40 protein-coding genes and 1 riboswitch are annotated in these 42,988 nt (G+C 66.2%); of the genes, 14 read left to right on the top strand and 26 right to left on the bottom strand.

From position 1 onward, the window contains the following. Window positions 1–204: IS3 family transposase (locus GAK28_RS13430; RefSeq protein ID WP_291779886.1), on the top strand; the 204-nt coding region annotated here is incomplete at its 5' end. Here GAK28_RS13430 and GAK28_RS13425 read toward each other — a convergent pair. Continuing rightward, complete coding sequence (locus GAK28_RS13425) at window positions 167–739, bottom strand: DsbA family protein (RefSeq protein WP_291779883.1); 573 nt, start codon at window positions 737–739, stop codon at window positions 167–169. The genes GAK28_RS13430 and GAK28_RS13425 overlap by 38 nt on opposite strands. 89 nt (window positions 740–828) lie before the next feature. Between GAK28_RS13425 and GAK28_RS13420 the strand changes: the two genes are divergently transcribed. Next, window positions 829–1,563: a 16S rRNA (uracil(1498)-N(3))-methyltransferase gene (locus tag GAK28_RS13420; RefSeq protein WP_291779881.1), complete on the top strand. Its 735-nt coding sequence runs from the start codon at window positions 829–831 to the stop codon at window positions 1,561–1,563. 235 nt (window positions 1,564–1,798) lie between these two features. On the opposite strand, the gene GAK28_RS13415 is transcribed toward GAK28_RS13420, so the two are convergent. The 12 genes from GAK28_RS13415 to glyA all read right to left on the bottom strand — a co-directional run bounded on the left by GAK28_RS13415 (window position 1,799) and on the right by glyA (window position 12,489). After that, window positions 1,799–2,770 carry an aldo/keto reductase gene (locus GAK28_RS13415; protein WP_291779878.1) on the bottom strand — a complete coding sequence of 324 codons (972 nt, stop codon included), beginning with the start codon at window positions 2,768–2,770 and terminating at the stop codon, window positions 1,799–1,801. A 9-nt stretch (window positions 2,771–2,779) separates the two neighbouring features. Beyond that, on the bottom strand, window positions 2,780–3,283 hold the full coding sequence (locus tag GAK28_RS13410) for a phosphatidylglycerophosphatase A (protein ID WP_291779875.1): 504 nt from the start codon (window positions 3,281–3,283) through the stop codon (window positions 2,780–2,782). Further along, window positions 3,280–4,233, bottom strand: coding sequence for a thiamine-phosphate kinase (thiL, locus tag GAK28_RS13405; RefSeq protein ID WP_291779872.1), 954 nt, complete (start codon window positions 4,231–4,233; stop codon window positions 3,280–3,282). The genes GAK28_RS13410 and thiL overlap by 4 nt, the downstream gene beginning before the upstream one ends. A gap of 37 nt (window positions 4,234–4,270) precedes the next feature. Further along, window positions 4,271–4,717: a transcription antitermination factor NusB gene (gene nusB / locus GAK28_RS13400; RefSeq protein WP_291779869.1), complete on the bottom strand. Its 447-nt coding sequence runs from the start codon at window positions 4,715–4,717 to the stop codon at window positions 4,271–4,273. Continuing rightward, window positions 4,714–5,181 (bottom strand): 6,7-dimethyl-8-ribityllumazine synthase, encoded by a 468-nt coding sequence (gene ribE / locus GAK28_RS13395; protein WP_291779866.1) that lies wholly within the window; start codon window positions 5,179–5,181, stop codon window positions 4,714–4,716. Before ribE ends, nusB begins: the two co-directional genes overlap by 4 nt. Window positions 5,182–5,226: 45 nt before the next feature. Further along, window positions 5,227–6,156, bottom strand: a complete 930-nt coding sequence (ldcA, locus tag GAK28_RS13390) for a muramoyltetrapeptide carboxypeptidase (RefSeq protein WP_291779863.1) — start codon at window positions 6,154–6,156, stop codon at window positions 5,227–5,229. 10 nt (window positions 6,157–6,166) lie between these two features. Further along, window positions 6,167–7,258, bottom strand: coding sequence for a 3,4-dihydroxy-2-butanone-4-phosphate synthase (ribB, locus tag GAK28_RS13385; RefSeq protein ID WP_291779860.1), 1,092 nt, complete (start codon window positions 7,256–7,258; stop codon window positions 6,167–6,169). A 14-nt stretch (window positions 7,259–7,272) separates the two neighbouring features. Continuing rightward, on the bottom strand, window positions 7,273–7,914 hold the full coding sequence (locus tag GAK28_RS13380; RefSeq protein WP_291779857.1) for a riboflavin synthase: 642 nt from the start codon (window positions 7,912–7,914) through the stop codon (window positions 7,273–7,275). Window positions 7,915–8,041: 127 nt separating this feature from the next. Continuing rightward, window positions 8,042–8,190: riboswitch (FMN riboswitch) on the bottom strand. Between the two features lie 152 nt (window positions 8,191–8,342). Beyond that, complete coding sequence (locus GAK28_RS13375) at window positions 8,343–9,311, bottom strand: Gfo/Idh/MocA family oxidoreductase (protein WP_291779854.1); 969 nt, start codon at window positions 9,309–9,311, stop codon at window positions 8,343–8,345. A gap of 147 nt (window positions 9,312–9,458) precedes the next feature. Next, window positions 9,459–10,565: a bifunctional diaminohydroxyphosphoribosylaminopyrimidine deaminase/5-amino-6-(5-phosphoribosylamino)uracil reductase RibD gene (gene ribD / locus GAK28_RS13370; protein ID WP_291779851.1), complete on the bottom strand. Its 1,107-nt coding sequence runs from the start codon at window positions 10,563–10,565 to the stop codon at window positions 9,459–9,461. Window positions 10,566–10,713: 148 nt separating this feature from the next. Beyond that, window positions 10,714–11,229 carry a transcriptional regulator NrdR gene (nrdR, locus tag GAK28_RS13365; protein WP_291779848.1) on the bottom strand — a complete coding sequence of 172 codons (516 nt, stop codon included), beginning with the start codon at window positions 11,227–11,229 and terminating at the stop codon, window positions 10,714–10,716. A gap of 3 nt (window positions 11,230–11,232) precedes the next feature. Continuing rightward, window positions 11,233–12,489 (bottom strand): serine hydroxymethyltransferase, encoded by a 1,257-nt coding sequence (gene glyA / locus GAK28_RS13360; protein WP_291779846.1) that lies wholly within the window; start codon window positions 12,487–12,489, stop codon window positions 11,233–11,235. Between the two features lie 270 nt (window positions 12,490–12,759). Between glyA and ettA the strand changes: the two genes are divergently transcribed. The 3 genes from ettA to GAK28_RS13345 all read left to right on the top strand — a co-directional run bounded on the left by ettA (window position 12,760) and on the right by GAK28_RS13345 (window position 15,877). After that, on the top strand, window positions 12,760–14,418 hold the full coding sequence (ettA, locus tag GAK28_RS13355) for an energy-dependent translational throttle protein EttA (protein ID WP_291779843.1): 1,659 nt from the start codon (window positions 12,760–12,762) through the stop codon (window positions 14,416–14,418). A 139-nt stretch (window positions 14,419–14,557) separates the two neighbouring features. Then, window positions 14,558–15,370: an orotidine-5'-phosphate decarboxylase gene (gene pyrF, locus GAK28_RS13350; RefSeq protein ID WP_291779841.1), complete on the top strand. Its 813-nt coding sequence runs from the start codon at window positions 14,558–14,560 to the stop codon at window positions 15,368–15,370. A 123-nt stretch (window positions 15,371–15,493) separates the two neighbouring features. Next, window positions 15,494–15,877, top strand: coding sequence for a DNA-binding protein (locus tag GAK28_RS13345; protein WP_291779839.1), 384 nt, complete (start codon window positions 15,494–15,496; stop codon window positions 15,875–15,877). A gap of 47 nt (window positions 15,878–15,924) precedes the next feature. On the opposite strand, the gene def is transcribed toward GAK28_RS13345, so the two are convergent. Then, window positions 15,925–16,461, bottom strand: a complete 537-nt coding sequence (gene def, locus GAK28_RS13340) for a peptide deformylase (RefSeq protein ID WP_291779836.1) — start codon at window positions 16,459–16,461, stop codon at window positions 15,925–15,927. Between the two features lie 187 nt (window positions 16,462–16,648). Between def and GAK28_RS13335 the strand changes: the two genes are divergently transcribed. After that, a complete protein-coding gene (locus GAK28_RS13335; protein WP_291779833.1) occupies window positions 16,649–18,724 on the top strand; it encodes a carbon starvation CstA family protein in 2,076 nt (691 codons plus the stop codon). A 10-nt stretch (window positions 18,725–18,734) separates the two neighbouring features. Then, the gene (locus GAK28_RS13330) at window positions 18,735–18,929 is read left to right on the top strand and encodes a YbdD/YjiX family protein (protein ID WP_291779829.1); all 195 of its coding nucleotides are present in this window, start codon (window positions 18,735–18,737) and stop codon (window positions 18,927–18,929) included. Between the two features lies 1 nt (window position 18,930). On the opposite strand, the gene GAK28_RS13325 is transcribed toward GAK28_RS13330, so the two are convergent. From GAK28_RS13325 to xerD, 6 genes are all read right to left on the bottom strand, one after another. Further along, complete coding sequence (locus GAK28_RS13325) at window positions 18,931–19,644, bottom strand: FadR/GntR family transcriptional regulator (RefSeq protein ID WP_291779827.1); 714 nt, start codon at window positions 19,642–19,644, stop codon at window positions 18,931–18,933. Window positions 19,645–19,732: 88 nt separating this feature from the next. Then, window positions 19,733–20,632, bottom strand: coding sequence for a DMT family transporter (locus GAK28_RS13320; RefSeq protein ID WP_291779824.1), 900 nt, complete (start codon window positions 20,630–20,632; stop codon window positions 19,733–19,735). Next, window positions 20,629–21,477, bottom strand: coding sequence for a glycosyltransferase family 2 protein (locus GAK28_RS13315; protein WP_291779821.1), 849 nt, complete (start codon window positions 21,475–21,477; stop codon window positions 20,629–20,631). The genes GAK28_RS13320 and GAK28_RS13315 overlap by 4 nt, the downstream gene beginning before the upstream one ends. A gap of 19 nt (window positions 21,478–21,496) precedes the next feature. After that, window positions 21,497–25,360, bottom strand: a complete 3,864-nt coding sequence (gene purL, locus GAK28_RS13310) for a phosphoribosylformylglycinamidine synthase (protein ID WP_291779818.1) — start codon at window positions 25,358–25,360, stop codon at window positions 21,497–21,499. Window positions 25,361–25,520: 160 nt separating this feature from the next. Next, a complete protein-coding gene (locus GAK28_RS13305; protein WP_291779815.1) occupies window positions 25,521–26,258 on the bottom strand; it encodes a DsbC family protein in 738 nt (245 codons plus the stop codon). Window positions 26,259–26,347: 89 nt separating this feature from the next. After that, window positions 26,348–27,256, bottom strand: coding sequence for a site-specific tyrosine recombinase XerD (gene xerD, locus GAK28_RS13300; RefSeq protein WP_291779813.1), 909 nt, complete (start codon window positions 27,254–27,256; stop codon window positions 26,348–26,350). 50 nt (window positions 27,257–27,306) lie between these two features. Between xerD and GAK28_RS13295 the strand changes: the two genes are divergently transcribed. Further along, window positions 27,307–27,795: an RDD family protein gene (locus tag GAK28_RS13295; RefSeq protein ID WP_291779810.1), complete on the top strand. Its 489-nt coding sequence runs from the start codon at window positions 27,307–27,309 to the stop codon at window positions 27,793–27,795. On the opposite strand, the gene GAK28_RS13290 is transcribed toward GAK28_RS13295, so the two are convergent. Then, window positions 27,788–29,800, bottom strand: coding sequence for a hypothetical protein (locus GAK28_RS13290; protein ID WP_291779808.1), 2,013 nt, complete (start codon window positions 29,798–29,800; stop codon window positions 27,788–27,790). The two genes, GAK28_RS13295 and GAK28_RS13290, sit on opposite strands and share 8 nt — an antisense overlap. A 44-nt stretch (window positions 29,801–29,844) precedes the next feature. Continuing rightward, on the bottom strand, window positions 29,845–30,831 hold the full coding sequence (locus GAK28_RS13285; protein WP_291779805.1) for a hypothetical protein: 987 nt from the start codon (window positions 30,829–30,831) through the stop codon (window positions 29,845–29,847). Between the two features lie 302 nt (window positions 30,832–31,133). On the opposite strand from GAK28_RS13285, the gene fusA reads away from it, so the two are divergent. After that, the gene (fusA, locus tag GAK28_RS13280; protein WP_291779802.1) at window positions 31,134–33,173 is read left to right on the top strand and encodes an elongation factor G; all 2,040 of its coding nucleotides are present in this window, start codon (window positions 31,134–31,136) and stop codon (window positions 33,171–33,173) included. A gap of 91 nt (window positions 33,174–33,264) precedes the next feature. Here the strand turns inward: fusA and GAK28_RS13275 are convergent, their stop codons facing one another. After that, on the bottom strand, window positions 33,265–33,747 hold the full coding sequence (locus GAK28_RS13275; RefSeq protein WP_291779799.1) for an SET domain-containing protein-lysine N-methyltransferase: 483 nt from the start codon (window positions 33,745–33,747) through the stop codon (window positions 33,265–33,267). Window positions 33,748–33,896: 149 nt separating this feature from the next. Here GAK28_RS13275 and GAK28_RS13270 point away from each other — a divergent pair, with 149 nt between their 5' ends. The 3 genes from GAK28_RS13270 (at window position 33,897) to GAK28_RS13260 (ending at window position 36,848) form a co-directional block, all read left to right on the top strand. Further along, complete coding sequence (locus GAK28_RS13270) at window positions 33,897–34,391, top strand: hypothetical protein (RefSeq protein ID WP_291779796.1); 495 nt, start codon at window positions 33,897–33,899, stop codon at window positions 34,389–34,391. A gap of 29 nt (window positions 34,392–34,420) precedes the next feature. Next, entirely contained in the window at window positions 34,421–36,190 is a 1,770-nt protein-coding gene (locus tag GAK28_RS13265) for an acyl-CoA dehydrogenase C-terminal domain-containing protein (RefSeq protein ID WP_291779792.1), read from the top strand. A 181-nt stretch (window positions 36,191–36,371) separates the two neighbouring features. After that, on the top strand, window positions 36,372–36,848 hold the full coding sequence (locus GAK28_RS13260; RefSeq protein ID WP_291779789.1) for a GNAT family N-acetyltransferase: 477 nt from the start codon (window positions 36,372–36,374) through the stop codon (window positions 36,846–36,848). A gap of 526 nt (window positions 36,849–37,374) precedes the next feature. Here the strand turns inward: GAK28_RS13260 and GAK28_RS13255 are convergent. After that, a complete protein-coding gene (locus tag GAK28_RS13255) occupies window positions 37,375–38,139 on the bottom strand; it encodes a SapC family protein (RefSeq protein WP_291779786.1) in 765 nt (254 codons plus the stop codon). 269 nt (window positions 38,140–38,408) lie between these two features. On the opposite strand from GAK28_RS13255, the gene GAK28_RS13250 reads away from it, so the two are divergent. Together GAK28_RS13250 and dxs are read left to right on the top strand one after the other, a co-directional pair. Next, a complete protein-coding gene (locus GAK28_RS13250; protein ID WP_291779784.1) occupies window positions 38,409–39,017 on the top strand; it encodes an HNH endonuclease in 609 nt (202 codons plus the stop codon). A gap of 112 nt (window positions 39,018–39,129) precedes the next feature. After that, on the top strand, window positions 39,130–41,025 hold the full coding sequence (dxs, locus tag GAK28_RS13245; protein WP_291779781.1) for a 1-deoxy-D-xylulose-5-phosphate synthase: 1,896 nt from the start codon (window positions 39,130–39,132) through the stop codon (window positions 41,023–41,025). Window positions 41,026–41,268: 243 nt separating this feature from the next. Here dxs and GAK28_RS13240 read toward each other — a convergent pair whose 3' ends face one another. Together GAK28_RS13240 and GAK28_RS13235 are read right to left on the bottom strand one after the other, a co-directional pair. Beyond that, on the bottom strand, window positions 41,269–41,574 hold the full coding sequence (locus GAK28_RS13240; RefSeq protein ID WP_291779778.1) for a hypothetical protein: 306 nt from the start codon (window positions 41,572–41,574) through the stop codon (window positions 41,269–41,271). Beyond that, a complete protein-coding gene (locus GAK28_RS13235) occupies window positions 41,571–41,861 on the bottom strand; it encodes a hypothetical protein (protein ID WP_291779775.1) in 291 nt (96 codons plus the stop codon). Before GAK28_RS13235 ends, GAK28_RS13240 begins: the two co-directional genes overlap by 4 nt. Window positions 41,862–42,988 lie beyond the last annotated feature (1,127 nt).

Below are 42,988 nucleotides of genomic sequence, written 5' to 3'. Positions count from 1 at the left end.
GGCAACTGCTACGACAACGCAGCAATGGAGAGTTGGAACCACAGTCTGAAGGTCGAGGCCATCCATGGTGAACACCTCGCCACACGGGAGCAGGCCAAGGCTCATGTGTTTGACTACATTGAGGTTGACTACAATCGGATCCGGCTGCACTCGACCCTGGGCTACCTCAGCCCAGAGCAGTACGAGCTGGCCAATGTCGCTTAGATAGGTGTCCGTAAATCAGGGGCAAGATCACACCATCGATGGCGAGCATCGGCACGCCGAACACCTTCTCCGCGAGAGCCAGCTCGAAGTTGCGTTGCAGAGTGGCCTTCACCTCGGACGATGAGAGCGCGGTAGCCATGTCGTCGATGCCTAGCGCCGTGCCCAGCGGAGCCAGCGCCTCCACGCTGTCCGCCGGACGGCCGTGCGCCCAGATCCATTCGTAGAGGGTGCCTACCGCCTCGGGGGTAGCACCGGCGGCGACACACAGGCGCAGGGCCGGCAGCGGATTGAAGGGGTGGGCCGGCGGAAACTTCAGCGGCGTGCCGGCCTGCCGCGCGCGCCAGAGGGCGTAGCGATAGCTGAACTCTCGTTTGCGGGGGATTTCCGCCGGTCCGCGCTGTTCCATCGCATTCAACAGGGCGCCGAACAGGATCGGCCGGAGGATGACCTCGCGCTCCTCGGCAAGGCGACGAACCGAGGGCCATTGCAGCCAGCAGAACGGCGAGACGAAATCGAAGTACCAGACGATCGACATGCCTTGGGCTCCCTCGCGAGGTCGCCCGACGATAACGGGGGCCGTGGCTCGCTACAATGCGCGATCCGTTGCCTGCGTCAGACCGCCCCATGCGCACCATCCGTATCCATGTCGACCGTCCGCTGGCCAGCGGCACGGACATCACCCTCCCCGCCCAGGCTGGCGAGCACGTCGCCCGCGTGCTGCGGCTGGATGTCGGCGCGCCGGTCGTGCTGTTTTCCGGCGACGACGGCATGGAATACGAGGCCACGCTGAGCGCAGTGGGCAAGCGCGAGGTGGTCGCCGCGGTCGGTGAAGGACGCACGGTCGGGAATGAATCGCCGCTTTCGCTCACCCTCGCCCAGGGCGTGGCACGCGGCGAGAAGATGGACCTCATCGTGCAGAAGGCCACCGAGCTGGGCATCGCGCGGATCGTACCGATCCTTACCGAGCGTTCCGAGGTGAAGCTCGACGCCGCGCGTGCCGAAAAACGCCTGCAGCACTGGCGCGCGGTGGCGGCCAGCGCGTGCGAGCAGTCAGGACGGGCCCGGGTGCCCGTGATCGAACCGGCCGTGTCGCTGGCGGCGTGGCTGGGCTCGTTCGGCGACGGCGGCCCGATGCGGCTCGCCCTGCTGCCGGAGGGTACGAAGCGTCCCGGCGAGCTGGCCCTGACCGACGCGGCGATCCTAGCCATCGGCCCGGAAGGCGGCTTCGGCGAACGCGACCGCGCCGCGCTGGCGGCATCGGGTTTCACCGGACTGAAGCTGGGCCCCCGCATCCTGCGCACCGAAACCGCCGGCCTTGCCGCCATCGCGGCGCTGCAAGCGCTCTACGGCGACGTATAGAAGCGCGTCGCTAATCCCGTAAACGCCACCTCGTAGGAGCGCGCTTGCGCGCGATCCGGCGGCAGCCGGCATGGTGTCGATGCGTCGCAAGGCTTCACCCGCGATAGCCATCCTGAGGCATCGCGCGCAAGCGCGCTCCTACCAGGCCCTGTCCGGCGGCAGCCGGCATGGCGTCGATGCGTTGCAAGGCTTCACCCGCAATAGCCATCCTGAGGCATCGCGCGCAAGCGCGCTCCTACATGGTCGCGGTAGCCTTGATGCGGGACATGACGTCGTTGGTAAGCAGCGGCATGGCGTCCAGCGCCAGCAGGTTTTCCGCCAGTTGCTCCTTGCGGCTTGCGCCGAGGATCACCGTCGAGACGTTCGGGTTCTTCAGGCACCACGCCAGCGCGAGGCGCGACAGCGGCATGTCCAGTTCGGCGGCAATCGGCGCCAGGGCACGGACCGTCTTCAACTTGGCGCCGTCATTGGCGGTGAGTTCGTCGCGCAACCAGGCATTGGCGGGCAACCCCAGGCGCGAGTCTTCCGGAATGCCATCGTTGTACTTGCCGGTAAGCAGGCCCGAGGCCAGCGGCGACCAGATCGTCGTGCCCATGCCGTGGTCCGCGCAAAGCGACGCGTATTCGTTCTCCACGCGCTCACGGTGCAACAGGTTGTACTGCGGCTGCTCCATCGACGGCGGCACGAGATGGTTCTCGCGCGCCACGCGATGGGCCTCCTCGATCAGCGTGGCCGGCCATTCGCTCGTGCCCCAGTAGAGCACCTTGCCCTGGCGGACCAGCGTGTCCATCGCCCAGACGGTCTCGAGCACCGGCGTGTCCGGATCGGGACGATGGCAGAAGTACAGGTCGAGGTAATCCACGCGCAGGCGGTCCAGCGCCTGGTGGCAGGCATCGAACACATGCTTGCGGGAAAGGCCCCGCTGCGTGGGCTTCGGATCGATGCTGGCACCGAAGTACACCTTGCTCGACACACAGTACGCATCGCGCGGCAGACGCAGGTCGGCGATCACGTCGCCCATCAATTTCTCTGCTTCGCCGGCGTTGTACGTTTCGGCGTTGTCGAAGAAATTCACGCCGCTGTCGTAGGCCAGCGCGATGAGCTCACGCGCCGCGGAACGTCCCACCTGCCGCCCGAATGTGACCCAGGCGCCGTAAGACAGCGCGGAAAGCTTGAGGCCGGTGGCACCAAGGCGGCGATATTCCATGGAAGGTTCCTAACGGGTGAACGAAAGCACGAGATACAGCAACACCGCGGCGAAGATACCCGCGATCAGGTCATCCAGCATGACACCGAGACCGCCCTTCACACGGCGATCGAACCAGCCGATCGGCGGTGGCTTGGCGACATCGAACACACGGAACAGCACGAAGCCTAGGACGACGGCCCACCACGGCGCGAACAGCGCGGGCAGCAACGCGACCCACTGTCCGATGAACTCGTCCCAGACCAGGCTGCGGTGATCGTCCACGCCCAGGATGCGTCCGGCGCGGTCGCAGGCCCATACACCCAGCGCGAAACCCAGCACGATCACGACCGTCCATGCGGTAAGCGAAAGATCGCGCAACAGCAGCCAGGGCAGGATCGCGGCGAGCGAGCCGGCCGTGCCCTGCGCCTTCGGCGTCAGCCCCGAGCCGAAGCCACAGGCGATCCAGCCGGCCGGCGAGGCCAGCAGGCGACGGCGGTCCGCCGGATCGAGAACGTACTTGGTGCTGCTCATGCGGTGAAATGGTTCCAGCCGGCACGTGACGGCACGAGCGCTTCGCCATCGAGGCCGATGACGCGCACGCCCTGGCCTTCGACGACACGGCCGATGCGCGTGGCGCCGCAGCCCAACCGGGCGAGATCGGCCGCCAGGTCACCGGCGCGCTCGGCGGACACGGTGAAGCACAGTTCGTAGTCGTCACCGCCACCCAGCGCGAAGTCGATGGCGTCGGCGTCGTGGAAGTGGGTGAGCATGGCCGACGAACGCGGAAGCAACGCCGCGTCGATCTCGGCGCCCACGCCGCTCTGGGCGCAGATATGGCCCAAATCGGCGACGAGGCCGTCGGACACGTCGATGCAGGCGGTGGCGATGCCGCGCAGCGCCTGGCCCGCCGACACGCGTGGCGTGGGCCGGTTGAGCCGACCGATGAGTTCGCCGTACGGCGAGGGATCGGCCTCGGCAAGGCAACGCAGGCCGGCGGCGGCATCGCCCAGCGTGCCGGTGACCATCACCACGTCGCCGACGCGTGCGGTGGAGCGCAACAGCGCTTCCTCCGGCGCAGTAAAGCCATGCACGGCCACCGTGACGGTGAGCGGGCCACGCGTGGTGTCGCCACCGATGAGCGCGAGACGGAACGGCGTGGCCAGTTCGGCGAAGCCCTGGGCGAGGCCATCAATGAAGGCTTCGTCCTGCGTCGGCAGCGTGAGCGCCAGCAACGCCCAGGCCGGCGTAGCGCCCATGGCCGCGAGATCGGAAAGATTCACCGCGAGCGCCTTCCAGCCGATGTCGGCCGGGGCGGTGCCTACCGGAAAATGGATGCCTTCGACGAGCGTGTCCACGGCGATCGCCAGTTCACGCCCGGAAGGGACGGCGACGACAGCGGCGTCGTCGCCGATGCCAAGACGCACGTCGTCGCGATGCGACGCCGTGCGCTGGCGGATGCGTTCAATCAGGTCGAATTCCATGCGTGCCCTCTTAGCGCGCGAGGAATCGCGCTTTCCCTCAGGATCGCTTCTCGGCCGTACGCCAATGCGTCGCGAGCTTGTCGAGAACACCGTTCACATAGCTGTGGCCGTGGTCGGCGCCGAAGCGCTTGGTGGCTTCCACCGCCTCGTTGATGACGACGCGGTAGGGCACGTCCGGACGGTACTTCAGCTCGTAGGCGCCCATGCGCAGCGCGGCGCGCTCGATCGGATCGATCTGGCCCACTTCGCGATCCACGAAGGGCTTGATGCCCTCGTCGAGTTCGGCGACGTGCTGCTCGATGCCGCGCAGGAGGTCCTCGAAGTACTCGAGGTCGGCCACTTCCATGTCCTGCTCGTGACGGAACTGCGCGATGACCTGGCCCATCCGGCTACCGCCGACCTGCCAGGCGTAGAGGGCCTGCAGCGCGCGGCGACGGGCGCGCGAACGCGCGGCGAGATCGATGCCCTGGGGAGAGTTGGTCATTTGCCGAGCTTCGCGTAGAGGTTGGTCATCTCGATCGCGACCATGGCCGCGTCGGCGCCCTTGTTGCCGGCCTTGGTACCGGCACGCTCGATCGCCTGCTCGATGCTGTCGGTGGTGAGCACACCGAAGCAGACCGGCACGCCGGAGGCATAGGCGGCCTGGCCCAGGCCCTTGGCGGCTTCGCCGGCCACGTAGTCGAAGTGCGGCGTCGAGCCACGGATGACGGCACCGAGGCCGATCACGGCCGCGTACTTGCCGGAGCCGGCGACCTTGTAGGCGGCCTGTGCGATTTCCCAGGCGCCCGGGACGCGGATCAGGTCGATCGCGTCGTCCTTCACGCCGTGACGGACCAGCGCGTCGCGCGCACCTTCCACCAGCGGCTCGACGACGAACGCGTTGAAACGGCCGGCGACGATGGCGAAACGGCCCTTGGGAGTGGCGAAATCGCCTTCGATGATCTTCATGTGGGGTGTCCTGATGGCGGATCGGCCGCCTGGCGGCCGGATATTTTACGGGGTTTTGGGCCGGGGATGGCCGCTGAAGGCCAACCGGGCCCGACCGGCGTTCACCCGGAGCGAGCCCGGGACGCCGAACGGCAAGGTGAACTTGGCGGGCGCGTGGCCGAAGGCGAGGCCCTGGACCACGGGGATACCCGCCGCGGCGGCGATTCGCTCGAAGGTAACCGGCAGGTCGTAGCCATTGTCGTAGCCGGCCACCCGGTAGCTGGTGAAATCGCCCAGCACCAGGGCCTTCTGGCGGCCCAGCACGCCCGCGTGGATGAGGTGGTAGAGCATCCGTTCCACCCTATACGGTGGCTCGGCGATGTCCTCGATGAAGAGGATGCCGCCCTCGATTCGGGGGAAATAATCGGTACCCACCAGGCTGGTGAGCATGGCGAGGTTGCCGCCCCAGATCGTGCCGGCGACCTCGAGGTCCTCCGTGTCCTGGGCGTCCCAGCTGGCCTCGGCCTCGTCGGCCCCCAGTACCTGCCAGAAGTGGTCCCAGGTAAGCGGGTCCAGCGCCGGCGCGCCGAAATCGGCGCCGAGCATGGGACCGCCCAGCGTCGCCACGCCGCTACGGGCCAGCAGGGCGCACTGCAACGCCGTGAAGTCGCTGTGGCCGACCAGGGCCATGGGCGCATCCCGCAACCGGCCGAGCCCCTCGTAGTCCAGCAGCGGCAACAGGGGGTGGGCCCCATAACCGCCGCGGATGGCCAGCATCACGTCGGGCAGCGGACGCGAGGCATCGGCCAGGGCGTTGATATCCGCGGCCCGTTGCTCGTCCGTCCCCGCGAAACGCAAGTCGCGCCGGTCGAGGACGTCCTTGCCCGACAGGCGATGACCGGCGGCTTCCAGCCGGTCGATGCCCCGGCTCATGGCCTCGGCGTTGTGGGAGTAACCGGCGGGAGCGAACAGGCGGATGTCGTAGGAGGCAGGCATGGTGACGTGTTTAACTGGCCTGCCCGACCACTTCAAGCCCGAAGCCGGCGATACCGACGAATTTGCGGGGCGTCCCGATGACCACGAGGCGCTTCACGCCGAGGTCGGCGAGGATCTGCGCGCCGAGGCCGAGCTGCCGCCACTCCTGGTCGTCCTTCGGTGCGGGCACGGGAGCCGCGTCGCGACGAAGGCGGGCCAGCAGCGCGTCAGCGGTGTCCTCGCCCGACAACACCAGCAGCACGCCACGTCCTTCCTCGGCGATACGCCGCAGGGCTTCGGTCACGGTCTGGCCGAGGTCGTCGCGGCGCAGGTGAAGCACGTCGGACAACGTGTTGCGCACATGCACGCGGGTGAGCACCGGCTCCCCATCGCCCACGTTACCGAGGGTCAGCGCGAAGTGCAGGCCCTTGCGGATCGCGTCACGGAAGGCCACGAGGCGGAAGGCACCGAACTCGGTGTCCACGTCTTCCTCGAAGACGCGCTCGACGGTCTTCTCGGTTTCCAGGCGATAGCGGATCAGGTCCGCGATGGTGCCGATCTTGAGGCCATGCTTGGCCGCGAAGGCTTCCAGTTCGGGACGACGGGCCATCGAGCCATCGTCGTGCAGGATCTCGATCAGCACGGACGCCGGTTCGAGACCCGCCAGCGCCGCGAGGTCGCAACCGGCCTCGGTGTGGCCGGCGCGCGTGAGCACGCCACCGGCCTGCGCGGTAAGCGGGAAGATGTGGCCCGGCATGGTGATGTCCGCGGGCGTGGCGTCCTTCGCCACCGCCACCTGCAACGTCCGTGCGCGGTCATGCGCCGAGATGCCGGTGGTGACGCCCTCGGCCGCCTCGATCGAGACGGTGAAGTTGGTGTGGTACGGCGAGTTGTTGTCGCTGACCATCGGCTTCAGGCCGAGCTGGCGCGTACGCTGCTCGGTAAGCGTCAGGCACAACAGGCCGCGCGCTTCCTTGACCATGAAGTTGACGTCCTCGGGACGCACCTTCTCGGCGGCCATCACGATGTCGCCTTCGTTCTCGCGGTCTTCGTCGTCAAGGATCACGACCATGCGTCCGTTGCGCAGGTCCTCGACGATCTCGGGGATGGTGTTGAATGCCATGGGCGGGTTCCGAATCAGGCGAAGCCGTGCTGCTTCAGGAAAGCCTCGTCGAGGCGCGGTGCCTCGCCTGCCGAGAGTAGGCGTTCGACGTAGCGGGCGACGACGTCCACTTCGATGTTCACCGCATCGCCGGCGCGACGCGCGACGAAGGTGGTGTTGTCGACGGTGTGCGGGATGAGGTTCACCCCGAAGCGATTGCCGTTGACCTCGTTCACCGTGAGGCTGGTGCCGTCGATGCAGACCGAGCCCTTGTGCGCGATGTAGCGCGCCAGGTCGCGCGGCACTTCGAACGTCCAGCTCAGGGAACGGCCATCGGGAACGATGGAGACGACCTTGCCGGTGCCGTCGACGTGACCGGACACGAGGTGGCCGCCCAGGCGATCGGCAAGGCGCAGAGCCTTCTCCAGGTTCACATTGTCGCCGGTCTTGTAGGTACCAAGCGAGATATGGGCGAGCGTTTCGTTGGACACATCGGCGGCGAAGCTCGACGCGTCGAATTCGATGACCGTGAGGCAGACGCCGGACACGGCGATGCTGTCGCCCAGGGCGACATCGGTCATGTCGAGGTTGCCGGTGTCCACGACGAGGCGAACGTCGCCACCGCGCGGTTCGAGTCGTGCGATGCGACCCACGGCCTGGATGATGCCGGTGAACATGTCAGTGGCCTCCTTGCAGGGAGGCGACGGTGCAGCTGTAGTTTTTCATGAAACGTTTCCCGCGGTGGTGAGCGAAAAACGCCCCAAGGCGCATGGCGACACGCCTCCCCGCGAAGGGAAACCGTGCCACCGTCTTCTTTCATCCGGACTATAACCGTCGGCTCCGGCATTCGACCGGATCTGCTGACCTCCCGATGGACCGGGAGCGCTCGCGGGCTCGCCTCCCGAAGGAGACCTACCGCCGGTGGGGAGTTTCGCCCCGCCCTGAAGACGCTGTAAGACACGAGGATAGCATGGCGCCACCTCGTGCCTCAGGCGGGATGGGGGCGCACGAACGAATATCAAGATGTCTTGTAGGAGCGCGCTTGCGCGCGATGGGTGCTCGCGGTGAGGCGTTGACCGGCCCGGGATCGCGCGCAAGCGCGCTCCTACGGGAGGACCTGATCCATGACCCAGCTCGTGCGGGCAGCGGTGTCGCCGGTCGAGGGGCATGTGCCCCGCCCGAGGAGCGCGTCGACCACCGTGGCGATCAGGGGCTGCTGGATGTGCTCTGGGTTGGCGATACGAACCTCGTCGACCCGCCCATCGGACTCGACCCGGATCGGCCCGTCGCCAAACGTGGCGAACACCAGCCGACCGCGGTCGCCCACGATCTCCACCCGGTCTTCCCGTCGATCCGCGCCGAAGTTCCACAGGCCGGTGCCGAGTACACCGCTACCGAAGGCGAAGGCCATGGCGACGCTGTCTTCGGCCGGATAGGCGGCCATCTGATTCCTGCTCATGCCGCGCGCATCCACGATGGGGCCCAGCAGGAAATCGAGGATATCGAGCGTGTGGCAACCGATGTCCACGAAGATGCCGCCGCCGGAGATCTCCGGCCGCACGGTCCATGGCAGGTGACCTGGATCGCGATAGCGGGCTTCGAACGGATGATGCAGCAGCACGTTCACCAGGCGCGGCGTGCCGATCGCCCCGTCGCGCAGCAGCCGCTGGATGGTGGTGAAACGGGGCAATGCGCGCCGGTAGTACGCGACAAACACCGGCACGTTGGCCGCCCTGCCCGCCTCGACGATATCCATGCATTCGCGATGATTCATCGCCATGGGCTTTTCGAGGTAGACGGGCTTGCCCGCCGCGATCGCCTTCAACGCGTGCTCGCGATGACTGGACGGCGGCGTGGCGATGTACACGGCATCGACCTCCGGATCGGCGATCAGCGCGTCGGCATCGTCGTACCAGCGCGGCACGCCGTGGCGGGACGCATAGTCACGCGCCTTGTCGCCATCCCGACGCATCACCGCGACCAGCGAGGAGTCGGGCATCTTCGAGAACGCCGGGCCGCTCTTGACCTCGGTCACCGCGCCACAGCCTACGATGCCCCAACGGATACGCGTCATGGCCGACGATCCGTCGCTCCTGCGAACGCAGAAGCACAGCGCCGAACGCTCGACCGAAGCGGAACGTCGATGCGGCGCTTTCGCGACAACCACGGACCGAGGCGCTGGATTCCCGCTTTCGCGGGAATGACGATAGGTGGCGATACGTCAGGCATGGAGTGTGGGACGCATCAGCAGGCGCATGTCGTCGCCGACCTGGCGGCGGTCCACGGTTTCCAGTTTCCAGCGCGAGGCCATGTCGTCCAGCGGCGGCAGGTGCAGCATCGGGCGCGCCGTGTTGCCGAGCAGGATGGGTGCCACATAGACCAGCAGCTCATCGGCCAGGCCCTGCGCCAGCAAAGCGCCGCAGAGCACGGGACCGGCTTCGACATGGACTTCGTTGACGTCGTTCAGTGCGAGCCAGTGCAGCGCCGCCCGCAGGTCGAGGCCGCCCTCGTCGCGGCGGATCTCAACGCGGCGCACGTCGCGCAGGTGCGCGGGAACCTCGGCATCCGGGGCGTGGAACAGCACCGTCGGTGCCTGCGCGTCGAGCACGGTGGCGCCCGCCGGCGTACGCAGCGACGTATCGAGGATCGCCCGCAGCGGCGGAACGAAGGCCTCGCCCTCGGGCAAGCGCACGGTGAGACGGGGATCGTCGGCGAGCACGGTGCCGCTAGCCGAGAGGATCGCGGACGCACGGGCGCGCCAGCGCTGCACGTCGGCACGTGCTGCCTCGCCGGTGATCCACTTGGACGATCCATCCGCCAGGCCGGTACGGCCGTCGAGACTCATGGCCAGCTTTACCCGCACCCAGGGGCGTCCGCGCTGGATGCGACTGAAGAACCCGATGTTCAGTTCGTGGGCCTTGTCGCGCATCAGGCCCAACTGCACGCCGATACCGGCGGCGCGGAGCTTCTCGATGCCCTTGCCGGCGACTTGGTCGAAGGGATCCTCATGCGCGATGACCACGCGCCCCACGCCCGCGGCGACCAGCGCGTCGGCGCAAGGCGGCGTGCGGCCATGATGCGCGCAAGGCTCCAGCGTGACGTAGGCGGTGGCGCCACGGGCGGACTCACCCGCCTCGCGCAGCGCGAACACCTCCGCATGCGGCTGGCCGGCCTGCGGATGCCAGCCGGTACCCAGCACGGTCTCGCCACGCGCGATGACGCAGCCGACGCGCGGGTTGGGCTGGGTGGTGTGGAGTCCACGCTCCGCGAGACGCAAGGCATGCGCCATATGGACGTGGTCGAGGGCGGGGAAGAAGGGCTTGGACATGCCCCATTCTCGCAGATCGCCCGCCACTCCTCCTCCCCCTAAGGGAGACCTGTAGGAGCGCGCTTGCGCGCGATGGGGGCTGGCGGTGAGGCAGAACCGGGCGATATCGCGAACCGGCATCGCGCGCAAGCGCGCTCCTACGGAGATATCAGCTCTTGCGGCCGCACTTGCCCACGTCCAGCAGCGGGAGCTGCAGGCCTTCGATCTTGGGCAGGTCGCGCTCCAGCTTCTCGATTTCCTCGCGGAACGCGTGGACATCCTCGAAGCGGCGATACACCGAGGCGAAGCGCACGTAGGCCACCTGATCGAGCGCCTTGAGTTCGCGCATCACCAGCTCGCCCACCTGCCGCGACGGCACTTCGCGCTCGCCGCAGCGGCGCAGGTCGTTCGTGACGGCACGCATGGCGGCATCGACCGCGTCGCTCGCCACCGGGCGCTTCTGCAACGCACGCTCGAAACTCACCCTGAGCTTGTGCTCGTCGAACGGCTCGCGACGATCGCCTGACTTGACGATCGCCGGGAGCTTCAACTCGGCGGTTTCGAAGGTGTTGAAGCGTTCGCCGCATTGCGGACACTCGCGTCGCCGGCGCACCGTGCCACCGTCTTCGGTCAGACGGGAATCGATGACGCGGGTGTCTTCATGCTGGCAGAACGGACAGTGCATCGATCAGCCGTAGACCGGGAACTTCTTGCACTGCGCCGTGACCTTCTCGCGGACCGAAGCGAGCACCGCTTCGTCGGCCGGCGCGTCGAGCACGTCGCAGATCCAGTTGGCCAGCTCCACCGTGTCGGCTTCCTTGTAGCCGCGGGTGGTGATCGCCGGTGTGCCGACGCGCAGACCCGAGGTAACGAAGGGCGAGCGCGGGTCGTTGGGCACGGCGTTCTTGTTGACCGTGATGTGGGCCTTGCCCAGAGCGGCTTCCGCATCCTTGCCGGTGACGTCGCGACCGATCAGGTCGACCAGCATCAGGTGGTTCTCGGTGCCGCCGGACACGACCTTGTAGCCGCGAGCGATGAGCGTCTTCGCCATGGCCTTGGCGTTGGCCACGACCTGCTTCTGGTACTCGGTGAACGCCGGCTCCAGGGCTTCCTTGAAGGCCACCGCCTTGGCGGCGATGACGTGCATCAGGGGGCCGCCCTGGATGCCCGGGAACACCACGGACTGGAGCTTCTTTTCGATCTCTTCGCCGAGGCCCTTGGCCACGATGATGCCGCCGCGCGGACCGCGTAGGGTCTTGTGGGTGGTCGAGGTGACGACATGGGCGTGCGGCAGCGGGCTCGGATAGACGCCTGCGGCGACGAGGCCGGCGATATGGGCCATGTCGACGAACAGGTAGGCGCCGACCTTATCGGCGATGGCGCGGAAGCGCGCCCAGTCGAGGATCTGCGAGTAGGCGGAGAAACCGGCGACGATCATCTTCGGCTTGTGCTCGACGGCGAGCTTCTCGACCTCGTCGTAGTTGACCAAGCCAGTTTCCGGGTCGATGCCGTACTGCACCGCGTTGAAGATTTTGCCCGACAGGTTGACCTTGGCGCCGTGGGTAAGGTGGCCGCCGTGGGCCAGGCTCATGCCCAGGATGGTGTCGCCCGGCTGGAGCAGCGCGAAGTAGACGGCCTGGTTGGCCTGCGAACCCGAATGCGGCTGCACGTTGGCGTAGTCGGCGCCGAAGAGCTGCTTCAGGCGGTCGATGGCCAGCTTCTCGGCGACGTCGACATATTCGCAACCACCGTAGTAACGCTTGCCGGGATAGCCTTCGGCGTACTTGTTGGTGAGCGAGGAACCCTGGGCCTCCATCACGCGCGGGCTGGCGTAGTTCTCCGAGGCGATCAGCTCGACGTGATCCTCCTGACGGCGGGATTCGTCGGCGATGGCCTTGGCGAGCTCGTCGTCATAGCCTGCGATCGTTGCATCCTTCGGGAACATTTCGACCTCGTGGTGCGGGTGGGGAGTTAAGACCGAAAGTGTAACGCCCGTGGGGATTTGCGGCCACTGGTCCGGTCCTTTGCGCAGGCACCTGATTCGCAAGGGAATCGCTCGGGAGCCCGGCCCGGTAGCGGCAGCCGTTGGACCGCCATGGCCCGGCCGGCGGCCAACCGTGGCCACCCGGCAACTGCCCGGCAAGCCCGCTATAATCGGGGTTTGCCCGACGGGAATCCCCCTGTCCCTGGGCACGGCTTTCCTGACGGAGCGTCCATGCAATACATCTACACCATGAACAAGGTGAGCAAGATCGTCCCCCCGAAACGGGAGATCATCAAGGACATCTCACTGTCGTTCTTCCCTGGCGCCAAGATCGGCCTGCTGGGCATCAACGGTGCGGGCAAGTCGACCGTGCTGAAGATCATGGCCGGCGTGGACACCGACTTCCAGGGCGAAGCCCGTGCCAACCCGGGCACCAAGATCGGCTACCTCGCCCAGGAGCCAGATCTCGATCCGGAGAAGACCGTCCGCGAAGCAGTGGAAGAAGGCGTATCCGACGTGCTCGACGCGCAGAAGCGCCTTGAGGAGGTCTATGCCGCCTACGCCGAGGACGGCGCGGACTTCGACAAGCTCGCCAAAGAGCAGGAGGCCCTCGAAGGCCTCCTCGCCGCCAACGACGCCCACGCGCTCGAGCGTCAGCTCGAAGTGGCCGCCGATGCCCTTCGCCTGCCTGCGTGGGATGCCAAAATCGGTCCTCTCTCCGGTGGTGAGAAGCGTCGCGTAGCGCTTTGCCGTCTGCTGCTTTCCAAGCCCGACATGCTCCTGCTCGACGAGCCGACCAACCATCTCGACGCCGAATCGGTCGACTGGCTGGAAACCTTCCTGCACGACTACCCTGGCACCGTCGTGGCGGTCACCCATGACCGCTACTTCCTCGACAACGCCGCCGAGTGGATCCTCGAGCTCGACCGCGGCCGCGGCATTCCTTGGAAGGGCAACTACACCGAGTGGCTGGAGCAGAAGGGCGAACGCCTCGCGCAGGAAGCCAACCAGGAAAAGTCGCGCCAGAAGGCCCTCAAGAAGGAACTGGAATGGGTGCGCTCGGCCGCCAAGGGCCGCCAGTCGAAGGGCAAGGCGCGCCTGAACCGTTTCGAAGAGCTGAACTCGGTCGAGTACCAGCGCCGCAATGAAACGAACGAGATCTTCATCCCGCCGGGCGAGCGCCTGGGCCAGGAAGTCATCGAGTTCAAGAACGTCACCAAGTCGTTCGGCGACCGCGTGCTGATCGAAGACCTCTCGTTCAAGATCCCGGCCGGTGCCATCGTTGGCGTGATCGGTCCGAACGGTGCCGGCAAGTCCACGCTGATGAAGATGATCATCGGCAAGGAACAGCCGGACACCGGCGAGGTCAAGACCGGTCATACGGTCAAGCTGACCTATGTCGACCAGTCGCGCGACGCACTCGATCCGAAGAAAAACGTATGGCAGGAAGTGTCCGATGGTTCGGACATCCTCACCATCGGCACCTTCGAGATCCAGTCGCGCGCCTACATCGGCCGCTTCAACTTCAAGGGCACCGACCAGCAGAAGATCGTCGGCCAGCTGTCCGGCGGTGAGCGTGGCCGCCTGCACATGGCCAAGACCCTACTCCAGGGTGGCAACGTGCTGCTGCTCGACGAACCGTCGAACGACCTCGACGTCGAAACGCTGCGCGCGCTCGAAGACGCCCTGCTCGAGTTCCCGGGCTGCGCGATCGTGATTTCCCACGATCGCTGGTTCCTCGACCGCATCGCCACGCACATCATCGCGTTCGAAGGCGACTCGCACGTCGAGTTCTTCCCGGGCAACTACAACGAGTACGAAGCCGACAAGAAGCGTCGCCTCGGCGACGACGCCGGCCCGAAGCGCGTCAAATACAAGAAGCTCGTCTGACCTAGGTCAGACACAACACTGTAGGAGCGCGCTTGCGCGCGATAAGCCAACGAAGCGACGAAGCGGGGCCTCCCATCAGGCCCCGCCCATCGCGCGCAAGCGCGCTCCTACACACGCATTTCCCAAGCGAGGCCATCCGATGAACTTCATGACCGCCCTGAAGGACGCCTGGCGTCGCAACGACTCCCTCCTCTGCGTAGGCCTCGATCCCGAGCCGGGTCGCCTGCCGGCCGGATTGTCCGGCGAAGAAGGCATCTACACCTTCTGCCGCGACATCGTCGACGCCACGGCCGGTCTCGCCTGCGCGTTCAAGCCGCAGATCGCCCATTTCGCCGCGCAGCGTGCCGAAAGGGCCCTCGAGCGCGTGATCGCCCATATCCACGACCGTCACCCGGGCATCCCGGTCATCCTCGACGCCAAGCGCGGCGACATCGGCTCCACCGCGAAGCACTACGCGGCCGAAGCCTTCGAGCGCTACAACGCCGACGCCGTCACGCTCAACCCGTACCTGGGTCGAGACTCGATCGAACCTTTCCTCGAGCGCGCCGACAAGGGCGTCATCCTGCTCTGCCGCACGTCCAACCCCGGTGGCGCCGACTTCCAGGCCCTCGACTGCGGCGGCCAGCCGCTCTACGTACGCGTGGCCGAGACCGTCGCCCGGGAGTGGAACGGAAACGGCAACTGCGCCCTGGTCACGGGCGCTACCTGGCCGGAAGAGCTCGGTAAGGTGCGATCCGTCGTAGGCGACATGCCGCTGCTCGTGCCAGGTATCGGCGCCCAGGGCGGCGATGTGGCCGCCGTGATGCAACACGGCAAGACGCCGGACGGCACCGGCCTCATGATTTCCTCGTCCCGCGCCATCATTTACGCGAGCTCGGGCAAGGACTTCGGCGATGCAGCACATCGCGCAGCCGATGAAATGAGAAAATTGGTCAACTCGTTCCGCCACTGAGCGGCGAAACCAAAAGCAGTCGCAAATTGCACGCATTGGCAACTGCAGAAGGCTTACGCTGCCACTCCGGGGTATCCAACAATACCGGGTCTTCAGGCGCCAACGCGTTCCACCGGAGTTGTCATGCCAGCTACCAACCGAGGTTTTTCCCAACGTCTGCATGTCGCGCTGGACATGGCGGGCGTGAAGAAAGGCCGCGGCCGAATCACCCAATTGGCCGATCTTTTCGATGTCAGTAGGGAAACCGCACGAAAATGGCTCAGTGACCTGGGCCTGCCCGAACTGGAACGCCAGATCGACATGGCGGTGCGATTCGGCGTCAATTTCGAGTGGCTCGCCACCGGCCGCGGCGCACCCAATGGCGCCACGGGCGTCCGCGAGAGCCCTGCCCTCTACCGCGCCGATTCGCGCGAACAGCTTCGCCTGGTCGGGCTGGTGAGCCGCCTGTCCAAGGAACGCCGCAAGGCCTTGCTGGTGATCGTCGAGGCCCTGGCCGAAGCCGAATGAAGCAGCGCGCTCCTACGCTGTAGGAGCGCGCTTGCGCGCGATTTGCCTCAGTCGTCGCCAATCTCCATGCCCGGGAAAAGCACCTCGGTAAAGCCGAACTTTGTAAAGTCGGTGATACGCGAAGGATACAGTCGGCCGATCAGGTGGTCGCATTCGTGCTGCACGACGCGCGCGTGGAAGCCTTCGGCCGTGCGGTCGATCGGTTGGCCCTTCGGGTCCACGCCCTGATAGCGGATGAGCGAATAGCGATTCACCGCACCGCGCAGGCCTGGCACCGACAGGCAGCCCTCCCAGCCCTCCTCCATGTCCTGCGACAACGGCGTGATCACTGGATTGAGCAGGATCGTCTGCGGCACCGGCGGCGCGTCCGGATAGCGCTCGCTGCTGTCGAAACCGAAGATCACCAATTGCAGGTCGACACCGATCTGGGGCGCCGCGAGGCCCACCCCGCCGGCGTGGTGCATGGTGTCGAACATGTCGACGATGAGGGCGTCGAGTTCCGCCGAGCCGATCATGGCGTCGGGCACCGGCGGCGCGACGCGTAGGAGGCGCTCGTCGCCCATTTTCAGGATTTCGCGAATCATCGTGGCACCTGGGGAACAGGGGAATATGTCGAGCATGGCGCCGGAAGGCCTCCGGCTCAAGCCTCCCGCCCGATATCCCCGGCCTCCGGCCATTCGACCAATGGCTAATACGCGAAATCCCCGCCAGACATTGACCCCTGCCCCGGCGCGGACGACCCTTGTCCCATTCGCAAGGGGAGCTCCCGACATGCATAGCGCCGTACCCAAACCCAGTCCCGCGGGGAAGATCCTGTGGACTGCCATCGCCATCGTCGGCGCGTGGTGCCTCGGCGTCGTGGCCCTGCGCCGCGGCGAGCCCATCAACGCCATCTGGCTGGTCACGGCGTCGATCGCCGTGTTTCTCATCGGCTACCGGTTCTACGGCCGCTTCATCGCCCGCCATGTGCTGTTACTGGATCCCTCGCGGGCCACGCCATCGGTGCTCCGCAACGATGGCCTGGACTATGTGCCGACCGACAAATGGGTAGTGTTCGGTCATCATTTCGCTGCGATTGCCGGCGCCGGCCCGCTGGTCGGTCCCGTGCTGGCGGCGCAGATGGGTTATGTCCCCGGCACGCTGTGGATCCTCGTCGGCGTGGTGTTCGCCGGCGCCGTGCAGGATTTCATGATCCTCGGCCTGTCCCTGCGTCGCGACGGCCGCTCGCTCGGCCACATGCTGCGCGAGGAACTGGGCGAGGTGCCCGGTGTGATCGCGATGGTGGGCGTGCTGGTGCTGATGATGATCGTGCTGGCGGTGCTGGCGCTGGTCGTAGTCAAGTCGCTGACGCACAGCCCCTGGGGCACGTTCACGGTGGCGGCGACGATTCCCATCGCCCTGCTGATGGGCCTTTACCTGCGCTACATCCGTCCGGGACGCATCCTCGAAGTCTCGATCATCGGTCTGATCCTGCTGCTCGCTTCGATCTGGTACGGCAAGACGGTGAACGATACGCCCGCCCTGGCCGCGTTCTTCGACTTCGACGCGAAGGCGCTGGCCTGGCTGCTGATCGGCTACGGCTTCTTCGCCTCGGTGTTGCCGGTGTGGCTGCTGCTCGCCCCGCGCGACTACCTGTCCACCTTCCTCAAGATCGGCACCATCGCCCTGCTGGCCCTTGCGATCCTGCTGGCCGCCCCGTCGCTGCGCATGCCGTCGTTCACCCAGTTCATCGATGGCTCCGGGCCCGTGTTCCAGGGCAACCTGTTCCCCTTCCTGTTCATCACCATCGCCTGTGGCGCGGTATCTGGATGGCATTCGATCATCGCCTCGGGTACCACGCCCAAGCTGCTGGCCAATGAGCGCGAAGCCACCATGGTGGGCTATGGCGGCATGCTGATGGAGGCCTTCGTCGCGATCATGGCGTTGATCGCCGCGGCGTCGCTGCACCCGGGCGTGTATTTCGCCATGAACTCCCCGGGCGCCATCGTCGGCACCACCGTGGAGCAGGCCGCGCGCACCATCAGCGACTGGGGTTTCCTGGTCACGCCCAGCGAACTGGCGGAAACGGCGAAGAACATCGGCGAAGGCAGCATCCTCGGTCGTGCCGGCGGTGCGCCGACGCTGGCGGTGGGCATGGCCCAGTTGCTCCACGGCATCCTGCCCGGCGAAGGCATGATGGCCATCTGGTATCACTACGCCATCCTGTTCGAAGCCCTGTTCATCCTCACCACCGTGGACGCGGGCACCCGCGTCGGCCGCTTCATGATCCAGGAACTGGCCGGCATGGCCTGGGCGCCGCTGAAGCGCACCGATTCCTGGCTGAGCAACATCATTGCCACCGTGATCTGCGTGGGCCTGTGGGGCTACTTCCTCTACCAGGGCGCCGTCGATCCGCTGGGCGGCATCAACACGCTGTGGCCGCTGTTCGGCATCGCCAACCAGATGCTGGCCGCCATCGCCCTGCTGCTTGCCACGGTGGTCATCGTGAAGCTGAAGCGCGAGCGTTATGTCCTCGTGCCGGCGGTGCCGGCCGCGTGGCTGGTGATCTGCACCCTCACGGCTGGCTGGCAGAAACTGTTCGACGCGAAGATCAGCTTCACCGCCGCCGCGAACAAGTACGCGACCGCCATCGCGGAAGGCAAGCTGCTGGCTCCGGCCAAGACGGCGGAGGAAATGCAGCGTATCGTCACCAATAACCGCGTGGACATGGCGCTTACCGCCGCCTTCATGCTGCTGGTGCTGACGATGCTGTTCTTCTCGCTAAGGGTCATCGACCGCGCGTGGAAGGACAATCGCGTCACCGCCCACGAAGAACCGTTCGTGGCGCTGTCCAGCGTCACACCGTAAGGAGGTCGCCATGCTGAAGTACCCACGAGCACTATGGCGTTGGGCGGTGCAGACCGCCCGCCTCTGCTGCGGCATGCCGGACTACGACGCCTACGTACGGCACCTGCGCGCCCATCACCCCGAGCGCCCCGTGCCCAGCTACGGTGAATTCTTCCGGGAACGACAGGAAGCCCGCTACCGGGGCACGGGCGGACGCTGCTGCTGACTCAGGTTGACCTGCGGCGACCACGCCGCAGGTTACCCCGCGAGTCCACGATCATCGCTTGCATGGCCGCTGCCGCCTCATTGGGGCGGCGGCGCCGGATGGCCTCGTAGACATCGCGGTGGTACGGCAAGGAATACCGAAAATTCTTAGCCGACTGCGCCGACATGACGAAATAGGTGCCCAGGGCGGTCTCGATCACGGAGAACAACGAGCTAAGCAGCTCGTTGTTCGTCGCCGCAAGAATCGATTCGTGGAAACGCAGATCGGCCTGCGCCCAGGCGTCCAGGTCCGCCGCCTGCTCCATGGCATCGAGGGCATGGCCGATGGCCGCGAGCTGATCGGCGTCACGACGACGCGCCGCGGCCATCGCGGCAGCGGGCTCGATGATGCCGCGCATCTCCACCAGTTTCTCGACGAAATCGTCGGTAGGCATCGACGCACAGCGCCAGGCCAGCACGTCGGCGTCGAGATGGTTCCAGAAGCGCGGATCGCGTACGCGCATGCCGGTCTTCTGCCGGGTCTCGATGAGGCCTTTGGAGGCAAGCACCTTGAGCGCTTCGCGCAGGACGGTTCGACTGACCTCCATCTGCACGGCCAGCTGCGCTTCGGCAGGTAGCGCATCCCCGGCGTGGAACACCCCGCCGACGATGGATTCGCCGATTTCATCGATCACCCGCGCATGCAGGTTCCTGCCGATCGCTGCCCGTGCTGCCATGATGTCGTGCTACCCCTCCCTTCGAGTGGCGCACATCCTACTGGCAACGCGGGTTCTTGCGATGACGCGGCGCAGCGTAAAGCGCCGCTCAGACCTCGTGATGGAGCGCTTCCGCCGACTTGCGGCGACGCAGGCGCGGTGCGAGTTCCACCATGTACATGGCGACGAGCACGAGCCCTCCGCCCACGAGCATGCGCGTGGTCAGTTGGTCGACGCCCAGTGCGACGGCGAAGCCCGCCGCGAACACCGGCTCGGTGGTCATGACGATGGCGGCACGCGTGGCCGGCATGTGGGCCTGAGCCCAGGTCTGCACCAGCATGGCCAGCGCGCCCGCGATCAGCGCCATATAGAGCGTGGCGACCCAGGCGCTGGTGTCCGGCGGCAACATCGGTCCACCATGAGGCAGCGTCGCCAGCAGGCACACCGCAGCGATGCCGATCATCTGGATGGCCGACATACCGAACGCGTCACCCGGCTTCGACCAGTGGCCGAGGCCCACGATGTGCAGCGCGTAGAGCGCGGCGGAGCCGAGTGTCAGCAGCACGCCGAGATCCATGCTGAAACCGTTGAGCGCCAGCACGCCCAACCCGAACATGGCCAGCACCACGGCGCCCCATGTGCTCAAGGGCATGCGCTGGCGGAACAGCAGCAGCGCAAGGATAGGCGTGATCACCACGTACATGCCCGTGACGAAGCCGCTGACGCTCGGCGATGTAAGTGCAAGCCCTTCGGTCTGCAACCACTGGGCGATGCCGTAGAGCACGCCAAGGGCGAGACCGCGCAAGGTCTGCGCACGTCCGAGCCGACGCAACGGAACGGCGAACAGCACGAGCATCGTCACTGCGGCGATGCTGAAACGCACGGCGAGGAAATCGATGGGCGGCATACGCCCCACGACATCCTTGATCATGACGAAGGTGGAACCCCAGACCGCCGTGACACCGAGCAGGCCCAGGGTGGCGAGGCCACTGCCCTTGGCCGCGCTCATCGGCGCGTCCGCAAGACCTGGCCGGGAATCTTCAGCAGGAAGTGGGCCCAGATACCGAAGAACACCGCGCCTCGCACGAGGACATGCTTTGCCATCGGATCGTGCCTGCGAAACCACAGGTACATGCTGCGATGCTTATGCCGACTGACGAAGACCGGGCGCCGGCGACTGGAAACGCCTTTTCCATGCAACACACGCACGTCACCGGCGAGGATCACCCGATAGCCCGCATCACGGGCACGGCGACACAGGTCCATGTCTTCGCAATGCAGGAAGAAGGTCTCGTCGAAGCCCCCGAGGCGGTCGAAGACGATACGCGGCATGAGAATGATCGCACCCGAGACGATTTCCACGTCTTCGGCGCCGGCCGGCATCGGACCGGTGATGTCGATACCGCCAGGGCGTCCCAGCTTGGTGTTGATCGCGCGGCGCAGCAGCGGATCGTAGCGTCGTGACGCCGGGTCGGGACGGCCCTGGTCATCGCAAACCACCGCACCCACGATCGCCGTGTGGATGTCCACGTGCGATCTCAGTCGCGCGATCGTGTCCGGCTCGACGAGACAATCCGGATTGAGCACGAGCAAGTGATCGCCACGCGCCTCGGCGGCGCCTCGATTCACCGCAGGGCCGAAACCGAGGTTTGCCCGGTTGTAGACGACACGCACGCGCGCATCGTCCGCATAGGCCCGATCAAGCGATTCGGGGATGCCGTCGGCCGATCCGTTGTCGACGAGGATCAGCTCGACGGGCACGTCGCTGGCGAGCGCCTGCTCGACACAATCGCGCGTCAGGGGCCCGCTGTTGGCGAGCACCACGACGATGCTGGTAAGACCGGGAATGGCCAAGGCAGGATCTTCCGGTGGTTCAACCGACCCAGACGCGCGCATTGCGGAACATGCGCATCCACGGCGAATCCTCGCCCCACTGCTCCGGGTGCCAGCTCATCTGCGCGCTACGGAACACGCGTTCCGGATGCGGCATCATGATCGTGACGCGACCGTCGGCGGCGGTGAAGGCCGCCAGGCCGCCCGGCGAACCGTTCGGGTTCAGCGGGTAGAGTTCGGTGGGCTTGCCGCGGTTGTCGACGAAACGCGCCGCGCCGTGGCTCTTGGACGGGCTGCACGCGCTCGGGAAATGGACGCGGCCTTCGCCGTGCGCCACGGCGACGGGAATGCGCGAACCGACCATGTCACGGAAGAAGATGCTGCCCGCATCGAGGATCTCGAGCGTGGCCACGCGGGCCTCGTACTGTTCGGACTGGTTACGCAGGAACTGCGGCCAGTGCTTCGCGTCGGGGATGATGTCCTTCAGCTGCGACAGCATCTGGCAACCGTTGCACACGCCCAGGGCGAACTTGGAGCCATCCTCGAAGAAACGGGCGAACTGCTCACGCAATGCATCGTTGTAGAGGATCGAGGTGGCCCAGCCGCGACCGGCGCCGAGCACGTCGCCATACGAGAAGCCACCGCAGGCCGCGAGGCCACGGAAGTCCTTCAGGTGATGGCGACCGGTGGCGAGATCGGTCATGTGGACGTCCACCGCCTCGAAACCGGCGCGATCGAACGCCGCCGCCATCTCGACCGAACCGTTAACACCCTGCTCGCGCAGGATGGCGATGCGCGGACGCACGCCGGTGGCGATGTACGGCGCCGCGATGTCGGCGGTCGGATCGAAGGTGAGCTTCGGCGTGATGCCCGGATCGGCGTCGTCGAGGCGCCATTCGCTTTCCTGGTCGGCGCTGGCGGGGTTGTCGCGCAGGCGCTGCATCGCGTGGCTGGTTTCGTTCCAGGCGCGGAAGAGTTCGGTCCAGTTCCACTTGAACGGCGTCTCGCCGTTGAGGTGAAGCTTGATGCCGAGCTTTTCCTTCGGACGGCCCACGTTGTGGGTCATGCCGGCGAGGTTGTGCTTGACCAGCAACTGCTCGAAGGCTTCGCGGTTGGCCGAAGCCACCTGTACCACGGCACCCAGTTCCTCGTTGAACAAGGCGCGCAGCGTTGCGTCGGCCCAGCCGTCGAGGCGGATTTCCAGGCCGCAACGGCCGGCGAAGGCCATTTCCAGCAGGGTGACGATGGCACCGCCATCGGCACGGTCGTGGTAGGCGAGCAGCAGGCCGGAGCGGTTGGCTTCCTGGATCAGCTCGAACATCGCACGCAGGCGCTTTGCGTCGTCGAGATCCGGCGGCACGCCGCCGCCGCGGTTGAAGACCTGGGTAAGCGCCGAACCGCCGAGGCGGTCGCGGCCTGCGCCGAGGTCGATCAGCCACAGGTCGGTATCGCCACGGTCGAGCTTCAGCTGCGGGGTGAGCGTGCGGCGCACGTCGTCCACGCGGGCGAAACCGGTGATCACCAGCGACACGGGGGAGACGGTCTTCTGCGCCTTGCCGTTGTCGTCGGTCCACACGGTCTGCATGGACAGGGAGTCCTTGCCGACCGGGATCGAGATGTCGAGGCTCGGGCACAGCTCGATGCCCACGGCCTTCACCGCGTCGAACAGCGCGGCATCTTCGCCGGGGTGGTTTACCGCGGCCATCCAGTTGGCGGACAGGCGGATCTCGTCGAGACTGACCGAGGCGGCGGCCATGTTGGTGATGGCCTCGCCCACGGCCATGCGCGCGGCGTCGGCGCTGGACAGCAACGCGATCGGTGCGCGCTCGGCCATCGCCATCGCTTCACCGGTATAGCCGTTGAAGTCCGTCATGGTCACGGCAACGTCGGCCACCGGTACCTGCCATGGGCCAACCATCGGATCGCGATGGTTGAGGCCGCCGACGGTGCGGTCGCCGATGGTGATCAGGAAGTTCTTGCTGCCCACGGCAGGCAGGCGCAGGACGCGCATCAGCGCTTCGTCCATGCCGATGCCGGTGAGGTCGGCGACGAGATCGACGCGCGGCTTCACGCGCGACGCATCGCGATGCATGCGCGGCGGCTTGCCGAACAGGACATCCATGCGCAGGTCGATCACGGTGAGGTCGCGACGCGTGTCGCGCACGATCAGGCGCGCGTCTTCAGTGGCGTCACCCACCACCGCGAACGGGCAACGCTCGCGGGCGCAGAACGATTCGAACAGCGCCAGGTCTTCCTCGCCGATGGCGAGGACGTAGCGTTCCTGCGATTCGTTGCTCCACACCTGCATCGGCGACAGCGTGGGATCGTCGCAAGGCAGCTTCGACAGGTCGATGATGCCGCCGACGCCCGCGTCGTTGAGGATTTCGGGGATGGCGTTGGACACACCGCCCGCACCCACATCGTGGATGCTGACGATGGGATTGCGGTCGCCACGCGACCAGCACGAGTCGATCACCTGCTGGCAGCGACGCTCCATCTCGGCGTTATCGCGCTGGACGGAGGCGAAATCGAGTTCGGCGCTGGAGGTGCCGGAAGCCACCGACGAGGCGGCACCACCGCCCAGGCCGATGAGCATCGCGGGACCACCGAGCACGATCACCTTGTCGCCCGGACGCACGCTGCGCTTCTGCACGTGGTCGGGACGGATCGCGGCGAGGCCGCCGGCGATCATGATCGGCTTGTCGTAGCCGCGACGCACACCCTTCTCGCCGGTTTCCTGCTCGAAGGTGCGGAAGTAGCCACCCAGCGCGGGGCGACCGAATTCGTTGTTGAACGCGGCGGCGCCGAGCGGGCCGTCACGCATGATCTCGAAGGCCGACGCCATGCGTGGCGGCAGCGGGCGATCCTTTTCCCACGGACGCGGCAGGCCCGGGATACGCAGATGCGACACGGAGAAACCGGTGAGGCCGGCCTTCGGCTTGCCGCCGCGGCCCGTCGCGCCTTCGTCGCGGATCTCGCCGCCGGTACCCGTCGCGGCGCCCGGCCACGGCGCGATGGCCGTGGGATGGTTGTGCGTCTCGACCTTGATCGCGTACGGCGCGGCTTCCTTCACCGTGTGGAACACGCCGTTGTCGGGATTCACGAACAGGCGCTCGCCTTCGTAGCCCTCGATGACGGCCGCGTTGTCGTGATAAGCCGACAGCGTATGCGCGGGCGACTTCTGGTGCGTGTTCTTGATCATGCCGAACAGCGAGGCGTCCTGCGACTGGCCGTCGAGCGTCCAGGTGGCGTTGAATACCTTGTGGCGGCAATGCTCGGAGTTGGCCTGCGCGAACATCATCAGTTCGGCGTCGGTGGGCGCACGGCCCATCTCGGCGTAGCGCTCGGCGAGGTAGTCGATCTCGTCGTCGGTCAGGGCAAGGCCCAGCGTCTTGTTGGCCTGGGCCAGGGCGGCGACGGCGTCGTCGCCCAGTGCCACGTGGCCCAAGGGACCCGGCTCACCGACGAGGAACAGCCCGGAAGCTTCCGCGAGGCTGCTCAGCGGCGACTGCACCATCGGATCGCACAGCGTGGCCATCACGGCCGCATGGGCGGGGTCCGAGGCATCCGGCATGCCGACGAGGCGCCAGGCGATGCCGCGCTCGACACGACGCACGTCGAAACCGGCGCCGTGGAGGATGTCGGTGGCCTTGCTCGACCAGGGCGAGATGGTGCTCAGCCGCGGTACGACCCAGAGGGTAGCGTCCTCGGGCGCGGCGTCGCGGGCTTCCAGCACGGCCAGAAGCCGGGCGCGGGCCGTGCCTTCCGGCGGCGAGGCGGCGTCCACGAAGTACGTGAACCAGGCGGCCTGAACCCGCGTCCCGTGGTGCAGGGACTCCAGATGGGCGTTCAGTCGTTCGAGGCGAAACGGCGAAAGGGCGCTCTGCCCGTCGAGTGCGATCATACGGAGGGGAAAAGGCGCAGCTGGAAAACGCCCATTCTACATGATGTTGCAAGGCAGCATGGTGGCCTTGCGGCGCATGGGATGTACGGCGTCACCGCTGCGTGGGCGATCGCGCGCAAGCGCGCTCCTACGGGGCGGTGACGCCGAATGCCGACCGGGATCAGCCGCCCTTGGTGGTCAGGGCCTTCAGGAGTTGGGCCGGGGTGAGGTAGCCGCCCACCACGTCGCCGTTCTCGGTGACGATGGTCGGGGTACCGTTGACGCCCAGGCGCTCGCCCAGCTCGAACTCGTCCTTGACCGGGTTCGTGCAGGAAGCCGGCTTCACCGCCGCGCCGCTCATCGCCTCGTTGAAGGCGTTCTTGCGGTCGCTGGCGCACCAGACCGACACGGCCTTGGTGTACGACGGGGTGTCGTTGCCGGCCGTGGTCTTCAGGCCTTCGCGCGGCCAGAACACGTACTCGACGGCGATGCCCTGCTTGTTGAATTCATCGATATGGGCATGGAGCTGGCGGCAGAAGCCGCAGTCCACGTCGGTGAACACGGTCACGGTGTGCTTCGGGTTAGCCGGCGAGTAGACCAGCCGCTCGGAGGCCGGCACCTTGGCCAGGGCCGCCTTGCGGGTGACCGCCCAGCTCTGGGCGCTGAGGTCGGTCTTGTCCTTCAGGTCGACCAGGTTGCCGTTGATCATGTAGCGGCCGTCGGCGGTCACGTAGACCATGCGGCCGGACGCCACCACCTGGAAGAAGCCGGGCATCGGCGCGGGGGTGACGCTCTCCACCTTGATCCCTGGGGCCAGGGCCTCGACCGCTTCGCGGGCGGCCTTGCCCGCGTCGTCGGCGGCCGCCGCCGTGGCGGCAAAGGCGCCCAGGAGCAGCGCGGGGAGGATTTTCTTCAGCATCGGTACGACTCCATCTGTGACCGGGGGATACGTGGACAGTCTTTGAACGTTTCCCGTGCGATCGGTTCAATCCATTGTGGCATGGACCTTCAGCCGCGCGGGTGATGCTGGGCGTGAAGGCGTTTCAGCCCTTCCTTCGCTACCAGCGTGTAGATCTGCGTGGTGCTCAGCGCGCTATGGCCCAGCAGCATCTGCAGTGCGCGCAGGTCGGCCCCATGGTTGAGCAGGTGTGTGGCGAAGGAATGACGCAGCACGTGCGGCGAGACACGTTTTGCGGGAATGCCCACCTGCAGCGCGTAGCGCTTGACCAGGGTCCAGAACATCTGCCGCGTCATCGCGTCGCCGCGTCGCGAGAGAAATAGCGCCAGCGGCTGGCCATGGCCCTTGGCGAGCAACGGCCGCGCTTCGCGCAGGTAGGTCTCGATATGCGCCAGCGCCTCTTCGCCCACGGGAATCAGGCGATCCTTGCCGCCCTTGCCCGTCACCCGGAGTACGCCCTGGCGCGGATTGAGGCCGGATAACGGCAAATCGACGAGTTCGGACACCCGAAGCCCCGACGAGTACATCAATTCCAGCATGGCGCGATCGCGCTGGCCGAGTGGCGTGCCGAGGTCCGGCGCCACGATAAGTGCTTCGATCTCGCGTTCCGCGAGCGCCTTGGGCAGGCCACGCGGCATACGCGGCCGCTGCATCAATAAGGTGGGATCTTCACGCGCACCGCCCTCATCGCGCGCCAGCTGCGCATAGAAACGCCGGAACGCGGACTGCCGCCGCGCCATGCTTCGCACGGATACGGGTTGGCTGCCATGGTAAGCGGACAGATCTTCGCGCCCCGCCGTCGCCAACCCACATCCACGCGTTCCCAGCCAACGCGAAAGCTGTTCGAGATCGCGTCGATACGCTTCGAGCGTGCGCTCGGCGAGACCATCTTCAGACCACACGCGCTCGATGAAACGATCGATGAGACGGGCGTCGTCGGTGGCGAGTTCTTCTGTCATGCTCGAATGGTCGCATGTCAGCATCGAAAGAATCCGAACGGAAGCATTCCATGACCTCGTCCGCTCCGATCTCCCCCTCCTGGCGTCGCTTCGCAGCGATCGTCTACGACGCGCTGGCCGTCGTCGCCATCGTGATGGTGGTGGGCTTGCTGGCCCAGATCGCGACCGGGGGGCAGCTCGCGGATGCGAAGGGGCATCTGCTCGCGTGGTGGTACCAGCCGCTGCAAGGCGTGGTGGTAGGCGCCTACTTCCTGTTTTCGTGGCTGCGTGGCGGGCAGACGCTGGGCATGCGACCCTGGCGTATCCGGGTGACCGATCGCGATGGCCAACCCGTCGACTGGCGTCGCGCCCTTATACGGCTGGCGATCGCGGCGCTGCCCGTGGCGCTGTTGCTCATCCGCCCGCTGACCTCGCTCCAGGTGGCGCTGTATGCGCCCCTGGCCGGCTGGGTGCTCCTGCTGCTTCCGTCGCTAGTCGATGCCCGATGCCGAGCGGTTTACGACATGGTCGCCGGGACCGAGGTCCGTCCGATTACTTGAACTGGTCGCTCGCGGGCACCCACGAGCCGTTCGCCGAGGGCTTCGACGGCACGTTGATCTTGATCGTCGGCTCGCAACCGGCCGGCAGCGGACCACCCGCGACCCGGGCCGTGGCACAGAACGCCGTGTTGTCGATGGCGACCGGACGCGCACCGACCGTCGTGGCGTTGGCCGGCGGAAGATCCGCGGCCAGCGGCTTCGACGGCGCCATAGTCTGGTTCTTCACCAGGTTGTCGGCGTTGTCGTGATCGGGCTTGGGCGGCGGATCGCCACCGCAGCCCAGCGTGAACAGCGACACCGCGTTCATCTTGCCGCCCGCGCTGCCAGGACCGGCCACGCAGTTGAGGCGCAGCCCCCTCGGCAAGGGCACGGTGAAATGCGTGGTGGCCTTGTCCGACGCCTGGCGCAGGGCGGTATCCACCGACGATTCGCCCTTCGGTGTCCAGTCCTTGTCGAACCGGGTCGACTTGTATTCGATCTTGACGTGCTGCCCCGGCTGCACCGTGACGTTGCCACGCGGTTTCAGCTCGACGTAGGAGCCGACCTCGCCCGTCTTGTCGCCCTGGCCACCGACCACGCCATCGTCGCGCTGCGACGTACCGTTGGCTCCCTTCGTGCGCTGGCTGTCGTCCACGCCCTTGGGCGAGCCGGGCGTACCGGCGCTATCCGCGGCGGCAGCATCGGGCGTACCCGTGCCGGATGCGGATGCCACAGGGGGACCCATCGCGGGCGCGGGTGTCGCGCCCTGCCCCTGGGACGACGAGGACTTCTCGCCGGACTTGCCCTGCCCATCCTTCGCCGCCTGCGCGGTCGCTTCACCCGTGACGCTTTCGCCCGGTGCCTGAACCTGTCCGGGCGGTGCCGGCGAGGTGTCGGCGCCAGCGACCGGACGCTGCACCTCGGCAGGCGTCACCGCTGGCGCCTGCACCGCCGGGCGCTCGGTCGCGGCGACCGGTGCGGAGACATCGGGCTTCGCCACGGCATCGGGCAACGGCACAGCTTCCAATTGCGCCTCTACCTCGACCGCCGGGGCGCGCACCGTTTGCACCGACACCTTTGGCGGCACGGGACGATCGGCGGGCGCGACCTCAGGACGCTGCGGTGCCGACGGCTCCTGCGCGATGGCCGGCAGCGGTTCGTCCTGCGGCGTGGGCGGTGCCGACGAGGCCTCGACCTCAGGGCGCGGCACCGTCGCCAGCGTGATGGGTGCGGTCGGTACCGGTGTCGTGCGATCGGAGGTGATCTGCGGCGGAGTCGGCGTGACGGCGGCCTGCGAGGCCGGCGTGGGCGGAATCGCCAGCGAGGCCGGCGGCGGCATCACGGCCGTGCCCTCGGCCTGGGCCTTGCGCACGGGTTCGGGCTGGAACTTTGGCGGCACGACTTCGGGACGCGGCGTGTCCATAGCAAGGTCAGGTGGCGCCTGGGTGGGCACCGGCACCTGTTCGAGGTCGCGCTGCTTCGGCGGGGCCTTGGGCCGCGTCGACGGTTTTTTTTCCTCGGCCACGGTGTTCGGTGCGGGAGCGGCCGGCTTCGGGGTCGGCTTGACCGGCGGTGCGGGCGCCACGGGCGTCGCCTTCGCCGGCCGCGACTTGGTTGCACTGGCGACGGCGGCGGCATGGGTGCCCCCCGACGCGGCGGCTGACGCCGCCGAACGCTTCGTATTCCAGGTGGTTTGCACAACCGGCGCGCGCGACTGGGTTCCACGCTTGGGCGGCAACGGTGCGGGCGGCTTGTCGATGAGCCGCACCTTGAGCACGTCGGCGTTTTCCCGCTCGGGCGGTGGCGGCAACGTCTCGTAGGCCGGGCCGAGCACGAAGCCGAGCAGGAACAGGAAATGCAGGACGATCGTACCGACCCAGGCGGCGATGCGAAGCAGGCTTTCGCGCGGTTTTTCGCGCAGGATGCGTCGGTAGAAGAGCGCGCGCATGGCCGCCTCGCGGGGCGAGACGGGCAGCGATTCCTCGGCGATCGGGCGATCGCTGTCCGGCGGCAATGGGGTCGACATGGATGGCTAGTGTCCATCCTCCTGCGATGCAGGACAATCGTTTCCTATTGACCTGTGCGGTGCGCCCGTTCGGCGTTTTCCTGGTCCATCGCCTTGAGCGGCGTATCGCTGGGGCAACCGGCCATCACGGTCTCGTTGCGCCGGTAAGAGGCGACGCACTCGGCCTCGCTCGGCGGAGGCGGCGCGTTCGGGTCGGATGCCAGGGGTTTGGCCGGTGCCATGTTGAGGCGGGAGTCGCCCACCTTGGCCGAGGCCTTGGAGGGATCCTCGCCACTGCAACCGGCCGGCAGCACGAAGAACACCGTGGCGCAATTCACGCGGACACCATGACCGAAGTCGATGGTCTTCTTGACTGTCGTCTTCTCGACCGCCTTGCGCAGGCCCTGGTTGACGATGTTCTCGTCACGCGGCGCCCAGTCCTTTTCGAAGCGGGTTTCCTTGTAGGTCACCGTCGTTTTGTGCGACATGATCTGCGCATCGCCGTTGGGCTTGGGCGGTACGAAGTCCGCCTGCGTCGGCGCGCCCGCCTTCGGCATGGCGATGGAGCCGTCCTTGCCGAAGAGGTTCAACGTGGGTGCCGGTGCGGGGGCCTCGGCTGGCGGCGCCGGCTCCTCCTTCTTAGGTTGCGGCGGCTCGGGGCGCGTGGCCTCGCGCGAGCGCACCTTCGGCGGCGGCTCGGCCACGGGCGGCGGAGGTGGCGCATTGGCGACCGCAGGTGCGGGAGGTGTTGGCTCGATGAAACGCACCTCCATCACCTCGTCCTTGTCTGTCGGCACGGCAAAGGCGACGAGCGGCCTCGGCTGCATCTCGTAGCGCACCAGGAAGATCAGCACGATGTGAAAGACCAGGGCCAGCGCAAGGGCCAGCGTGAACCGCACCCGGTCACGCGGCGGCGGCCGCCGGCCAATGGCCCGCAGCATGGCAACCGTGGACGGATCGATCGGCGCCAGACCGCCCTCGCGCGACAATGCGTCCGGCGCAAGCCGGTGCGTTTCGACGAATGGCGGTGGCGCCTTGCCTGGATATTGCACGCGAGCGAAATCCCTTCTTGAACCGCGAAGAATGAACGAGCATAGCGATTTACGGATAAACGCAAACGTAAGCCCCGGGCCCTAGACCGCGCATGAGCCGGAAGATTCCCCGCGGCACTTGATTCCCGAGCCCCGAAGGAGAACCCTTGGGCTGGGCTCTGCCCGCATCACCGCCATGACCGCCCGCTGTGCCGGGCGACCGTGACGGCCCGCCATCGTCATGCCGGAAGGCGTGCCCGAGGCGACGCCGAGGATGACGCCGCGTCCACACGCTTTCCTTCCCACTGAAGGAGGGTCGCATCGTGTCTCCATCCACGGAACGTATCCGCAGCCTCGCCCTTGCCGGCCACGCCGGAGCCGGCAAGACCACATTGTTCGAAGCCATGCTGTACGCCGGCGGCGCACTCAACGCCATGGGCCAGGTGGAACGCGGCACCACCGTCTCCGATACCGATCCGATGGAAAAGGCCCGAGGCCATTCCATCGACACCGCTATCGCCTCGATCGAGCGCAACGGGTATCGCATCCATCTCGTCGATACGCCGGGATACGCGGATTTTCGTGGTCCCGCGATGGCGGCACTTGCCGCCACGGACACCGTGGCCATCGTGGTGAACGCCGCCAACGGTATCGAGCACGGCACGCGTTCGATGATGCAATACGCGAAGGAGCGCGGGCTCGCGCGCATCCTCATCGTGAATCGCATCGATGCCGACGGGGTCGACCTGCCCGCACTGATCGATGCCTTGCGTAGCGAATTCGGCAGCAAGTGCCTTCCCCTCAACCTGCCCGCATCACAAGGGCATGCCGTACGCGATGCGTTCTTCCAGACCGGCGGCGATACCGATTTCTCGTCTCCCGGCGAAGCGCACCAGCGACTCATCGACCAGGTGGTCGAGATCGACGACGAGGTGATGGAACACTATCTGGACGCTGGCGAGTCGTCGCTCAGTGCGAACGAATTGCGCGGCGCCCTTGAGCATTGCCTGCGCGACGGGCACCTCGTTCCCATCGTTTTCACCGGAGCCCGCGACGGTGTCGGGGTGAGCGAGTTGCTTGAACTGGTGGAGCGCATCCTGCCCTGCCCCACCGAGGTCAATCCGCCGCCGTTCCAGGCCGATGACGGCAAGCCGTTCGCGATCTCCGCGGATGCCGACGGGCACGTCGTCGCCGACGTCTTCAAGATCGTCAACGATCCTTTCGTCGGCAAGCTGGGTGTCTTCCGTGTCTGGCAAGGCACCGTGCGCAAGGATTCGCAGCTGCTGGTGGACGACGGTCGCAAGCCCTTTCGCGTCGGCCACCTGTTCCGGCTTCGCGGCAAGGATCATGTCGAGGTGGACGAGGCCTTGCCCGGCGACATCGTGGCCATCGCCAAGGTCGACGACATCCACTTCGATGCCGTGTTGCACGACGCGACGGAGGAAGGACGCATCCACCTGGCAGCCGGCAGCTTTCCCGCACCGATGTTCGGCGTGGCCGTGGAACCTGCGCACAAAGGCCAGGAACAGAAACTCTCGCAGGCTCTGTCAAAGCTGACCGAAGAAGATCCCTGTTTCCAGGTCGAGCATCACAAGGAGCTCAACGAGACGGTGATCTACGGCCTGTCCGACCTGCACGTGAAACTCATGCTGGAGCGCATGAAGGCCCGCTATGACGTGGACGTGACCACGCATCCGCCGCGCATCGCCTATCGTGAAACCATCGGCGGACCCGCCGAAGGACACCATCGGCACAAGAAGCAGACCGGCGGTGCCGGGCAGTTCGGCGAAGTGTTCCTCCGCGTCGAACCGCTCGAACGCGGCAAGGGCTTCGTCTTCGAGGACGGCACCAAGGGCGGCGTGATCCCCGGCCAGTTCATGCCAGCCATCGAGAAAGGCATCCGCCAGGCACTCGATGGCGGCGCCGTGGCGGGCTATCCGATCCAGGATGTCCATGTGGTGGTCTACGACGGCAAGCACCATCCCGTGGATTCGAAGGAGGTGGCCTTCGTGAGCGCCGGTCGCAAGGCCTTTCTCGACGCCGTGTCGAAGGCGCGACCTCAGGTGCTGGAGCCGGTGGTGGACCTGGAAGTCTCCATTCCCGACAACTACGTCGGCGACGTTACTGGCGGGCTTGCCTCGAAACGTGCGCAGATCATGGGTACCGATTCGCTGCGCGGCGGCGAGACGCTGATCCGTGCCCGCGTGCCCCTGGCGGAACTGACCGACTATCCGACCCAGCTGAAATCGATGACGGGAGGACTGGGGCGATACGCGATGGCCTTCAGCCATTACGACGCGGTACCGCCGGGCGTGCAGAAAAAGCTGGTGGAGGCGTGGAAGCCGAAGGTGGAAGAGGACTGATGCGGCCGTCGCTTGCGTGCGACCGGCGAAACGAGGCCGATCGCGCGCAAGCGCGCTCCTACATGGCAAGCGGCGCGATCCGTGCCTGAGCTTACTTCGCCGACTTGCGCTTCGGCTTCAGCATGGTGCCGATGCACTTCGGCGAGCCGCAGCGGCAGGCCCAGATCTTCTTCAGCCGGGCCGTGTGCGGCATGTCGAGCGTGATGCCGTAGTCGTAGGTGAGTTCTTCACCCGGCGCGATGTCGCGGATCGCCTCGATCAGCACGCGGTCCTTCTTCGACGGCTTGCCCTCGACGGCTTCCTCGATCAGGGCCTGGCAGTTGGGATCGCAGCTGTGGTTGATCCAGCGGGCGATGTTGCCGTTGCTGTTGCCGTCGACGATGTAGCGCTCGTTGAGCGTGAACAGGAAGGTGTGGCCGGTTTCGCCACCGTCGCCGTACCGCTTGTCGGCCTGGGCGTGGGTGATGTGATCGCCCTTGTATTCGATGATTTCGTCACCGGCCTGGATGTGGGCGGTGGCGAAGACGCCGTTTCCATGGATGGGGGAACGGCGGGCGGCGATGCGTCGGGTCATGGGCGATTCGAGATTGGTCAAGCGGAACGGCCATGATGCCTGCTCGGCCTTCGCTTGGGAACCGCGTTTCAAACGCCTGTCTCGCGCCGGCCGTGAACGGACGCTACCATCGATCCTCTGTTCGACGCCCAACGCCGGAAGCCCAAGGGATGAGCCCGATCATTCGCATGCATGCCGTCCGAGCGGCCACCCTCGCCGCCATCGTCCTCCTCGCCGGCTGCGGCCCCGCGAAGAAGAGCGTGTTCCCACCGACCCTCTCGCTCCAGGAAGTACACGCCAAGGCCGGCGGTACCTGGCACGTGACCCTGCGCGTCCGCAATAACAGCTACGGCTCCATGGCCTTCGACCGCTTCCAGGGCACCCTGCGGGTCGGCCAGTTGGGCGGCGTGCTGCTCGACGCGAAGATCGACCAGGACATCCCCTCCTTCGCCGCCGACGTCACTCAGGTGGACATCCTGCCTACGCCCGACATGTCCAAGGCGCTGGCCGAGCTGGCCGCCAAGGGCAGCGCGGGCACACTGCCCTACACCATCGAAGGGCACATCACCGGCACCCCGGAACAGGAAGACAAGCCCCGCTCGTTCGACGTGCGCGGCAAGGACTGGCTCTCGCCCGTCCCCGGCATCCCCGACACCTATCGCTGACCATCACCCAGCCTTTGCCAGGACATCCCATGACGATCTACAAAGCCCCGCTCGACGACATGCGCTTCGCGCTCTACGACGTGCTCGGCGCCGAAGCCGTGCTTGCCGGCCTCACGGGCGGCGAGGCGCATACGCGCGACCTGCTCGACGCCGTGCTGGACGAATCCGCCCGTTTCAACGAGCAGGTGCTCGCCCCGCTGAACGCCTCCGGCGACGCCGAGGGCTGCCACTACGACAAGGCCACCGCCACGGTGACCACGCCCAAGGGCTTCAAGGAAGCCTATCGCCAGTACGCCGAAGGCGGCTGGGCTGGCCTCACCGCGAAGGAAGAACACGGCGGCCAGGGCCTGCCGGCCGTGTTGGGCCTGCTGACCAAGGAAATGATCGACGCCGCCAACCTGGCCTGGGGCATCTACCCGCTGCTGTCGCACGGCGCCATCGACGCCATCGACCATCATGGCGAGCAGTGGCAGAAGGAGCGCTTCCTGAAGCCGCTGGTCGAAGGCCGCTGGACGGGCACCATGTGCCTGACCGAGCCGCAGGCCGGTTCCGATCTCGGCCTGCTGAAGACCCGCGCCGAACCGAACGGCGACGGCAGCTACCGCGTCAGCGGCACCAAGATCTTCATCTCGGCCGGTGAACACGACTTCGCCGAGAACATCGTCCACCTCGTGCTGGCCCGCCTTCCCGATGCGCCGGCCGGCAGCCGCGGCATCTCGATGCTTGTGGTGCCCAAGTTCAAGGTGAACGAGGACGGCTCCCTGGGCGAGCGCAATCACGCAGCCGCCGGCGCCATCGAGCACAAGATGGGCATCAAGGGCTCCGCCACCTGTGTCATGAACTTCGACGAAGCCCAGGGCTGGCTGGTCGGCGCCCCGCACAAGGGTCTCATGGCGATGTTCACCATGATGAACGCGGCTCGCCTCGGCGTCGGCGTCCAGGGCCTGGCCGTGGCCGAACGCGCCTTGCAGAACAGCCTCAACTACGCTCGCGAGCGCCTGCAGATGCGCGCGCTTTCGGGCCCGAAATTGCCGGAAAAGCCTGCCGATCCGCTGGTCGTCCACCCGGACGTGCGCCGCATGCTGCTGACCCAGCGCGCCTTCATCGAATCCGGTCGCGTGCTCGCTGCCTATGCGGCCCTGCAAAGCGACATCGAAGCCCGCCATCCAGACGCCGACAAGCGCAAGGAAGCCGGCGAGCTGCTGTCCTTCCTCATCCCCATCGCCAAGGGCCTGCTGACGGAGGCCGCGCAGGAATGCACGAAGGAAGCCCTGCAGATCTTCGGCGGCCACGGCTTCATCGCCGAGCACGGCATGGAGCAGTTCGTGCGCGACGCGCGCATCATCACGCTCTACGAGGGCACCACGCAGATCCAGGCCCTCGACCTGCTCGGCCGCAAGGTTATGCAGCTGCAGGGCGCAGGCCTGAAACATTTCCTCGGCGAGATCCAGGCGTTCTGCAAGGCCAACGTCACCAACGACGCGGTCAAGGCGCTGGTGATGCAGCTTGCCGCCGCTACCGCCACCTGGGGCGAACTCACCCAGAACCTCGCACAGAAGGCCCAGGCCAACCCGGAGGAACTGGGCGCCGCAGCGGTCGACTACCTGTACTTCTCGGGCTATATCACCCTGGCCTACTTCTGGGCTCGCAGTGTCGTTGCCGCCGATACCCTGCCTGCCGCGCGCAAGCAGGCCAAGATCGACACGGCGAACTTCTACTTCGCCCGCATCCTGCCCCGCATCGTGCTGCACAAGGCGGGCATCGAGGCCGGCGTGGCGACGCTGCCGGACATCGCGTAAGAGGTAAGGCCAAAGCGTGAACCGTAAGCCCCGCCAACGGCAGCTTACGGTTCACAGCGCGCAACGCGACTCACAGGGGGCGCAAGCCTCCGACTTACGCGGCAGGTACTTCCCCCCGCCCATCCATCAGGTGTAGAACTGACCGAACCGGACACCCTTCGACCCAACGGTTCCCGACCTGATGAGCGATCCAGCGTTTCTTATCCGTCTCGCCGAGAGCGACGATGACGATTTCATCCTCGGCCTTGTCCACCGATTCATCCACTTCCCGCTGCCCAACGGCCGCACGAAGACCGACTGCCTGAAAGGCATCGAAGCCGACCTCGTAAAGCACCTCGACGAGCAACCGTCGAACAGCTACGTCTTCATCGCCGAGAACGACGAAGGCGACCCGGTCGGCTTCATCCACCTGCAAAAGACCAAGGACTTCTTCACCCACCGCGACAACTGCCATATCTCCGATATCGCGGTGGCGGAAAAGTACGAAGGAACCGGCGTCGGCAAGGTGCTGCTCGATCACGCCTATGGCTGGGCCAAGGACCATCGCTGCCAGTTCGTGACGCTGGCGATGTTCCCTGGCAATGAGCGCGCACGCGAGCTCTACATCAAGCACGGCTTCGACACCGACTTGATCCGCATGGCGAAACCGGTCCGCTGAGCTTGCTCGTCGTTGCGTGAAAACAGGAATCCAGCGCCTCGGAGGGCGTTGCATTGGCCTTTGCGTACCGATTGCCCCGCGCTAGATTCCAGCGTTCGCTGGAACGATGGTTTGCGAGCTCGTCGTTCCTGTCAAAACAGGAACCCAGCGCCCCGGTTCGACAGCATGGCGAGGGCGCTGCATCGGCCTTTGCGTAGGAGACCGCGAAGCGACAACCGATTGCCCCGCGCTGGGTTCCAGCGTTCGCTGGAACGACGATTCGCCAGCCTCGTCGTTCCTATGAAAACAGGAACCCAGCGCCCCGGTTCGCCAGCACGGCGAGGGGGCTGCATCGGCCTTTGCGTAGGAGGCCGCGAGGCGACAACTGATTGCCCCGCGCTGGGTTCCAGCGTTCGCTGGAACGACGATTCGCCAGCCTCGTCGTTTCTGTGAAAACAGGAACCCATCGGCACGGCGACATCGCCAGATCGCCAACGAAAAAGGCCGCCCAAGGGCTGCCTTTTCGAAAACGACGCTACTGCGAAGCTCAGGCTTCGACAGCAGCCGGCGCTTCCTTCGCTTCACGCGCGTCAAGACGAGCCGCCATGCGATCGATGTTGGCGAGCGAGACGAGGTGGGCGTAGATCCAGCCGAAGGCGCCTTCGCGCAGGAACTCGTGGGCCACCTTTTCGTCGAGGGCGCGCAGGCGCTCTTCGTTGATGACGAACAGGCCGTTGAGGTTGATGCCGCCCTTGCCTTCCTTCTGCAGGGTGATGGTGCGCGGCTCGAGCAGGTTGTGCTCGCGCAGCTTGCCCATGAACCACTGGGTGCGGGCGACGTGGTCCTGGAACTCGCCGAGGAAGTTCACGGCGTTGGTCAGGGCCGGGGCGTCGGTGCCGTCTTCGTTGAAGAGGCGCTCACCGTCCGTCTCGTTGAAGCCTTCATAGGCCTCGTCGAGGAACACGGTGAAATCGTCGCCCTCGGTGCCGGCCGGCTTCTCGGCCAGCACGAACGGATAGCGGCGGACGAAGGCCGGGATGTAGATGCCCTGCTCCCAGAAGCCGTTTTCGCCGATGAGGAGGTTCTCGTTCTGACGCAGACCGAGAAGGGCCATCGGACCGGCGGTCTCGATGCTCTCACCCGCGAACAGGATCGGGAAATCGCGGCAGGCCGGGGCGAACTCGACGCCCGTCAGCGGCACGGAGTGGGCCTTGACCGCGAAATTGATGTTGTTCACGGCCTTCAGGCGAAGGTCGCGATGGGCGGTGCGGTTCAGGGGAACCGGACGCTCGTAAAAAAGCACTTCTGCCACTGTCTATCCCTCTGGGACCCGGCGGACCTGGGAAGCCACCCCGGCCCCCCTTCCAAACCCGTCGGGTTCATGTGCGAACGCCCACTATAGCAGCGGCGCAAGGCTGCAACAGCCCCGCAAGAAGCGTACCGGACGGATGCTTTTCTGTAGCAATTATGGGCTATGCTCGGGCCAAGGCCCCCTTTGGAGGCCGGGATCGCACTGCGATCCGCACGGAGTTCGGCTTGCTGGAACGCTCTTTCGCTGTTTTATGTGAAGGACGAGACACGATGACGATGGAAGTGCTCCATGACGACCTGCCAAGGGTCACCGCGTTGCATGCAACGCGGGTGCTTTCCCTCGACGCGGCAGGCCGCATCCTGGACTGGATCAGTTGGCAGGACGCAGTCTGCCTCTATGTACGCGGCGTGGTCGCCTGGACCCTGGGCGACCCATGCGTCACCGTCCACGGTGGTACCAACCGCGACAGCGGTCTGCGCAGCAGCCTCCAGCTCCACCCCATCGTCGCCAGCACCGGCCACTGCCGCGAACACGCGATCGACCCCGCCCCGGCCCTGACCAACACGGCGCTGTTCGCCCGCGACCGCCACATCTGCCTTTACTGCGGCGCCCAGTTCACCCGCCACGAACTCACCCGCGACCACGTGGTACCCCTGTCCAAGAAAGGCCAGGACGAATGGGAAAACGTGGTCAGCGCCTGCCTGGCCTGCAACCTGCGCAAGAGCAACCGGACCCCGCAGCAGGCCAACATGCCCCTGCTGGCCGTGCCCTACCGTCCGAGCTGGGTCGAGCACCTGATCCTGTCCAATCGCAACATCCTGGCCGACCAGATGCAGTTCCTGGTAAGTCACCTGCCGAGGGACCGCCGGCGCCTGTAAGGCCCGTTCCAGCGCGGCAAACCGACGCGATCCGGCCTCAGCCCGCGTCCTGCCCCCGTCTTTTCACGCGACGTCCCTTGCCCCGGCCCCGCCGTAGGCGAACAATACGCGTATGAACGACCTTTCCCGCTACCCGTATCTGGCGCAGATCAACTCGCCGGAGGACCTCCGCCGTTTCCCGGCCGATGAACTGCCGGCGATCGCCGACGAACTACGTCGCTACCTGATCGAGGCCGTGGCCTCGTCCGGCGGCCATTTCGGCGCGGGCCTGGGTGTGGTGGAACTCACCGTGGCCCTGCACCACGTGTTCGACACCCCGAACGACCGCCTGGTCTGGGATGTCGGCCATCAGTGCTATCCCCACAAAATTCTCACGGGTCGTCGAGACCGCATCACCACGATCAAGAAGAAGGACGGCCTCGCCCCCTTCCCGCGTCGTGAGGAAAGCGAGTACGACACCTTCGGCGTGGGCCATTCGTCCACCTCGATCTCCGCTGCCCTGGGCATGGCCATCGCACTGCAGCGTCGTGGCGACCAGCGCAAGGTCGTCGCCGTGATCGGCGATGGCGCGATGACCGCCGGCATGGCCTTCGAGGCCCTGAACCACGGCGGCGACGTCGAGCCGAACATGCTGGTGATCCTCAACGACAACGGCATGTCGATCAGCGAGAACGTCGGCGCGATGACCAAGATGATGGCGCGCGCGATGTCCAGCCGCACCCTCAACGCGTGGCGGGAACGCGCCAAGAAGGCGATGCCGCGCGAGTCGTTCTTCGGCCGCTTCTTCAAGCGCTGGGAAGAACACGCCAAGGGCATGTTCGTGCCATCCACGTTGTTCGAGGAACTGGGTTTCCATTACACCGGTCCCATCGAAGGCCACAACATGGCCCAGCTGGTGAACGCGCTGAACACGGTGAAGGATCTCCCGGGTCCGCAGCTCATCCACGTGATGACCACCAAGGGTAAGGGCTACGAACCGGCCGAAAAGGCGCAGATCGAATACCACGCCGTGGGTCCGTTCGATCCGGTCGCCGGCCTGGTCAAGAAAGGTGCGCCGGCCAAGCCGACGTACACCGACATCTTCAGCGACTGGCTGTGCGACATGGCGGCGAACGACGAGCGCCTGCTCGGCATCACGCCGGCCATGCGCGAAGGCTCGGGCCTGGTACGTTTCTCGAAGGAATACCCACAGCGTTACTTCGACGTCGCCATCGCTGAGCAGCACGCGGTGACGCTTGCGGCGGGCATGGCCGTGGAAGGCGCGAAGCCGGTGGTGGCGATCTATTCCACCTTCCTCCAGCGCGCCTACGATCAGGCCATCCACGACGTGGCCCTGCAAAATCTCGATGTCACCTTCGCGATCGATCGCGCGGGTGTCGTCGGCCCCGACGGCGCCACGCACTCGGGTAGCTTCGACCTGTCGTTCATGCGTTGCCTGCCGAACATGGTGATCATGGCTCCGGCCGACGAGAACGAGTGCCGCATGATGCTGAGCACGGGCTTCCGTTACGACGGCCCGGCCGCGATTCGCTATCCGCGTGGCACCGGTCCGGGGGCGCGCATGTCGGAAGCGCTCGATGTCCTGCCCATCGGCAAGGGCGAGGTGCGTCGCCGCGGCCATCATGGCCTGGCGATCCTGTCGTTCGGCACCATGCTTTCGCCCGCTGCCGTCATCGCGGCGGAAGTGGACGCGACGCTGGTGAACATGCGCTTCGTGAAGCCGCTGGACGAGGAACTCATCCTCGAACTGGCGCGCACGCACAAGGCCTTCGTCACCATCGAAGACAACGCCATTGCCGGTGGCGCAGGTGCGGGCGTGGCCGAGTGCCTCGCTGCGAACGGTGTCACCTTGCCGATCCTGCACCTCGGCCTGCCCGATGTGTACCTGGAGCATGGCAGCCGCGAGGAAGTGCTGACGATGGCGGGGCTCGACCTGCCGCAGATCCGCACGGCGATCCTGGAGCGCTTCCCGCAGTTCGTGGCGGCGCAGGTGGCTAGCGCTAGCTGATTGGCGAAGGTTGGCTGCTGTGCAGCCGGTGTTTTTTACGGCTTGCGCCGTACAGCCGCTTCATAGGTTTGGCTCGCCTGCGGCATCGCGCGCGGCGCTCGGGCGTGGCGGGCGGAGCCGTCGGGCCGCCGCCGGCTCTCCCAACACTGAGTCACCCTGGCCCGCTATCGCGGAACCACTGTAGGAGCGCGCTTGCGCGCGATGGGTGCTCGCGGCAACCTGGCATCGCGCGCAAGCGCGCTCCTACAGTTCGGGTTCTCGCGAGATAAACCACATCCAGATCGCCCCCAGCGTCGAACCCATCAGCAAGGCGCCGGAGAATTCCAGCCAGTTATCCGGCCATTCGTATTGGTGGGGACGTAGATCATAGCGACCGGCGAAACTGCCTAACGCGAAGGCCGCGACAATGAAGGCGATCAAGGAAATCCCGGTGAAGACCTTCGCGCCGATGGCCAACGAACAATACTGGTAGCGGCGCGCGATGAAGATCAGCACATTGATTGGCAGCAGGATCAGGGCGATGGCGATCTCCCATAACTCGATCGTCATTTCGCACCACCCAACGCGCGCACCTCATCCCACATGCGCCGGACATTCGCCTGCTTCGTACATTGCAGACTCATGCGGTGAAGCAGATTCACGCCCGACATCGCTCGGGTGAGATACCGCCGATTCGGCACCTCGTTCTCCATCATGTACTCGGTCAACATCGCCTGCATGGCTTCGGCATACGCCTGCATCGCCGTCGCATCGTTCATCAACATGTCGACACTAGCTTCTAAATTCAGGGCAAAGCTGCCCTCCCCAAGGACGCTATCGTCTTTCGGTTCAGTCATTTCTCAAATCCTCATCCACCGCTTCCGAGCGGGGCACGCCAACGGCCGTGCCCCTCATCGACTCGGGCGGTTCGATCTCACAGGGTCCGACTGTCCGATGTTCTCATTCGCCCACGGCGCTACGCGCCGGGAGGCTCGGCGGAGGGAAATACCATGAGAAAAGCGGACAGGCCGGGCGTTTAGCCGCGTCCGGAAGGGCTCCGGGACGTCCGTGGACCGCGTGGGTCGGGCGGTGGGTGTGAGAATGCCTTAGACTTTGGCTTAGCCATCGTCAACTCCTATGGTTGATTGCTGGTTAGCGGGCCGGAGGTGGTGAGACACCTCTGGCCCGCGCTTCTTACCGCTTTCGAGCGATGGTTGTCTGCCACGACACGTGACATGAGCGAGCAGACAACGCACGCACGGTACCAAATTACGTACGTGCTTGCATATGGAAGGATTCTCAAAGTCACCTCACCGTCGTTCCTGCGTACGCAGGAACCCAGCGCCTCGGTTGACCAGCATTGCGATGATGCTGCATCGGCTTTTGCGTAGGTAACGTTGTCGCGACAACCCATCGCATCGCGCTGGGTTCCAGCGTGCGCTGGAACGACGTGAGAGGCGCGATCCCACGGTGACGATGACCTGGCCCGCTGCGCGGGATCGCGCGCAAGCGCGCTCCTACAGGTCGCATACCTCGCCATTTACCTCACCGTCGTTCCAGCGCACGCTGGAACCCAGCGCCTCGGTTGACCAGCACTGCGATGATGCTGCATCGGCTTTTGAGTAGGTAACGTCGTCGCGACAACCCATCGCATCGCGCTGGGTTCCAGCGTTCGCTGGAACGACGTGGAGGCGCGATCAGACGGTGACGATGACTTGGCCCGCTGCGCGGGATCGCGCGCAAGGCGCGCTCCTACAAGATGGTGGTGGCGGGAGGCTTTCCTGCACGAGCGCCGTGAGTCGGGTAGAGACGGCGGGGCGGCCCTTGGCGCGACTTGATGAAGGTGAGGGTAGCGGGCGGATAAGGCCCGAAGGGGGACGGTCAGGATGACCGGCCTTTTCTGCCGAGGCACGGAGGCCGAGTCAGAAAACCCCGCGCGCTACCCGTGCCCGAAGGGGCGCAGCCATAAGACACTAGCCGCGTC

The organism is Luteibacter sp. (assembly GCF_009912395.1).
In the GTDB taxonomy this organism is placed as follows: Bacteria; Pseudomonadota; Gammaproteobacteria; order Xanthomonadales; family Rhodanobacteraceae; genus Luteibacter.
The sequence above is the reverse complement of the archived record's forward strand: the minus strand, read 5'-3'. Positions and strand labels throughout refer to the sequence as shown.

Excerpts from the sequence above, each read along its gene's own strand:
- GAK28_RS13330 (WP_291779829.1), top strand. The coding sequence starts at position 18,735 with ATGCTGAAGTACCCACGAGCACTATGGCGTTGGGCGGTGCAGACCGCC.
- GAK28_RS13270 (WP_291779796.1), top strand. The coding sequence starts at position 33,897 with ATGAGCCCGATCATTCGCATGCATGCCGTCCGAGCGGCCACCCTCGCC.
- GAK28_RS13325 (WP_291779827.1), bottom strand. The coding sequence starts at position 19,644 with ATGGCAGCACGGGCAGCGATCGGCAGGAACCTGCATGCGCGGGTGATC.
- ribE (WP_291779866.1), bottom strand. The coding sequence starts at position 5,181 with ATGAAGATCATCGAAGGCGATTTCGCCACTCCCAAGGGCCGTTTCGCC.
- ribB (WP_291779860.1), bottom strand. The coding sequence starts at position 7,258 with ATGGCATTCAACACCATCCCCGAGATCGTCGAGGACCTGCGCAACGGA.
- nusB (WP_291779869.1), bottom strand. The coding sequence starts at position 4,717 with ATGACCAACTCTCCCCAGGGCATCGATCTCGCCGCGCGTTCGCGCGCC.
- GAK28_RS13415 (WP_291779878.1), bottom strand. The coding sequence starts at position 2,770 with ATGGAATATCGCCGCCTTGGTGCCACCGGCCTCAAGCTTTCCGCGCTG.
- GAK28_RS13420 (WP_291779881.1), top strand. The coding sequence starts at position 829 with ATGCGCACCATCCGTATCCATGTCGACCGTCCGCTGGCCAGCGGCACG.
- ldcA (WP_291779863.1), bottom strand. The coding sequence starts at position 6,156 with ATGCCTGCCTCCTACGACATCCGCCTGTTCGCTCCCGCCGGTTACTCC.
- GAK28_RS13425 (WP_291779883.1), bottom strand. The coding sequence starts at position 739 with ATGTCGATCGTCTGGTACTTCGATTTCGTCTCGCCGTTCTGCTGGCTG.
- def (WP_291779836.1), bottom strand. The coding sequence starts at position 16,461 with ATGATTCGCGAAATCCTGAAAATGGGCGACGAGCGCCTCCTACGCGTC.
- GAK28_RS13305 (WP_291779815.1), bottom strand. The coding sequence starts at position 26,258 with ATGCTGAAGAAAATCCTCCCCGCGCTGCTCCTGGGCGCCTTTGCCGCC.
- GAK28_RS13235 (WP_291779775.1), bottom strand. The coding sequence starts at position 41,861 with ATGACTGAACCGAAAGACGATAGCGTCCTTGGGGAGGGCAGCTTTGCC.
- ribD (WP_291779851.1), bottom strand. The coding sequence starts at position 10,565 with ATGTCCAAGCCCTTCTTCCCCGCCCTCGACCACGTCCATATGGCGCAT.
- GAK28_RS13275 (WP_291779799.1), bottom strand. The coding sequence starts at position 33,747 with ATGACCCGACGCATCGCCGCCCGCCGTTCCCCCATCCATGGAAACGGC.
- GAK28_RS13295 (WP_291779810.1), top strand. The coding sequence starts at position 27,307 with ATGACCTCGTCCGCTCCGATCTCCCCCTCCTGGCGTCGCTTCGCAGCG.
- glyA (WP_291779846.1), bottom strand. The coding sequence starts at position 12,489 with ATGTTCCCGAAGGATGCAACGATCGCAGGCTATGACGACGAGCTCGCC.
- GAK28_RS13410 (WP_291779875.1), bottom strand. The coding sequence starts at position 3,283 with ATGAGCAGCACCAAGTACGTTCTCGATCCGGCGGACCGCCGTCGCCTG.
- GAK28_RS13250 (WP_291779784.1), top strand. The coding sequence starts at position 38,409 with ATGACGATGGAAGTGCTCCATGACGACCTGCCAAGGGTCACCGCGTTG.
- xerD (WP_291779813.1), bottom strand. The coding sequence starts at position 27,256 with ATGACAGAAGAACTCGCCACCGACGACGCCCGTCTCATCGATCGTTTC.
- GAK28_RS13240 (WP_291779778.1), bottom strand. The coding sequence starts at position 41,574 with ATGACGATCGAGTTATGGGAGATCGCCATCGCCCTGATCCTGCTGCCA.
- dxs (WP_291779781.1), top strand. The coding sequence starts at position 39,130 with ATGAACGACCTTTCCCGCTACCCGTATCTGGCGCAGATCAACTCGCCG.
- ettA (WP_291779843.1), top strand. The coding sequence starts at position 12,760 with ATGCAATACATCTACACCATGAACAAGGTGAGCAAGATCGTCCCCCCG.
- GAK28_RS13335 (WP_291779833.1), top strand. The coding sequence starts at position 16,649 with ATGCATAGCGCCGTACCCAAACCCAGTCCCGCGGGGAAGATCCTGTGG.
- GAK28_RS13380 (WP_291779857.1), bottom strand. The coding sequence starts at position 7,914 with ATGTTCACCGGCATCATCCAGGCCGTGGGTCGCATCGCACGACTCGAA.
- thiL (WP_291779872.1), bottom strand. The coding sequence starts at position 4,233 with ATGGAATTCGACCTGATTGAACGCATCCGCCAGCGCACGGCGTCGCAT.
- GAK28_RS13345 (WP_291779839.1), top strand. The coding sequence starts at position 15,494 with ATGCCAGCTACCAACCGAGGTTTTTCCCAACGTCTGCATGTCGCGCTG.
- pyrF (WP_291779841.1), top strand. The coding sequence starts at position 14,558 with ATGAACTTCATGACCGCCCTGAAGGACGCCTGGCGTCGCAACGACTCC.
- GAK28_RS13320 (WP_291779824.1), bottom strand. The coding sequence starts at position 20,632 with ATGAGCGCGGCCAAGGGCAGTGGCCTCGCCACCCTGGGCCTGCTCGGT.
- GAK28_RS13260 (WP_291779789.1), top strand. The coding sequence starts at position 36,372 with ATGAGCGATCCAGCGTTTCTTATCCGTCTCGCCGAGAGCGACGATGAC.
- GAK28_RS13375 (WP_291779854.1), bottom strand. The coding sequence starts at position 9,311 with ATGACGCGTATCCGTTGGGGCATCGTAGGCTGTGGCGCGGTGACCGAG.
- purL (WP_291779818.1), bottom strand. The coding sequence starts at position 25,360 with ATGATCGCACTCGACGGGCAGAGCGCCCTTTCGCCGTTTCGCCTCGAA.
- GAK28_RS13265 (WP_291779792.1), top strand. The coding sequence starts at position 34,421 with ATGACGATCTACAAAGCCCCGCTCGACGACATGCGCTTCGCGCTCTAC.
- GAK28_RS13290 (WP_291779808.1), bottom strand. The coding sequence starts at position 29,800 with ATGTCGACCCCATTGCCGCCGGACAGCGATCGCCCGATCGCCGAGGAA.
- nrdR (WP_291779848.1), bottom strand. The coding sequence starts at position 11,229 with ATGCACTGTCCGTTCTGCCAGCATGAAGACACCCGCGTCATCGATTCC.